The 56312-nt window shown below is 59.7% G+C and carries 53 protein-coding genes and 1 riboswitch (1 of these 54 running past the window's edge); of the genes, 26 read left to right on the top strand and 27 right to left on the bottom strand.

The window, feature by feature from the left end; translation table 11 throughout:
- From I4W09_RS04920 to I4W09_RS04910, 3 genes are all read right to left on the bottom strand, one after another.
- Positions 1 to 798, bottom strand: partial view of an amidohydrolase family protein gene (locus I4W09_RS04920; protein ID WP_161145033.1) — the 5' portion only. The gene continues 237 nt to the left of window position 1, outside the view; 798 of the gene's 1035 nt are visible here — the first part of the coding sequence; its start codon is at positions 796 to 798; the stop codon falls past the left edge of the window.
- Between the two features lie 226 nt (positions 799 to 1024).
- On the bottom strand, positions 1025 to 2506 hold the full coding sequence (locus I4W09_RS04915) for an aminotransferase class I/II-fold pyridoxal phosphate-dependent enzyme (protein ID WP_271756765.1): 1482 nt from the start codon (positions 2504 to 2506) through the stop codon (positions 1025 to 1027).
- Between the two features lie 201 nt (positions 2507 to 2707).
- Complete coding sequence (locus I4W09_RS04910; protein WP_271756764.1) at positions 2708 to 3565, bottom strand: LysR family transcriptional regulator; 858 nt, start codon at positions 3563 to 3565, stop codon at positions 2708 to 2710.
- 118 nt (positions 3566 to 3683) lie between these two features.
- Between I4W09_RS04910 and I4W09_RS04905 the strand changes: the two genes are divergently transcribed.
- Together I4W09_RS04905 and I4W09_RS04900 are read left to right on the top strand one after the other, a co-directional pair.
- A complete protein-coding gene (locus tag I4W09_RS04905; RefSeq protein WP_196032460.1) occupies positions 3684 to 4595 on the top strand; it encodes a DMT family transporter in 912 nt (303 codons plus the stop codon).
- A gap of 139 nt (positions 4596 to 4734) precedes the next feature.
- Complete coding sequence (locus I4W09_RS04900; RefSeq protein ID WP_196032457.1) at positions 4735 to 6984, top strand: KUP/HAK/KT family potassium transporter; 2250 nt, start codon at positions 4735 to 4737, stop codon at positions 6982 to 6984.
- Positions 6985 to 7065: 81 nt separating this feature from the next.
- Here the strand turns inward: I4W09_RS04900 and bsh are convergent, their stop codons facing one another.
- Both bsh and I4W09_RS04890 read right to left on the bottom strand, forming a co-directional pair.
- Positions 7066 to 8031: a choloylglycine hydrolase gene (gene bsh, locus I4W09_RS04895; protein WP_138341130.1), complete on the bottom strand. Its 966-nt coding sequence runs from the start codon at positions 8029 to 8031 to the stop codon at positions 7066 to 7068.
- Positions 8032 to 8275: 244 nt separating this feature from the next.
- A complete protein-coding gene (locus I4W09_RS04890) occupies positions 8276 to 8695 on the bottom strand; it encodes a peptide deformylase (protein WP_161115313.1) in 420 nt (139 codons plus the stop codon).
- Positions 8696 to 8888: 193 nt separating this feature from the next.
- Here I4W09_RS04890 and I4W09_RS04885 point away from each other — a divergent pair, with 193 nt between their 5' ends.
- Both I4W09_RS04885 and I4W09_RS04880 read left to right on the top strand, forming a co-directional pair.
- Positions 8889 to 10199: an NCS2 family permease gene (locus tag I4W09_RS04885; RefSeq protein ID WP_022094378.1), complete on the top strand. Its 1311-nt coding sequence runs from the start codon at positions 8889 to 8891 to the stop codon at positions 10197 to 10199.
- 137 nt (positions 10200 to 10336) lie between these two features.
- On the top strand, positions 10337 to 11002 hold the full coding sequence (locus I4W09_RS04880) for an alpha/beta hydrolase (protein WP_161155187.1): 666 nt from the start codon (positions 10337 to 10339) through the stop codon (positions 11000 to 11002).
- A 60-nt stretch (positions 11003 to 11062) separates the two neighbouring features.
- Here the strand turns inward: I4W09_RS04880 and I4W09_RS04875 are convergent, their stop codons facing one another.
- From I4W09_RS04875 to I4W09_RS04860, 4 genes are all read right to left on the bottom strand, one after another.
- The gene (locus I4W09_RS04875; protein WP_196032454.1) at positions 11063 to 12397 is read right to left on the bottom strand and encodes a uracil-xanthine permease family protein; all 1335 of its coding nucleotides are present in this window, start codon (positions 12395 to 12397) and stop codon (positions 11063 to 11065) included.
- Positions 12398 to 12522: 125 nt separating this feature from the next.
- Positions 12523 to 13656, bottom strand: a complete 1134-nt coding sequence (locus tag I4W09_RS04870; protein WP_229077261.1) for a 5-methyltetrahydropteroyltriglutamate--homocysteine S-methyltransferase — start codon at positions 13654 to 13656, stop codon at positions 12523 to 12525.
- 155 nt (positions 13657 to 13811) lie between these two features.
- Positions 13812 to 14708, bottom strand: a complete 897-nt coding sequence (locus I4W09_RS04865) for a LysR family transcriptional regulator (RefSeq protein WP_055286633.1) — start codon at positions 14706 to 14708, stop codon at positions 13812 to 13814.
- A gap of 10 nt (positions 14709 to 14718) precedes the next feature.
- Positions 14719 to 15627: an HAD-IIB family hydrolase gene (locus tag I4W09_RS04860; protein ID WP_196032451.1), complete on the bottom strand. Its 909-nt coding sequence runs from the start codon at positions 15625 to 15627 to the stop codon at positions 14719 to 14721.
- A 93-nt stretch (positions 15628 to 15720) separates the two neighbouring features.
- A riboswitch (TPP riboswitch) is annotated at positions 15721 to 15831 on the top strand.
- Positions 15832 to 15882: 51 nt separating this feature from the next.
- Between I4W09_RS04860 and thiM the strand changes: the two genes are divergently transcribed.
- The 3 genes from thiM to I4W09_RS04845 are packed head-to-tail and all read left to right on the top strand — an operon-like array spanning position 15883 to position 17759.
- Positions 15883 to 16722: a hydroxyethylthiazole kinase gene (gene thiM / locus I4W09_RS04855; RefSeq protein ID WP_271741844.1), complete on the top strand. Its 840-nt coding sequence runs from the start codon at positions 15883 to 15885 to the stop codon at positions 16720 to 16722.
- A 3-nt stretch (positions 16723 to 16725) separates the two neighbouring features.
- A complete protein-coding gene (locus tag I4W09_RS04850; protein WP_006234516.1) occupies positions 16726 to 17067 on the top strand; it encodes a thiamine-binding protein in 342 nt (113 codons plus the stop codon).
- Positions 17064 to 17759 (top strand): thiamine phosphate synthase, encoded by a 696-nt coding sequence (locus tag I4W09_RS04845; protein WP_196032448.1) that lies wholly within the window; start codon positions 17064 to 17066, stop codon positions 17757 to 17759. The genes I4W09_RS04850 and I4W09_RS04845 overlap by 4 nt, the downstream gene beginning before the upstream one ends.
- Positions 17760 to 17871: 112 nt before the next feature.
- On the opposite strand, the gene I4W09_RS04840 is transcribed toward I4W09_RS04845, so the two are convergent.
- A complete protein-coding gene (locus tag I4W09_RS04840) occupies positions 17872 to 18741 on the bottom strand; it encodes a patatin-like phospholipase family protein (protein ID WP_196032445.1) in 870 nt (289 codons plus the stop codon).
- Between the two features lie 128 nt (positions 18742 to 18869).
- Here I4W09_RS04840 and I4W09_RS04835 point away from each other — a divergent pair, with 128 nt between their 5' ends.
- The 6 genes from I4W09_RS04835 (at position 18870) to I4W09_RS04810 (ending at position 23830) form a co-directional block, all read left to right on the top strand.
- Positions 18870 to 19166 carry an EAL domain-containing protein gene (locus tag I4W09_RS04835; RefSeq protein WP_196032443.1) on the top strand — a complete coding sequence of 99 codons (297 nt, stop codon included), beginning with the start codon at positions 18870 to 18872 and terminating at the stop codon, positions 19164 to 19166.
- A gap of 128 nt (positions 19167 to 19294) precedes the next feature.
- Positions 19295 to 20824, top strand: a complete 1530-nt coding sequence (locus I4W09_RS04830; RefSeq protein WP_196032441.1) for a diguanylate cyclase domain-containing protein — start codon at positions 19295 to 19297, stop codon at positions 20822 to 20824.
- 111 nt (positions 20825 to 20935) lie between these two features.
- Positions 20936 to 21559 carry a flavodoxin family protein gene (locus I4W09_RS04825; RefSeq protein WP_196032439.1) on the top strand — a complete coding sequence of 208 codons (624 nt, stop codon included), beginning with the start codon at positions 20936 to 20938 and terminating at the stop codon, positions 21557 to 21559.
- A 17-nt stretch (positions 21560 to 21576) separates the two neighbouring features.
- Complete coding sequence (locus tag I4W09_RS04820; RefSeq protein ID WP_055252194.1) at positions 21577 to 21918, top strand: arsenate reductase family protein; 342 nt, start codon at positions 21577 to 21579, stop codon at positions 21916 to 21918.
- An 86-nt stretch (positions 21919 to 22004) separates the two neighbouring features.
- Complete coding sequence (locus I4W09_RS04815; protein WP_117797701.1) at positions 22005 to 23135, top strand: GTP-binding protein; 1131 nt, start codon at positions 22005 to 22007, stop codon at positions 23133 to 23135.
- A 95-nt stretch (positions 23136 to 23230) separates the two neighbouring features.
- Positions 23231 to 23830, top strand: a complete 600-nt coding sequence (locus tag I4W09_RS04810) for a tRNA (cytidine(34)-2'-O)-methyltransferase (protein ID WP_196032437.1) — start codon at positions 23231 to 23233, stop codon at positions 23828 to 23830.
- A gap of 29 nt (positions 23831 to 23859) precedes the next feature.
- Here the strand turns inward: I4W09_RS04810 and I4W09_RS04805 are convergent, their stop codons facing one another.
- The 3 genes from I4W09_RS04805 to I4W09_RS04795 form a co-directional block, all read right to left on the bottom strand.
- Complete coding sequence (locus I4W09_RS04805; RefSeq protein ID WP_196032435.1) at positions 23860 to 26373, bottom strand: excinuclease ABC subunit UvrA; 2514 nt, start codon at positions 26371 to 26373, stop codon at positions 23860 to 23862.
- Positions 26366 to 27484, bottom strand: a complete 1119-nt coding sequence (locus tag I4W09_RS04800; RefSeq protein WP_195521356.1) for a DUF8462 domain-containing protein — start codon at positions 27482 to 27484, stop codon at positions 26366 to 26368. Before I4W09_RS04800 ends, I4W09_RS04805 begins: the two co-directional genes overlap by 8 nt.
- Before the next feature lie 93 nt (positions 27485 to 27577).
- On the bottom strand, positions 27578 to 29581 hold the full coding sequence (locus tag I4W09_RS04795) for an elongation factor G (RefSeq protein WP_196032433.1): 2004 nt from the start codon (positions 29579 to 29581) through the stop codon (positions 27578 to 27580).
- Positions 29582 to 29826: 245 nt separating this feature from the next.
- On the opposite strand from I4W09_RS04795, the gene mscL reads away from it, so the two are divergent.
- Positions 29827 to 30252, top strand: a complete 426-nt coding sequence (mscL, locus tag I4W09_RS04790; protein ID WP_196032431.1) for a large conductance mechanosensitive channel protein MscL — start codon at positions 29827 to 29829, stop codon at positions 30250 to 30252.
- A gap of 119 nt (positions 30253 to 30371) precedes the next feature.
- Here the strand turns inward: mscL and I4W09_RS04785 are convergent, their stop codons facing one another.
- Positions 30372 to 30860 carry a GNAT family N-acetyltransferase gene (locus tag I4W09_RS04785; protein WP_196032429.1) on the bottom strand — a complete coding sequence of 163 codons (489 nt, stop codon included), beginning with the start codon at positions 30858 to 30860 and terminating at the stop codon, positions 30372 to 30374.
- A gap of 77 nt (positions 30861 to 30937) precedes the next feature.
- On the opposite strand from I4W09_RS04785, the gene I4W09_RS04780 reads away from it, so the two are divergent.
- The gene (locus I4W09_RS04780) at positions 30938 to 31234 is read left to right on the top strand and encodes a hypothetical protein (protein ID WP_196032426.1); all 297 of its coding nucleotides are present in this window, start codon (positions 30938 to 30940) and stop codon (positions 31232 to 31234) included.
- A 48-nt stretch (positions 31235 to 31282) separates the two neighbouring features.
- Here I4W09_RS04780 and I4W09_RS04775 read toward each other — a convergent pair whose 3' ends face one another.
- The gene (locus I4W09_RS04775; RefSeq protein ID WP_196032421.1) at positions 31283 to 31987 is read right to left on the bottom strand and encodes a class I SAM-dependent methyltransferase; all 705 of its coding nucleotides are present in this window, start codon (positions 31985 to 31987) and stop codon (positions 31283 to 31285) included.
- 439 nt (positions 31988 to 32426) lie between these two features.
- Between I4W09_RS04775 and I4W09_RS04770 the strand changes: the two genes are divergently transcribed.
- Entirely contained in the window at positions 32427 to 32828 is a 402-nt protein-coding gene (locus I4W09_RS04770) for a hypothetical protein (RefSeq protein ID WP_196032417.1), read from the top strand.
- Between the two features lie 128 nt (positions 32829 to 32956).
- Here I4W09_RS04770 and I4W09_RS04765 read toward each other — a convergent pair whose 3' ends face one another.
- Positions 32957 to 33772 (bottom strand): putative RNA methyltransferase, encoded by an 816-nt coding sequence (locus I4W09_RS04765; RefSeq protein WP_196032414.1) that lies wholly within the window; start codon positions 33770 to 33772, stop codon positions 32957 to 32959.
- Positions 33773 to 33949: 177 nt separating this feature from the next.
- On the opposite strand from I4W09_RS04765, the gene I4W09_RS04760 reads away from it, so the two are divergent.
- A complete protein-coding gene (locus tag I4W09_RS04760; protein WP_196032411.1) occupies positions 33950 to 35332 on the top strand; it encodes an MATE family efflux transporter in 1383 nt (460 codons plus the stop codon).
- A gap of 27 nt (positions 35333 to 35359) precedes the next feature.
- Here the strand turns inward: I4W09_RS04760 and I4W09_RS04755 are convergent, their stop codons facing one another.
- Entirely contained in the window at positions 35360 to 36226 is an 867-nt protein-coding gene (locus I4W09_RS04755; protein WP_230318685.1) for a LysR family transcriptional regulator, read from the bottom strand.
- Positions 36227 to 36384: 158 nt separating this feature from the next.
- On the opposite strand from I4W09_RS04755, the gene I4W09_RS04750 reads away from it, so the two are divergent.
- Both I4W09_RS04750 and I4W09_RS04745 read left to right on the top strand, forming a co-directional pair.
- Positions 36385 to 37293 (top strand): DMT family transporter, encoded by a 909-nt coding sequence (locus tag I4W09_RS04750; protein ID WP_196032405.1) that lies wholly within the window; start codon positions 36385 to 36387, stop codon positions 37291 to 37293.
- An 87-nt stretch (positions 37294 to 37380) separates the two neighbouring features.
- The gene (locus I4W09_RS04745; RefSeq protein WP_196032402.1) at positions 37381 to 38106 is read left to right on the top strand and encodes a uracil-DNA glycosylase; all 726 of its coding nucleotides are present in this window, start codon (positions 37381 to 37383) and stop codon (positions 38104 to 38106) included.
- Between the two features lie 50 nt (positions 38107 to 38156).
- On the opposite strand, the gene I4W09_RS04740 is transcribed toward I4W09_RS04745, so the two are convergent.
- From I4W09_RS04740 to I4W09_RS04730, 3 genes are all read right to left on the bottom strand, one after another.
- Positions 38157 to 38837, bottom strand: coding sequence for an SDR family NAD(P)-dependent oxidoreductase (locus tag I4W09_RS04740; RefSeq protein ID WP_196032399.1), 681 nt, complete (start codon positions 38835 to 38837; stop codon positions 38157 to 38159).
- Positions 38838 to 38846: 9 nt separating this feature from the next.
- Positions 38847 to 39569, bottom strand: coding sequence for a VUT family protein (locus tag I4W09_RS04735; RefSeq protein WP_022093974.1), 723 nt, complete (start codon positions 39567 to 39569; stop codon positions 38847 to 38849).
- A gap of 156 nt (positions 39570 to 39725) precedes the next feature.
- Positions 39726 to 41339: a peptide chain release factor 3 gene (locus I4W09_RS04730; RefSeq protein WP_196032396.1), complete on the bottom strand. Its 1614-nt coding sequence runs from the start codon at positions 41337 to 41339 to the stop codon at positions 39726 to 39728.
- A gap of 215 nt (positions 41340 to 41554) precedes the next feature.
- On the opposite strand from I4W09_RS04730, the gene I4W09_RS04725 reads away from it, so the two are divergent.
- From I4W09_RS04725 to I4W09_RS04715, 3 genes are read left to right on the top strand one after another with little or no spacing between them, the layout of a single operon-like run.
- Positions 41555 to 41935 carry a GntR family transcriptional regulator gene (locus I4W09_RS04725; RefSeq protein WP_152068430.1) on the top strand — a complete coding sequence of 127 codons (381 nt, stop codon included), beginning with the start codon at positions 41555 to 41557 and terminating at the stop codon, positions 41933 to 41935.
- Positions 41936 to 41958: 23 nt separating this feature from the next.
- On the top strand, positions 41959 to 42840 hold the full coding sequence (locus tag I4W09_RS04720; RefSeq protein WP_196032393.1) for an ABC transporter ATP-binding protein: 882 nt from the start codon (positions 41959 to 41961) through the stop codon (positions 42838 to 42840).
- On the top strand, positions 42837 to 43535 hold the full coding sequence (locus I4W09_RS04715; RefSeq protein WP_230318684.1) for an ABC-2 transporter permease: 699 nt from the start codon (positions 42837 to 42839) through the stop codon (positions 43533 to 43535). The genes I4W09_RS04720 and I4W09_RS04715 overlap by 4 nt, the downstream gene beginning before the upstream one ends.
- Positions 43536 to 43625: 90 nt before the next feature.
- Here the strand turns inward: I4W09_RS04715 and I4W09_RS04710 are convergent, their stop codons facing one another.
- The 3 genes from I4W09_RS04710 to I4W09_RS04700 form a co-directional block, all read right to left on the bottom strand.
- On the bottom strand, positions 43626 to 44930 hold the full coding sequence (locus I4W09_RS04710; RefSeq protein WP_196032388.1) for a chloride channel protein: 1305 nt from the start codon (positions 44928 to 44930) through the stop codon (positions 43626 to 43628).
- Positions 44931 to 45055: 125 nt separating this feature from the next.
- The gene (locus I4W09_RS04705) at positions 45056 to 45589 is read right to left on the bottom strand and encodes an LOG family protein (RefSeq protein ID WP_055286687.1); all 534 of its coding nucleotides are present in this window, start codon (positions 45587 to 45589) and stop codon (positions 45056 to 45058) included.
- A 36-nt stretch (positions 45590 to 45625) separates the two neighbouring features.
- Positions 45626 to 46051, bottom strand: a complete 426-nt coding sequence (locus tag I4W09_RS04700) for a potassium channel family protein (RefSeq protein ID WP_138341497.1) — start codon at positions 46049 to 46051, stop codon at positions 45626 to 45628.
- 244 nt (positions 46052 to 46295) lie between these two features.
- On the opposite strand from I4W09_RS04700, the gene I4W09_RS04695 reads away from it, so the two are divergent.
- Both I4W09_RS04695 and I4W09_RS04690 read left to right on the top strand, forming a co-directional pair.
- Positions 46296 to 49100 carry an ATP-binding protein gene (locus I4W09_RS04695; protein ID WP_196032385.1) on the top strand — a complete coding sequence of 935 codons (2805 nt, stop codon included), beginning with the start codon at positions 46296 to 46298 and terminating at the stop codon, positions 49098 to 49100.
- A 42-nt stretch (positions 49101 to 49142) separates the two neighbouring features.
- On the top strand, positions 49143 to 49622 hold the full coding sequence (locus I4W09_RS04690) for a pyridoxamine 5'-phosphate oxidase family protein (RefSeq protein ID WP_196032382.1): 480 nt from the start codon (positions 49143 to 49145) through the stop codon (positions 49620 to 49622).
- Between the two features lie 69 nt (positions 49623 to 49691).
- On the opposite strand, the gene I4W09_RS04685 is transcribed toward I4W09_RS04690, so the two are convergent.
- From I4W09_RS04685 to I4W09_RS04670, 4 genes are all read right to left on the bottom strand, one after another.
- Positions 49692 to 51884 carry a hybrid sensor histidine kinase/response regulator gene (locus tag I4W09_RS04685; protein ID WP_196032379.1) on the bottom strand — a complete coding sequence of 731 codons (2193 nt, stop codon included), beginning with the start codon at positions 51882 to 51884 and terminating at the stop codon, positions 49692 to 49694.
- Positions 51881 to 52750: a substrate-binding periplasmic protein gene (locus tag I4W09_RS04680; RefSeq protein WP_196032376.1), complete on the bottom strand. Its 870-nt coding sequence runs from the start codon at positions 52748 to 52750 to the stop codon at positions 51881 to 51883. The genes I4W09_RS04685 and I4W09_RS04680 overlap by 4 nt, the downstream gene beginning before the upstream one ends.
- A 144-nt stretch (positions 52751 to 52894) precedes the next feature.
- Positions 52895 to 54109: a MalY/PatB family protein gene (locus I4W09_RS04675; protein WP_196032373.1), complete on the bottom strand. Its 1215-nt coding sequence runs from the start codon at positions 54107 to 54109 to the stop codon at positions 52895 to 52897.
- 111 nt (positions 54110 to 54220) lie between these two features.
- Positions 54221 to 54958 carry a tRNA (N6-threonylcarbamoyladenosine(37)-N6)-methyltransferase TrmO gene (locus tag I4W09_RS04670; RefSeq protein WP_230318682.1) on the bottom strand — a complete coding sequence of 246 codons (738 nt, stop codon included), beginning with the start codon at positions 54956 to 54958 and terminating at the stop codon, positions 54221 to 54223.
- Positions 54959 to 55099: 141 nt separating this feature from the next.
- On the opposite strand from I4W09_RS04670, the gene I4W09_RS04665 reads away from it, so the two are divergent.
- Both I4W09_RS04665 and I4W09_RS04660 read left to right on the top strand, forming a co-directional pair.
- The gene (locus I4W09_RS04665; protein WP_196032366.1) at positions 55100 to 55927 is read left to right on the top strand and encodes a TipAS antibiotic-recognition domain-containing protein; all 828 of its coding nucleotides are present in this window, start codon (positions 55100 to 55102) and stop codon (positions 55925 to 55927) included.
- A 51-nt stretch (positions 55928 to 55978) separates the two neighbouring features.
- The gene (locus tag I4W09_RS04660; protein ID WP_196032363.1) at positions 55979 to 56224 is read left to right on the top strand and encodes a glutaredoxin family protein; all 246 of its coding nucleotides are present in this window, start codon (positions 55979 to 55981) and stop codon (positions 56222 to 56224) included.
- Positions 56225 to 56312: the final 88 nt, after the last annotated feature.

Raw genomic sequence — 56312 nt, 5'->3', positions numbered from 1 at the left:
CCTGGAAACGGTCTCGGTATCGACCTGAAAACGGCCAGAAGCATCAGGGCGCTTGGGACCATGAGGCAGCAGCATCTCCTTGAACGCAAAGTATGCGCCGCCGAGCATGGAGTGGACCATCTTGATATTGGGATAGCGCTCAAAGAAATCACCAAAGATCTCTCGGCCGATCGCCGTAGTTTGGTCGACGCAGCGGCCATAAGAGCGGCGAAGGTTGTCGTACGCGAGAAGCGACTCGTTCTCGACCGGCACGGGAACATGGTGCACGTAAACGGTGACATGGCGTTCGTTCAGGTGCTCGAAAAAGCTCGAGAAGACCTGGTCGTCGAGATAGCGCTTGCCGTAGTGAGCGCAGAGCTGCACGCCCGCAAAACCATCGTCGAGCCTGCGGTCGAGCTCCTCCAAATTCGCTTTGGTGCCAAAGGGCGGCACGGCGACAAGCGGAATCAGACGGCCATTTGACGCCTTCGCGTCAGCAGCCATACCGTCGTTGAAACGCCGGCACATCTCGAGCGACATCCACTCGTGGCAGCCGGGGAGCTTGAGGATCGCCTTGTCGACCCCCGCCTCATCCATATCGGCCAAGCGCTTCTCGAGGGTGTAGTCGCCCTCAATGTAGTTAAGACCCGGAGAACCGGCGGGCATCTCGATCACGATCTGTCGTTTGCCGGCGGAATTCATGGTCAGATAGCCTTCGGTGTCATAGGCGCGGGGTACCTCGGCCAAAAACTGTTCGCAGAGCGTCTCGTCATGAAAGATGTGCTCGTCGAACCAGTAGGAATTTGCATCGATAATCATTGGTTGGAACCGCCTTTCATCTTGTTGAAAACATTCTAGAAAAGCAGGTACCCGGACATCAATTCCAGCTTAAGCCCACTGTATTCCATTTTGGAATATAACTTACCGCTCACACGCGAACCTCGCCCGCTCAACGAGACAAGTGCTAACAGCACGGGCTTAGACAGAAAACGGTCGGCCCGCATCCGTTGCGGGCCGACCGTTTCATTACAGGCTACCTTTGCCGTTACGCCTGGCGGTAATGATCGAAGAAGTCGGCGAGGTCTTCGAGCGACTCTTTGAGCACTTCCATGCGCGGCAGGTACACGATGCGGAAGTGGTCGGGCTCGGCCCAGTTAAAGCCGCCGCCGCGCGTGATCAGGATTTTCTTCTCGTGCAGCAGGTCGAGGGCGAACTGCTCGTCATCGGTGATGTTGAACTTCTTCACATCCATCTTGGGGAAGATGTAGAACGCCGCGCGCGGCTTAACCACCGAGATGCCGTCAATCTTGTTGAGCGCCTCATACACAAAGTTGCGCTGCTCGTAGACACGGCCGCCGGGACGGATGTAGTCGTTAACGGACTGATGACCACCGAGTGCCGTCTGAACGATCGACTGAGCCGGCACGTTGGAGCACAGGCGCATGTTGGAGAGCATGTTGATACCCATGATGAAGTCGCTCATGCAGCGCTGGTTGCCCGAAAGCACCATCCAGCCAATACGATAGCCCGCAATCATGTGCGACTTGGAAAGGCCACTAAAGGTGACGCAGGGCAGGTCGGGGGCGAGCGAGGCAATCGAGACGTGCTCGTAGCCGTCCATGCACAGGCGGTCGTAGATCTCATCGGCAAAGATCATCAGCTGATGCCTGCGTGCAACCTCGACGATGCCCTCGAGCACCTCGCGCGGATAGACGGAACCCGTGGGGTTGTTGGGGTTGATGATGACGAGGGCCTTGGTCGCGCTCGTGATCTTGGACTCCATATCCTCCAGGTCGGGATACCAATCCGCTTGCTCATCGCACAGATAGTGTACGGGATGACCGCCGGCAAGGGTTGCGCACGCCGTCCAGAGCGGATAGTCGGGGCTGGGGATCAGAATCTCGTCGCCATTGTCGAGCAGCGCGTTCATCGAAAGCTGAATGAGCTCGGACACGCCGTTGCCCGTGTAGATATGCTCCATCTGAACGTTGGGCAGGCCCTTGATCTGCGAATACTGCATAATCGCCTTGCGCGCGGAGAACAGGCCACGCGAGTTGGAATAGCCTTCGCAGTCGGGCAGCTGCTGGCGCATGTCCTTGATGACCTCATCGGGCGTGCGGAAACCGAAGGGCGCCGGGTTACCGATATTGAGCTTGAGGATGCGCTCGCCCTCGTCCTCCATACGGGCGGCCTCGTCGACGACGGGACCGCGCACGTCATACAGGACGTTATCGAGCTTGGTGGACTTAGAAAAAGTACGCATGGTGGTGCTCCTTGCAATTTGAGCTGAGGGATGGGGTTCGGGCTTGGAATCGTTGCGGGGTGATGATGCCTCGCCTTGATCGGCGTCGCCGGCAAGCAGCCAGGTAACATCGACCTCCAAAATACGGGCGAGCAGCTCAGCCACATCGCGCCGCGGGGTCGTCTTGCCGCTCACATATTGGCTCATCTGACTCTTGCCGAGTTTTTTGCCGAGCATCTCCGATGCGCGGATCACGTCCGACTGGCGAACGTCGCGATCGGACATAGTCTGTCGCAGGCGATCGCTAAACGTCTCTTGGGCCACTAGAACCTCCTTGCTGGCAAAGTTCAATTTATAGAATACGAATTGAACCAAGGTTCAATTTAGGCAGCAGTATAACGCGGCACCTCATTCGAAAGTTCAATTTCATAAGAAAATGCACCGGACTCTGAGATTTGCCCAAAGTGGGCAATGACGCGCACACGTTTAGAGGTATTCGAGGAAACGGGCGGCGGCAAGCGAAACATCGGCCGTTCGATATATCGCATTGATCTTCCGATGAGGATGTCCCTCGAGCGGACGCACGGCAACATCGAACTGACAGCGACGCAAGATGAGCGCGGGAAGAATGCTAACGCCCAGGCCGTCCTCGACCATAGCCATAATCGCATAGTCATCCCAAGTCGACAGCTTAGAGCGCACCGCCAGGCCCGCGCGGCGAAACAGCGGCGTAATCTCGTCGTCGCTACCGCGTTCCAGCAGGATAAACTGCTCGTTGGCCAAATCGGCAAGGGAAACGACCTCCGCGGTGGCAAGCGAGGAGTCCGCTGGCACCACGGCCATCAGCTCGTCTTGCACCAACGGTCGCGACGCCATGCCGGCGCCGCGTGGCTCGCGCGGAATAAAGCCCAGGTCGCAGCGACCTTCCGCCACCCATTGTTCAATCTCTGAGTAATCGCCCATCAGCAACTCATAATCGACGTCCGGATGATCGGCGCGAAAGCGCGCGATCACCGGCGGCAGCACGTGGGTCGCCACGCTCGAAAACGTACCGATGCAGATTTTGCCGCGCATGAGCCCGCGCATCTCATCCACCCGTCGCTGCAAGCGAGTGAATTCCTCGCATAACGCCTCGACTGCCGGCATGACCTGCCGCCCGTCGGCAGAAAGCACCACGCCCTCGCGACTTCTATCGAGCACTTTAAAGCCCCAGTCGGCCTCGAGATCGGCCACCATACGGCTCACGCCCGACTGCGAATAGCTCAGGCGCTCGGCAGCACGCGTAAAGCTTCCGGCGCGCACCGTCTCCAGCAGCACCTGCATCTTTTGAATATTCGTTTCCACGGCACCCCTCCACCTTTGCATGAGTTTTTGTCATGTTATCTATGCATTATATTCGCTTTTCTTCTAAAGCCAGTTCGCCCATAGTGAACATGCTCGGATATAGAGGGGATGGAAGCGCATGAACAACGGGCTGTTTACGTACTTAGCAGCATTGCTATTGTTTGGCTCCAACGGCATCATCGCCTCTGCCATCGCGTTGCCGAGCTCCGATATCGTGCTACTGCGCACGTTTTTGGGCACCCTCTCGCTTGTCACCATTCTCGCCATCACCCAACGCCATAAGTTGCAGGCGCCATCTCGCCTCCGCGAAGCCGCAGCACTCCTTCTCTCGGGAGCCGCGCTGGGCGCCAGCTGGATTTTTCTGTTCCGCGCCTACCAGACGATCGGCGTCGGCGTATCCTCGCTGCTGTACTACTGTGGCCCCATCATCGTTATGGCGCTCTCCCCACTCATCTTTGGTGAAAAACTGACCGGCGGCAAAATCGCCGGGTTTATCGCCGTCGCCTGCGGTGCTTTTCTCATTGCAGCACAAGGTCTAGGCGGCAATATGCCCATTGCGGGTATTGTCTGCGGTATCGCCTCGGCATTTTGCTATGCGCTGATGGTCATCGCTAGCAAGGGTGCGCCACACATCGAAGGCCTCGAGAACTCCACGCTCCAGGTGAGCGCCGCCTTTGTGACCGCGCTGGTCCTCACGCTCATCACGCAGGGCGCCCCCTCATTCCTGTCCGCCGGCGTCGCCGCCAGTATTGATTGGCGCGCCGTCGTCATGCTCAGCGTCATCAACACCGGCATCGGTTGCCTGCTCTACTTTAGCGCCGTCGCCAAGCTGCCCGTCCAGACCGTCGCGGTCGTCGGCTACCTCGAGCCGCTTTCGGCCGTCGTGTTCTCGGCCGTCCTTTTGGGCGAAGCCATAACACCGGTCCGCCTGATGGGTGCCGCGCTTATCATCGGCGGCGCGATTTTTTGCGAACTCGCCGGCAAACGCGCAAACGCCAAGGCTGGCATCGCCCAGACAGTACGTGCTTAAAAGCCCCTGCTTTGAAATGCTACCTGCGTAGATAAATAATCCCCAGCTGAGGATTATTGTCTAAAATAACCCGATGTGCCAAACTGCTCTTGTATGTATAAAGACGGCATAAAGTTTTTTGTCCTAGACAGATAACCGGATGTCTAAGGGAGTCCTCGTGGCACACAATAAACTGGAGGCAAACCTCCAAGACCAGCGCGGGCAAGGCGGGCACGGAGCCATCCCCCTCTCCGCTGGCATGCTGCTCGTAACGCTCGGCGTCGTCTATGGCGACATCGGCACGAGCCCCATGTACACCATGAAATCAATCGTCGCCAACAACGGCGGCATCGGTACCGTCAGCGAGGACATGATCCTGGGCGCGCTTTCGCTCGTCATCTGGACCATGACGCTCGTGACCACGGTCAAGTACGTAGTAATCGCCATGAAGGCCGACAACCACAACGAAGGCGGCATCTTCGCCCTGTTCAGCCTCGTACGCAAGGTGGCACCATGGCTGATTCTGCCCGCCATGATCGGCGGTGCGGCACTGCTTGCCGACGGCATCCTCACCCCCGCCGTCACGGTCACCACAGCCATCGAGGGTCTGCGCACCATCGAATGGGGCCATGCGCTGCTGGGCGACGGCCAGACCAACGTCATCATCATCACAATCATCATTATCTGCGGCCTATTTGCCATGCAGCGCGCCGGCACCTCGTCAATCGGCAAGCTCTTCGGCCCGCTCATGACGCTGTGGTTCCTGTTCCTGGCAGGCGCCGGTCTGTTCAACATGCTCGGCAACCTGTCCATCTTGCGCGCGCTCAACCCCATCCGCGGCATTATGTTCCTGTTCTCGCCCATCAACCATTCGGGCATTATGGTGCTCGGCTTTGTCTTCCTGTCGACAACCGGTGCCGAGGCACTCTACTCGGACATGGGCCACGTGGGCAAGGCAAACATCTATGCATCCTGGCCATTTGTTAAGGCGGCCCTTATCCTCAACTATCTGGGTCAGGGAGCTTGGCTACTCGCCAATAACTCCAACCCCCAGATGCTCGCGATGGATATCGTTAACCCGTTCTATATGATGCTTCCCGAGCCCCTGCGCCCCTTTGCCATTGTGCTTTCGGCCGTGGCGGCCATCATCGCCTCGCAGGCGCTCATCACCGGCTCGTTCTCGCTGGTATCCGAGGCAACGCGCCTCAACCTTATGCCGCACCTGCGCATCCACTACCCCAGCGACACCAAGGGTCAGCTCTATATTCCGCTCGTCAACAACATCATGTGGGTCGGCTGCATCTTCATCGTGCTGCTGTTCCAGAACTCCGAGCGCATGGAAAGCGCCTATGGCCTCGCCATCACCGTGACCATGCTCATGACCACCACGCTGCTGACGAGCTATATCGCCGGCATCCTCAAGCACAAGCTGGGCGCCTGCATCTTTGCCCTGCTCTTTGGTGCCATTGAGTTGTGCTTCTTCGCTTCGTGCCTCACCATGTTCTTTGACGGCGGCTACGTCATGATCTTCCTGGCCGCACTGCTGTTCGGCCTTATGTATGTGTGGCGTCGCGGCACTGCCATCGAGCGCACGCAGACGATTCTGCTGCCCGTCTCCAAGTACATCGACCAGCTCAACCGCCTGCGCAATGACGAGACCTACCCCGTGCTCGCCGACAATCTGGTGTTCCTCACCAACAGCCCCGACCCGCTCACGCTCGACCGCGACGTGCTCTATTCCATCTTGGACAAGCATCCCAAGCGCGCCAAGGCATATTGGTTCATCAACGTACACGTTACCGACGAGCCCTATACGCACGAGTATTCCGTTGAGACCTTTGGCACAGACTTCCTGTTCCGCGTGCGCTTGGACCTGGGCTTTAAGGTCAATCAGCGCATCAACGCCTACCTGCGCCAGATCGTTGGCGACCTGATGGCCTCGGGTGAGTTGCCGCCGCAGCACCACACCTACTCCATCTACGAGACGCGCGGCAACGTGGGCGACTTCCGTTTTTGCATGCTGCGCAAGATGCTTGCCCCCGAAACGGACATCAACCGCAATGACCACCGCGTGATGGCCATCAAGTACGCCGTCCGCCGCGCTTGCGGAAGCCCGGCGCGCTGGTACGGTCTCGAGAACTCTGCCATCATCATCGAGTACGTGCCGCTGTTTGCCCGCATGCGCCCGGCCGTTAAGCTCGTGCGCACCCAGGTGCCGCTCGAGGTTCAGATTGAAGAGGCCGAGGAAATGGAAGTCGACATCTTCTCGGACGACTTGGTCAACGGCAACGAGGCCGGTAGGGACATGAACGTCGATCCCACCGAGCTGCTCGAGAGCGTCGCCGATACGCCCGAGCAACAGCAACTCGACGGACTCGAGAGCACCCAGCTCAACGACGCCAACTTCTAACACGCCACCAGCCATTGACGACAACGGCTCCGCATCTCATAAAAGGTGCGGAGCCGTTTTATGTCGCAACGGACCGGTGAGCTACGAACGACGCGGCTCGGGAACCACGAGCCTATCGGGGCTCGCGCCCTCGGCATCCATCAGGCTCACGTAGCGAATCGACGGATCCCCATACATCGCGTAGTAATAATTGCCCGTGCGCGCGCTAAAGCATCCGGTGTAGATAGTCTTCTCGAACTTGCCATCGCCCATCCTGGACGCTCCCTCGATCATCACCACGCCCTCGAGCGAGCGGAACATGCGAACGACGTTTTCGGTCTCGCTCTCCTTTTGCGGGTAATTGGCATTGAGGTACGCCGCCTTTACAAAACGGCTCGGCGAATAGCAATCGCCCGGAATGCCGCGCATGCCGGCACCGGCTCCATAGGGCTTAAGCTCGGCGCCACGCCATGTCGCTGTCTGCGGAAAATCGCTTGTGGCGGTGATATAGGTGCGCAGGTTTTCCATGTGCCACGGGAAGGTCGGCTGGTTGGCAAGGGTGTCGACCGGATCGTCGTATACATGCAGGCCGTCAGCCATCATCTCGACCACGATGCTGCGCTGGCTGTCGCCGATAATCCAATGGAGCAGCGACACGCCCAGCCCCTCTCCGGCAGATTTGGCGACAATCACCGTGTCGCGCAGCGCGGCCTCGACCTCATCAACCGTCGAGAACGTCGCTGCCACCCACAGGGGAAACTCATAGGCCGCGATATTGGTCTTGCCGTCGACAGGGTCCTCGGCATACTCGGCATAACCCGGGAAATTGAGACCCGCCACGGCGAGGCCCGCATCGTTGCCGCAATCGAAGAACATAGGGTAGTTCTTGTAATCGATGCACATACCGATCACCGCGTGCGCCGCTGTCGCGTCGTCGATAAACGAATACGGAATGTGAAACCCGCGCGGCATCACGCGAACCTGTTGGCCGTAGTCAAAGCTCCAGTCGAGATTGCGGCCCAGATACATGTGGCCAGAATTATCGGTAAATCGAATACTCGTACACATAGCGCCTCCTAGCTTTACGTTCTTGCTAATTTCATTGTCTCCAAACAAAAAGGCGCTAAACACAAAAGCCCGGACATGACAACAATGTCATGCCCGGGCTATTCAAGCAGGATAAACTCAACCAAGTTAACCCCGCAGGTCGTCTAAGGGGTCAAAGTGCCGCAGATTGCCACGAAAGAGGAGCGAAGCGTGCTTAAGGTACGCGAGCGACGATTGAGCGGCAAGGTGCGGTGCTTTGGTCCCCTTAGACCAACTTTCCAAGACAGTGATCGATCATATGCTGGATCATCTGCGCCTCAAAGCCCGCGTAGTCGCGGCGGCACTCCTTCATCTTGCCGTCGACAATCTGATCAAAGGCAACCTTGCACTTGATATAGCGCGTGGACTTGGTGACCCCCTCGTGCGTCAGGCAGCTCTCCTCCATCTTGCTGGCGCCCAGGCCAAACACCAGACGGGGGTTGTAGAGCACGTGGGGCTCGCCGGCATCGTCCAGGTAGACGCAAACCTTCTTGGTAACGCCAATCTGGTTAGCGGCAAGGCAGCCGGCATCGTCGAGCGACTTGATGGTATCGATCAGATCCTGAGCAACCGACTCGTCCTCGACGGTCGCAACCTCGCAACGCTGGGACAGGATAGCCTCGTCGTGGCAAAGCTCTTTAATCATACGTTCCTCCATAGGGGTCGTTGTAACCGCTTAAGTATACGGTACCCACACATTTTCATGCGAAAAATACCGTCCGTCTGCTACAAAGCGCCGAACATCAACATGCGAGGAACAACAGCGTCGTAAAGGGGCTATAGTGGGAGCGTTCGTGTCAATCGGCCTAAACTCGGGGCCGAACAAGGAAAGGGTATGCATGGACGAACTTTTTCACGTCAGTGAGCGCAAGTCCACAATCGGGACCGAACTTCGCGCTGGACTGACAACATTCCTGGCGATGGCCTACATCATCGCCGTCAACCCCGCGGTGCTCTCGGGCGCTGGCATCGATGCGGGAGCGCTCGCCTGCGCCACCTGCCTGGGCGCCGGCATCATGACCATCTGCATGGGCATCTTCGCCAACCGCCCGCTCGCCTGCGCGTCGGGCTTAGGCGTCAACGCGATGATCGCTGGAATCACCACCACCGTCTGCGGCGGTGACTGGCACGTGGCCATGAGCGTCATCTTCCTTGAGGGCGTCGTCATCTTGCTGCTCGTGCTTTGTGGCCTGCGCGAGGCCATCATGGACGCCATCCCGGTTGTCCTGCGTCACGCCATCTCGGTGGGTCTGGGCCTGTTCATCGCCATGATTGGCCTGTGCGATGCCGGCATTATCACCGCTGGCGCCGGTACACTCGTCGGTCTGGGCGACATCACCTCCCCCACCTTCATCGTCGGCATCATCTCCATCCTGGTGACGGTCGCCCTCGCCTGCCGCAACGTCCCCGGCTCGCTGCTCATCGGCATCGTCGTCGCCGTCATCGCCGGTATCCCCCTAGGTGTGACCCAGGCTCCGACCGGCATCATCGCCCCGCTCGACTTCTCGAGCATCGGTGGCCCTATCGCCGACGCCGGCGGCGTGCCCGCCATCGTCAAGGTCCTTACCGACCCCGCGCTCCTCGTCATCTCGTTCTCGCTGCTCATGAGTGACTTCTTCGACACCATGGGCACCGCGATGGCCGTGGCCAAGCAGGGCGAGTTCCTCACCGACGACGGCAACGTCGAGAATATCAAGGAGATCTTGATCGTCGACTCCGCCGCCGCTGCTGTGGGCGGTTTCATGGGCGTCTCCTCCATCACCACCTTCGTCGAGTCCACCTCTGGCGCTGCCGACGGTGGCCGCACGGGTCTCACCTCCGTCACCACCGGCGTGCTGTTCATTCTCGCCGCGTTCTTCTCCCCCATCGTCACCATCGTTTCCAGCGCCGCCACCTGCGGTGCTCTGGTCTACGTCGGCTACCTCATGATGAGCGAGGCCTCCGAGATCGACTGGTCCGACGTGTCGCAGGGTTTCCCGGCGTTCATGATTGTCGCCGGCGTGCCCTTCACCTACTCCATCTCTGCCGGCATTGGCCTGGGCTTTATCGCCTACGTGGTCGTCGCGCTCTTTAAGGGCGAGGCCTCCAAGATCAAGCCGCTCATGTGGATCGCAGCCCTCGCCTTCCTCGTCTACTTCTTCGTGGCGTAACGGCATAGTCTGCTAAAGCAAAACAACAAGGCGCGGAATCGCATCGAGCGGCTCCGCGCCTTTCTTTTAGCGTCTGCCCCCGTGTCAGCGTGCGACAATTGAGGCTGTCAATATCACAACACCGAGAGAAGCCTGCCTTGGAAGCGCATCATAAGCAGATAACCGTTTATTCAGAGTGTGCGGAAGGCGCGCCCGTCATCTATCTCCCCGTGATTATGGGCAACGGTAGTGAAGTCTACGAGCGCTGCCGAGAGCTCGACTGCCCGCTGTTCACCCTTGTCGCCATTGGAGGACTCGATTGGAATCGCGAGCTGAGCCCCTGGGAATGCGACGGAACTATACGAGATGCCGAGCCCTTTGGCGGACAGGCTGCTGGTTTTCTTGACGAGTTGTTGAAGCAGATAATCCCCCAGGCCGAATCATCGCTCCCGCAACCGCCCGCCTGGCGCGGCGTTGCCGGCTACTCGTTGGCGGGTCTTTTTGCACTGTGGGCACTTTGGCAAACAGATGTCTTTGAGCGCGTGGCGAGTGCATCGGGGTCGCTGTGGTTCCCCGGCTTTATCGACTACGCGCGCGAGCGCACGATGACGGCTACGCCCGACGCCGCCTATCTGTCGCTCGGTAAAAAGGAAACCAAGACGCCCAACCGCATGATGCGGCACGTACTCGACGATACGCGCGCGATGGAAAAGCTGTTTATCGAGCGCGACATCCCAACAACGCTGGAGCTCAACCCCGGCAATCATTTTGCCCAAACTGACCTGCGCATGGCGCGCGGCATCCACTGGATACTGACGCATTAAAAATGGCGTCCACGCGCACATACGCATGGACGCCATTTTTAATTTGGCTGAACGCAGCTACTATTCAGTAGTCTCCTCAAGCTCGGAAGTATCGAACTCAAAGTCATTACCGGGCAGGATGGCGTTGAGCACAATGCCCACCAGCGAGCCCACGGCAAGGCCCGAAAGCGAAATCGTCACGCCGCCCAGCTCCAGCACGATGGCACCGGCGGTACTGTAGGCAATGCCGAGCGAAAGCACGAGCACCAAAGCCGCAACCAGCACATTGCGGTTGTTCTGGAAATCAACCTGGTTTTCGATAAGGTTGCGAACGCCCACGGCACTGATCATGCCGTAGAGCACGAGCGACACGCCGCCGATTACACACGCCGGCATGGCGGCGATCACGGCAGCAAACTTGGGGCAGAACGAAAGCACGATGGCGCAGCAGGCGGCAATGCGAATCACGCGCGGGTCGAACACGCGCGTCAGGGCAAGCACGCCAGTGTTCTCGCCATACGTCGTATTGGCGGGGGCGCCAAAGAGCGATGCCAAGATGGTCGCCAGGCCATCGCCGAGCAGGGTACGGTGCAGACCGGGATCGGCAATGTAATTGCGTTCGCAGGTAGAGCCAATGGCGGAGATATCGCCAATGTGCTCAATCATGGTCGCAAAGGCCAGCGGCATGATGGTGATGATGGCCGTCGTGGCAAGACCGCTATCGAGCCGCGGTCCAAAGAGCGCAAACACGGTGTTGTCCCACACGACGGGCAAGCCAACCCAGGGGGCGGCTGCGACGCCAGAGAAGTCGACCTCACCCAACGCGGCCGCAACGGCATAGCTCACCACGACGCCCAGCAGAATCGGCACGATCTTAACCATGCCGCGGCCCCAAATATTGCAGATGACGATCACGGCCACAGCGACAACGGCAACAAGCCAGTTGGTCTGGCAGTTGGCGATAGCAGAGCTTGCCAAGATCAGGCCGATGGAAATGACGATGGGGCCGGTCACCACCGGCGGGAAGAAGTGCATGACACGCTTGGCGCCAAATGCGCGGAACAGCGCTGCCAGCACCGGATAGAGCAGGCCGGCGCAGACAACGCCCAGGCAAGCGTAGGGCAAAAGCTCGGCCTCGCCGTTGGGCGCAACGGCGGCATAACCCGCGATAAAGGCAAACGACGAGCCCAGGAACGCGGGCACCTTACCGCGCGATAGAAAATGAAACAGCAGCGTGCCGATGCCGGCGAACAGAAGCGTCGTCGAAACGGAAAGGCCGGTGAGCACGGGCACGAGCACCGTGGCTCCGAACATCGCAAACATGTGTTGCAAACCCAACACAAACATGCGCGGGCGGCCGAGCGACGATGCATCGTAGATGGCATCGGTGACGGCGGGCGTCGAAGACCGGGACATGAGAGTCCTTTCAAAAAATGGAAGGGCGATCAGGCATATCGGATAACCTGCCCGAACGATACGATCCGAACCATTGTACGCGATACGCAATGCCTCGCACGCGCCGCCACCTGCAAACGCTAGCGTTACTTCCAAACGCGCTCGGCAATGCGCTTGACCAGCGCGATCTTCGCCCATTGCTCGTCCTCGGTCAGCTTGTTGCCAATCTCGCAGCTGGCAAAGCCGCACTGGGGCGACAGGTACAGATTCTCGAGCGGCACGTACTTAGCGGCTTCGCGGATGCGCTCGACGATAACATCCTCGTTCTCGAGCTCTGCCGCCTTGGTGGTTACCAAGCCCAGCACGACCTTCTTGCCGGGAGCGACGTACTTGAGTGGCTCAAAGCCGCCGGCGCGCGGCGTGTCGAACTCCAGATAGAACGCATCGACATTCTCATGTGCGAACAGATACGGAGCGATAGGGTCGTAGCCGCCTTCAAAAGCGTAGGTGGAGTGGTAGTTGCCGCGGCACACGTGCGTGTTGATGACCAAATCGTCGGGCTTGCCCTCGATGGCGGCGTTGTTGAGCGCCACGCCCAGCTCGCTTACCTTTTGCAGGTCGACCGGGCTCATGCCGGTTTTGGCGACAAAATCGGTATCGCAGTAGATGCCCCAGGTGCAGTCATCAAACTGGATGTTGCGGCAGCCTGCTGCGTACAGGTCGGCGATCACCGTGCGATAAGCGGCTGCAATGGCGTCGGCAAGTTCCTCATCGGTCTTATAGACAGCGCGCAGGCTCTCCTGCTGGCCATCGCAGCGATCGAGCGTGACCTCAGAGAACGTCTGGATCGGCGCCGGAATGGTCTGGCGTGCGACCTGGCCCTCCTCCTCAAGCGCCTTGACGAACTTAAAATGCTCGACGAACGGGTGGTTCTCGCCGCTAATGGGACCGGTAACCACGGCGGTGTCGGCCGTCGTCTCCTCGTCATGGAACATATAACCCGTGCGTGAGGTGCGGCGCTCAATGCCGTTAAGGCCCCACATAAAATCGAGGTGCCAGTAGCTGCGGCGGAACTCGCCATCGGTGATCACCTGCAGGCCGGCGGCCTTCTGCTTGGCCACCAAATCGCGAATGGCATCGTCCTCGACGGCCTTAAGGCCGGAAGCGTCGAGTTTACCCGCGACATAGGCGGCACGGGCGTCCTTTACAGCCTGCGGACGAAGAAAGCTGCCGACGATATCGGCGCGAAACGGCGCGTTCGGTTGAATCGAAGTGCTCATAGATATCTCCCTTTGCATTGGTTGCTTTACTGGGACAGAGTATGAGCGCTCATATGACCATCGTAAAATATACGTTTATAACAGTTTGATATAGATGTTTCCTATATCAGTCTGGACTGTCATAAAGAGACTTGAACCGTGCGGAGCACAGCAGCCTAGATATGCTGACGAATCGCGTCGATATAGGCCCGACCGTAGCGCGTAAGCGTCGTGTTCTTGCGCGTGATGATGCCAATCTCCATGTACTCGTCCACGTCGAGCGGAATCGAGATAATGCCGGGGCCGTTGAGCTCGTGGCTGATCACGCCCGAGCATACCGTGTAGCCGTTGAGGCCCATGGCCAAATTGAACAACGTCGCACGGTCGCGCACGCGGATATTTTTGCGACGCTCGAACGTCGAGGTCAGCTCCTCGGAATAGTAAAACGAGTTGTAGCTGCCCTGCTCGTAGGACAGGAACGGGTAGTCTTCCAGATCCTCGAGCGTCACGCTGGAGCGGTCCGCCAGCGGATGGTCGGCGCAGACGAAGACATGCGGCGTGGCGCAGAAGAGTCCTTCGAACACGAGCTCGTTGGCCACCAGCATGCGCTCGATGACCTCGCGGTTGTGCTCGGACAGATATAGGATGCCCAGCTCGCTTTTCATGTGCGCGACATCCTCGATAATCTCGTGGGTCTGTTCCTCGCGCAGGGTAAAGTCGTAGCGCGCGGCATCGAACTCGCGGATCACGTCGACAAACGCGTTGACGGCAAAGGAATAATGCTGGCAGCTCACACTAAAGTGCGGCACCTGCTCGGATGCGCCCTTGTACTTGCCCTCGAGCAGGTCGGCCTGGTCGAGTACCTGGCGCGCATAGCCCAAGAAGGTCTCGCCTTCCTCGGACACAATGACGCCCTTGTTGGTGCGCTCAAAGATGTGCACACCCATCTCGTTTTCGAGATCGCGAATCGACGCGGTAATCGAAGGCTGCGACACAAAGAGCCGGCGCGAGGCCTCGGTGATGCTGCCGCATTCGGCAACTTTGACGACATATCTGAGCTGCTGAAGCTTCATAGCGCCCTCCCTAGACGTTCGTGACGTCGAAACCCGTCGTGCTCACTTGACGCATAAACGGCGGCATCTCCCCTGTTGCCGCACAGGCAGCAATCTGATGCAGAGCCCCGGCAACTGCATCGTCTGCTGCAGCGCCGATATGCCAGCGTGCGGCAGCCGTGACGGCCTCGTTGGCATTGGCGACTGCAACGGAGTTGGGAACGGCATCGATCATGGGCAGATCGTTATCGGAATCACCGAATACGGCCACCTCGTCGAGCGTCAGGTCCAAAGCGCGCGCCAGCTCCAGCGCGGCGCAACCCTTGTCCCAACCTGCTGGAAGGATGTCGAACAGGCGCACACGATTGTTGGGAAACACGAGTGAGAGCTCCGGTACCTCAGCGGCAACGCGCTCACGTAGCTCCGCGAGCTCCTCACGCGAGCGGGCGCTCCAGATATTCGCCTTGAACACCGGCGCGTCGTCGACAACGGGATGGCACGGAGCCTCTTCGCCTTTGAGCCATGCGTTGCCGCCCGACTCCATGGCGCGACGCACGCGCTCGGGGTCGCTCGTCACGCAATAGGCATCGTTATCCCAAAAGTCGTCACCCAGGCTGTAGACCTTTAGATAGGTATCGTCGGTCTCTTGCTCCAGATAGTCGGCCAAACGCATCAGAGCATCGTTGTCGATTGCGCGCGAGGCGACTACTTCGCCGCCGACAAAAATCACCTGGCCGTTACAGAACGCGCCAGTCGAAAAACACTCGGAACGATTTTTGAACATCCAGCCCATCGCGGACGGCTGGCGACCCGAAACCGGGCCAAAGTGCAGACCCGCCGCCTGCATGGCATGAATGCCCTCAATGGCGTAGTCGCTGGCGCCGTCATGCCCGGCCGGAATCAGCGTATCGTCCATATCGGTCAGCACAAGTTTGATCATGAGGTCCCCATTCGTATCGGTCCTACCTATTGTAACGACCTGCCAAAATAAACCTGTCCCATTTTGGCAGGTGCGTTAGTATAGGGAACAACAGATTCGATGCGGGAGTGCCGGCGGTGCAAACCACAAGGCTGAGAGGGCATGGGGCCCAATCCTTTGAACCTGTCAGTTAATGCTGGCGTAGGGAGCATGCCGCCTTTACAGGGGCGCTGTCTATGCACAGCGCCCCTTTTCTATGCCAAGGAGGCATGTGCAGTGATTGATTCGGAACAGCTTAAGCAACATATGGTCAAGGCCGTGGAGGAGATTCGCGCCACCAATCCAATGGCCGGCTCCATCACCAACACGGTGACGATTGACTTTGTCGCCAACGCGCAGCTCGCCGTGGGCGGTTCGGCCGCCATGGTCTATCTGCCCGACGAGGGCGAGGCGCTCGTTGCCGGCGGCGGCGCCATCTATCTCAACATGGGCACGCTCTTCCCCATCTACGAGCAGACAATTCCCCGCGCGGCCAAGGCGGCACACGACGCCGGCAAGCCCTGGGTGCTCGATCCGGTGGGCCTGGGCATCGGTAGCCTGCGCACCCAGTTGGTAAACGAACTCAAGCAGTACAAGCCCGCCATCGTGCGCGGCAACGCCTCCGAGATCATCGCGCTCGCCGGCCTGTGGGGTCTTGAGGGCGAGGCGGCCGATCTGAGCCGCGTGCGCGGTGTCGATACCACCGACACGGTAGACGCTGCCCGCGATGCCGCCGTGGCGCTCGCCCGCTACACCGGCGGCGCCGTTGTGGTCTCGGGCGAAGTCGACCTGATTACCGATGGCACAACCGTGGCCAAGTCCCACGGCGGCAGCCCGCTCATGTCCAAGATCACCGGTTGCGGCTGCTCGCAGGGCGGCGTGCTGGCCGTGTATGCCTGCGCCGCCGACCCGTTTACGGCAGCCATCTGCGGCACCGCGGTCTACAACGTTGCCGGCACGCGTGCCGCCGCTGTCGCCGACGCCCCGGCAAGCTTTAAGGTCGCCTTTATCGACGAGCTCTACCGCGCGAGCGCCCAGGACATCGCCAACAACCAGCTCGAGCTCGAGGAGGCGTAAGCCATGTCCGAGCCCGCAACCAATGCCGGAATGAACACGCTCATCGCCGTGGCCATCGCCCCGTGCGGCACCGGCGACGAGCTGTCCGCCGAGGTCGCCGAGGTCGTGCGCGTCATACGCGAGAGCGGCCTTCCCAACCGCACCACCTCGATGTTCACCGAGATCGAGGGCGACTGGGACGAGGTCATGCAGGTCGTGCGCGACGCAACCTTTGTGTTGGCGAGCAAGGGAATCCGCACCGAAGTCGTGCTCAAAGCCGATATTCGGCCCGGATTTACCGACACCATGACCGGCAAGCTCGAGCGCATGGAAGCACAGATCAAGAAGCAGGAGGAAGCACGATGAGCATCCGCGACAACCTTGATATCTCGGCCTATCTGGTACTCGGCCCCGAAAACACCCTCGGGCGCCCCGTGGGCGATGTGGTGGCCCAGGCGCTCGACGCAGGCTTTACCTGTATCCAGGTGCGCTCCAAGGTGGCAAGCGCCCGCGAGATCATTGCACTGACCGGCGACGCCGCGCAGGCAATCGCACAGGCTGGCAAGACCGGTCAGGTCGCCCTGTTAATCGACGACCGTCTGGACTGTGTACTCGCCGCGCGCGAGCAGGGCATTGCCGTCGACGGCGTGCACGTAGGCCAGAGCGACATTCCCGTCGAGGTCTGCCGCAAGCTGCTGGGCCCCGATGCCATTGTGGGCCTTTCGGCCCGTTGCGAGGAGATGCTCGAGTACGTCAAGACCGCCGACATGAGCCTGGTCGACTACCTGGGCATCGGCCCGCTCCACGAGACCGAGACCAAGCGCGACTGCGGACGCGCGGCCGACGGCTCTATCATCACCAAGAGCTTTGAGGACCTGGCCGCACTCCACGCGGCAAGCCCCGTGCCCATCGTGGTGGGCGGCGGCGTCAAGACGGCCGACCTGCCGCAGCTCAAGGCCACCGGCGTCGACGGCTTCTTTGTGGTGAGTGCCGTCTGCAGCACCGATGACCCCTACGCCGCGGCCAAGGAGCTCGTCGACACTTGGCAGCAGGCATAGGCATAAGCCGAGCAGCTGATCCGCAGCCTCACATCTTCAGCAATGGAAAGCGCATCCCAGTTTGGACCTCCATTCCGGGATGCGCTTTCCGCCGAGATGGCGGCAGCGGCCTCTACCCTGCCAGATATGTCTCCAGTGCCGGCAAGGTCGCCTCAGCATCGCGACGACCAATCTGATAGATGCGCTCGAGCTCATCGGGCTCGCGGCACAGCGACGGCACTTTCACCGATTCGCTCGGCCGCACCACAAAGATCTCGCCGGCGGCCTCACGACGTGCCAAATCATCGAGCGTGGCATTGTAGACCTCATGCCGATGCTCAAGCGCTGCGACAAACTCCGGATAGTGACGGAACACGCGACGCAGCATAGGCATCACGCTGTTGGGCCGCTTCACAAAGCCCGCCGGCTGCGTGAGCACCACGATATTGCGGTCATACCCCTGAGCAAACAGCCATGCACTGGGAATAGAATCAGCCACGCCGCCATCCAGGTACTTGCGGCCCTCAATGGCGACAGGACGCGTCGCCACGGGAATTGCCGACGACGCCCGGATCCACTCGATATCGCGCTCGTCGCCATACGGCAGGTCGTGGTAGACGGCCTTGCCCGTCTCGATATCGGTACACACGCACGTAAATCGCATGGGGCAGGCGCGATACGCCTCCAAGTCGATGGGATCGCGCTCGATAGGCACCTCGTGATAAGCAAAGTCGGCATTGAACATATCGCCGGTTCGCAGCCAGCTGGTCACGCTCGCATAGCGCTTGTCGGCGCAATAGGCCTTGTTATAGCGAATGGCGCGGCCGATCTGGCGCGATTTAAAGTTGTAGCCAAATGCCGCGCCCGCCGAGACGCCCACCATATGGTCGCAGGTCAAACCGTGCTCCATCCAAACGTCGAGCACGCCCGCCGTATACATACCGCGGTAGCCGCCTCCCTCGAGCGCCAGCCCCACCGTGCGCGTCATATTTGACTGTGCCATGCGACCATCTCCGTTCCTGCGTTTTAAACCGGGACAAGTATACCCGTCAACATATATCGTCCCAGTCGCATTTTTATCGAACATCGCATCGTCGCGCTACCGCCTGTCGAATAATAGCCGCCCACAGCATGTGCACCCATATCCCCGCACTCGAGGAAAGCGGCTTTATGGTGACGCTCGACAAGCACATTTGGCAGATTGTGCCCACCGACCGCGATCAAGGCCGCAGCACGCAAATCATTTCATCGATGCTCGAAATGGCGCAGTCGCTCCATCTGCCCGTCGTGGTTGAAGGCGTCGAGACAAATGAGCAGGCAAACATGCTACGACAAATGGGCGCCCGCTACGCTCAGGGCTTCCTCTACTACCGTCCCATGCCGGCGAAGGATTTTGAGGCATTGCTCGATGGTGGCAATAACAACTGATACGCTCGCGCGCAAAACGCCACCGCCGAGCGGGGGGATTTGCCTCCATTAGCCAACTTATATCCCCAATTCAAACCGAATTGGGGATATGCTACAAACCGCTGTTCCGTCCAAGGAGGGTATCCATCATGAACGAGTCATATCGCCTGGGCGAGCAATCGATTATTGCCTATCTTCAGCGACTTGCGAATGGCGTCTCGACCGCCGAACTCGATGTTGCCGCGCTGCCCGCTGGGCTACGCGCCGTTGGTGAGCAGCTGCAAAAGACGCATGCCATCCTGCAACAAGAGCGCCGGCTGCTTGAGAGCAACGCCCATATCGACCCGCTCACCAACTTGGGCAACCGCAACGGATTCGACCGTCACGTCGAGCAGCTCTGGCGCAAAGGCGACCCCTTTACCTGCGCCTATATTGACATCGACCATCTCAAACATTGCAATGATAGGTTTGGCCACGCCGAAGGCAATCGCTATATTCTGAGCATCTGCCGCACGCTCTCCGAAACCATGGAGCACGATGAGATGCTGTTCCGTATCGGTGGAGACGAGTTTGTGCTCATCTCGCCCTCCGCAAACGAGGCTGAACTCGAGCAGCGCTTGGAGCAGGTACGTGCCGGGCTGATCGAGGCGAGCTCAGGCGGCAAGGCGCCCATGATCGGCAGTTTTAGCTTTGGCTGCTCGCGCGTCGATCCACTTGCCGGCGACACGCGTCGCCAGATGACGATGGATGCCGATCGCAAGATGTATCGCTATAAGCTTATGCATCGTGTGCAGCAACCGAAAGACAATGATGCGCCGCAACGCCCAATCGTCGATCAGCTTCCCTGCAACGACCGAGTGTTTCAAGCGATCTCCATGAGCTCCGAGACGCGCTATCCGTTCATCCTTAACCTCGATACGGGAGAATCGCAATGGTCGGTCAACGCCGTGCGCGATTTTGACCTGCCTTCCCAGCACCCTTTTAACTCGGTCGATATGTGGCTTGCCCGCGTTCATCCCGAGGACCGCGACAACGTACGCGCCGAGCTCGATATGGTGATAAACGGCACATGGCACTTCCACTACATGCAGTACCGCGTGATGGATGCCCCCGGAAAATACGTGCTTTGCGACTGCACGGGCTACCGCTTGGACGGCACCGATACCGAGCCCAGCATGTATGTGGGCATTATCGTCAACCGAAGCCTAGCTGATACGACCGACTCGGTAACGGGCCTGGGCGATGTCCATGCCCTGGTCAACGCCATTGGCGAAATGCGTCGCGTGGCGCGCGAGGCAGGCTTTATTGCCATTAAGGTCGACGATATCGCCGAAGTCAATGCCCGCTTTGGATTCGATGCAGGCGACCGCGTGCTCGCCGAAAGCGCCGCCTGCCTCACGGATTGCTCGCGCGGCAAGGGTCGCCTGTTCCGCTCGACGGGGCCGACATTCGTGGCGATTTTCGACGACTTTGATCCCGAAGAGACCGACTCGATCGCAGACGAAATCGAGCGGTTCCTGGGTTCCCCCGTGCTCATCGGCTCGCTTGAATATCAGCCACCCATTCGTGTGGCGACGCTTCATCTGGACGCTGTCGATCGACAGCCCGTTTCCATTTTGAACGAGCTCAAAGCGTTGCTTAAAGAGGCACCGCAAGTACCGGGCACCAAGTTGGACTAGCGTCGTGGGGCGCGATGTGAAACACAAGCCGTTTCACATCGCGCCCCACGCCATCTACCCTCTCGTGCGATAATCCTCCGCAGAAGTCACCGACAGCAGAGGGAGTTTGTGATGAAGGTTCTTTTGGTCAATGGCAGCCCCAAGGCAAACGGCAACACCGCCCGCGCACTCGCCGAGGTCGCTGAGCAACTCAATGCCGAAGGCATTGATACCGAGGTGTTTCAGCTGGGCGCCAAGCCCATTCGCGATTGCATCGGTTGCGGCCAGTGTGGCAAACTTGGCGGTCGCTGCACCTTTGACGATGACGTGGTGAACGAGCTCATCGCTGCCGCCGAGCAGGCAGACGGCTTTGTCTTCGGCTCGCCCGTCTACTATGCGCACCCCAGCGGGCGCATCCTCTCGGCCCTCGATCGCGCCTTCTATGCCGGAGGCAAAGCCTTTGCACACAAGCCGGGCGCTGCCGTCGCCGTCGCCCGTCGCGGCGGTACATCGACCACCTTCGATGTGCTCAACAAGTACTTCACCATCAACCAGATGCCCGTGGTCGCCTCCACGTACTGGAACAACGTGTTTGGCCGCGTGCCCGGCGACGCCGATGGGGATGCCGAGGGCCTTGCCACCATGCGAAACATCGGCAAAAACATGGCCTGGCTCCTGCGCTGTATCGAGGCAGGACAGGCCGCCGGCATCAACGCACCCGAGGCAGATCGCGCAACGACCAACTTCATCAGGTAGAACGGCGGAACAAATACATGAACGTGCAGATTTTTGGCACCAAGAAGTCCTTCGACACCAAGAAGGCGCAGCGTTATTTTAAGGAGCGCCGCATTAAGGTGCAGTTTATCGACCTTAAGGAAAAGGAGATGAGCAAGGGCGAGCTCACGAGCGTGATGCAAGCGGTCGGCGGCATCGACAAGCTGCTCAACCCCAAAGCCAAGGACGAGGAAACGCTCGCGCTCATCCAGCACCTTACCCCCAGTCAGCGCTTCGACAAGCTGCTCGAGAACCAGCAGGTCTTGGCCGAACCCATCGTGCGCAACGGCAAAAAGGCCACCGTCGGTTATTGCCCCGATGTATGGGGAGCCTGGGAGTAGCTTGTGTTATTTGCCGGCGCGTGGGTATAAGAGCAGGCGTTTGGCATAAGATTCAACTGTAAGCCATGTCTAACAAAGGAGGGCACATGCCCAACAAACCCGTGAAGATCATCATGCTTACCGGATACCTCGGTGCCGGCAAGACCACGCTGCTCAACCACATCCTCGCTAACGACGGCGGTATCCGCGCCGCCGTGATCGTCAACGATATCGGCGAGATCAATGTGGACGCCAGCCTTATCGCCGACGGCGGCCTTTCCGAGACCGACGACCTCATCCCGCTCACCAACGGCTGCATCTGCTGCACGCTTTCGGATGACCTGGCCAACCAGCTGCAGGGCATCGCCGATTCGGGCAACTTCGATTACATCATCATCGAGGCCTCGGGCATTTGCGAGCCCATCCCCATCGCCTACACCATCTCGAGCTTCTGCGACGAGGCCAAGGTGGGCGGCGAGCCTAAGCTCGCGCTCGACAACATCGTGGCCGTGGTCGACTGCGCCCGCATGTACGACGAGTTCAACGGCGGTCGCGACCTACTGGCCGAGGATATCGACGAGGACGACATCGAGAGCCTGCTCATCCAGCAGATCGAGTTCTGCTCCACGCTCATCCTCAACAAGACCGATACCGTGACGCCCGAGCAGATCGCCGAGCTCAAGGCCATCGTGCGCAGCCTGCAGAAGGACGCCGTAATTGTCGAGGCTCAAAACGGCGAGGTCCCCATGGAGGAGCTGCTCGACACCGACCGCTTCGACTTTATGCGCGCCTACAACTCCGCCGCCTGGATCGAGGCCATGGAGCATCCCGAGGAGCACGACGACCCCGAGGTGCTCGAGTACGACATCGAGACCTTTGTGTACTCGCGCCGCAAGCCGTTTGACCTGCAGAAGTTCACCGATTTTGTTGAGCAGGAGTGGCCCGACGAGGTCATTCGCGTCAAGGGTCCGCTGTGGCAGACCGGCGATCCGGACATGTGCTACATGTTTGAGCAGGCCGGCCACCAGATGCGCCTGATGGAGAACGGCCTGTTTGTCGACTCGGCGCCCGAAGGCGAGAAGCAGAAGATCATCGACGAGAACCCCGAGATCATGCAGATTTGGGACGACGAGACGGGCGACCGCATGACGAGTCTGTGCATCATCGGCCGTCACATGGACAAGGATGCGCTCATCGCTTCCCTCGATGCCTGCCTGACCGACTGGCACCGCGCCTAGGTTTATCCAAGCGGGCATTTTTCTGTCTACGTAACCGCCAAACCACCACGAAGGTTAACTTCGTGGTGGTTTTTCGTTCTGAGCCAAGGAGATTCATGTTCAACATTGTGCTGTATGCGCCCGAGATTCCGGCCAATACGGGCAATATCGGCCGCACCTGCGTGGTCACCGGCGCCCGCCTGCATCTGGTGGAGCCGCTGGGGTTTTCGCTCGACGACAAGACGGTACGTCGCGCCGGTCTGGGCTACTGGCAAAACTTGGACGTGACGACCTATGCCGGCTGGGAGGATTTCCTTGCGCGCAACGATCTCTCCCCCGCCGATGGTCGCCTGCATCTGCTGACCAAAAAGGCACGCCGCACCTATGCGCAAAGCACCTACCGCGATGGTGACTACTTGGTCTTTGGCAGCGAGAGCTCGGGCATTCCCGAGCCACTGCTTGCCGCGGCGCCCGAGCGTTGCGAGCGTATCCCCATGCTGCGCGATTGTGACTCACTCGATAACGCCGAGGCTTGGGAAGCCCACGAGGAATCGCTCGGACATACCGAGGACAGCCACGAGGCCATCCTTCAACAGGACATCTGCGGCAACTTCGTCAACCCGGACGACTACCGCATCAGCGCACTCAACCTCTCCAACAGCGCCGCCATCGTCCTCTACGAGGCCCTGCGCCAAACAGGCTTTCCGGGAATGTGACAAAGAGGCTGTCCCTTTGTCACATTCGGTTATAGGTAGCGACCGGTAATGCTCTTGGAGCAGGCTGCGATGTCGCCCGGCGTGCCGGCGCAGACGATTTGCCCGCCGGCATCGCCACCGCCCGGGCCCATGTCGATCACATAATCGGCGTTACGGATAAGGTCGAGGTCGTGCTCGATCACGACAACTGTGGCGCCCTTGGCAACGAGGCCGTCGAACACACTCAGCAACACCTGAACATCGAGCGGATGCAGGCCGATCGTGGGCTCGTCAAACACAAACGCGGCATCATCCTGCACGCGGCCCATCTCGCTCGCAAGCTTAAGACGCTGTGCCTCGCCGCCCGAGAGCGCCGGCGTGGGCTCACCGAGCGTGAGATAGCCCAAGCCCAGGTCGTGCAAGGTCTGCAAGCGCGCCTGAACCTTCTTGAGTCCCACCGTGGCGTCGAGGGCCTCGTCCACACTCATGTCCATGAGCTGCGGCAACGTAAGCAAGCTCCCGTCCTTGCCCTCGCGATGGATATGCGAAGCCGCATCCGCATAACGCGAGCCGCGACATGCCGGGCAGACGATCTCGACATCGGGCAAAAACTGCACGTCGAGCGATATCGAACCCGTGCCATCGCACGTAGGGCAACGCAAGGCGCCAGTGTTGTAGCTAAAGGCGCCCGCCTTGTAGCCGGCCGCCTTGGCCTCGGGCGTACGGGCGAAGGCGCGGCGCAGCTCATCATGGATGTCGGCATAAGTCGCCACCGTCGAGCGCACGTTGGCGCCGATGGGCGTAGCGTCAATCAGATTTGCGCGGGCAATGCCCTCGGCATCGACCCAACGCACGTGCCCCGGCAGGCGCTCGCCGGCTGCCTGCGCCTTGAGTGCCGGAATGAGCGTCTCGAGCACCAACGTCGTCTTACCCGAGCCCGAAACGCCCGTCACCGCAACCAAGCGACCGCGCGGGATATCGACTTCGAGTGGCTTGACGGTATGGATGGCATCGGTTGCCATGCGGATATGGCCCTGGTCGAACATCTCGTCGTCAGTCACCTGCGGACGCAAGCGCTTGGACTCTGCGCGCAAAAACGGGGCGATGCGGCTGCCCTGCGATTGTTCGACCTCGTCCACCGTACCAGCGGCGATCACATTACCGCCGCCCGCTCCGGCAACGGGGCCCATCTCGACCAGATAGTCGGCTTCCGCCAGTACGCGCGTGTCGTGGTCGACAACAACCACGGTGTTGCCGTCATCCACCAGATCGCGCATCACGCCCACCAAGCCGTCGACATTGGCAGGATGCAAGCCGATCGAAGGCTCGTCCAGCACATAAAGCACACCCGTCGATCGGTTGCGCACCACGCGGGCGAGCTGCACACGCTGGCGCTCACCCGTGGAGAGCGTGGCGCCGGCGCGATCGAGCGAAAGGTAATCGAGACCCAGGTCGACCAGACGACGGGCCGCACTCAAAAACGAATCGCAGATATCCGTCGCCATGGGCCGCATCTCGGCCGGCAAGGACGTAGGCACCCCGCGCACCCACTCAATCGCCTCACCCAGCGTCATGGCCGCTGCTTGCGCCAGATTGATACCGCGCACCTGGGGCTGGCGCGCAGCCTCGGAGAGACGCGTGCCGCCGCAATCGCGGCATGCTCCCTCGCGCAAAAAGCGCGCAACGCGTTTTAAGCCCTTATCGTCCTTGACCTTGGCGAGCGCATTCTCGACGGTATAGACGGCGTTGTAATAGGTGAAGTCGAGCGGCGTGGCGCCCTCGCCGTTTTTGGGAACGTAGAGAATGTGCTTCTTAACCGCCGGACCATGAAACACGATGTCGCGCTCTTGAGGCGTGAGTTGGCTAAACGGCACGTCGGTGCGTACGCCCATCTCGCCTGCCACCTGCTTCATCAGATCCCACATGAGCGTGCCCCAGGGAAGGACTGCGCCCTCGTTGATGGTCTTTGACTCATCTGGCACCAGGCTCGCCTCGTCCACCTCGCGCATGACACCGGTGCCGCCACAGGTAGGGCACGCACCACCGCTGTTAAACGCAAGGTCCTCGGCGCTCGGCGCGTAGAACTCACGACCGCATGCAGGGCACGTGAGCGACAGGCCCGCAGCTACGTTAAGGCTCGGCTCCACACGCGCCCCGCAATGCGGGCACACGTGATGGGCGCAACGGCTAAAGAGCAGACGCAGGCTGTTGTTGAGCTCGGTCATGGTACCAAAGGTCGAGCGCACGCCCGGCACGCTGGGGCGTTGATGCAATGCGAGCGCCGCCGGCACGTGCAGAACCTCGTCCACCTGGGCGTGTTCGGCCTGCGTCAGACGACGGCGGGTATAGGTGCTGAGTGCCTCAAGATAGCGACGCGAGCCCTCGGCATAAAGAACCCCCAGCGCCAGCGAACTCTTGCCCGAGCCCGACACGCCGGCAATGCCCACAAGCCTTCCCAGTGGAATATCGATATCGATGTCTTTGAGGTTGTGCACGCGCGCGCCACGCACCTCGATAGCCTGCGGGCTCATCTTCTGTTCCGTCACCTTTATCACCCTACTCATGCCATAAAACTCGATCGCGGATGTACTCGCCCAGCATGGGCACGGTAAACCGGACGAGACCGTATCCGGCAGCCCCGATGACGCGCTCGCGAATCAGGCTTGCGCGATATTTACTCGCCCAGCTCTGGGTGCGATCGCAGCGCTCAATGACATCCGCCATGCGCGTCGGTTTGCCCTCGTCAACCGCCATGGCCTCGATAAAGAGGCGCTGTGGACTGCGCAGCCCGTAATACAGGGGCGCGTCGACCGCTTCGTAGAACTCGGAGACGGCATCCGTATGGCCAGCCTCGACATCGCACCTTTCGATGACCTGCGAGCCACGCCGGACGGCAGAGCGCCACATGTAATATCCCACCAGCTGAACCATATAGGGATGCCCCATGCTCTTGCGCGCCGCAAGGTCCGCCGTCCCCGCGTCCACGTAAAGACCAGCGTCCTTGACCGTCTGGATATACGAATCGCGCACCTTGGGCAAGGATATCGCCCCCAACGTACGCTGCTGGGCACGCCGTAAAAACGTTACGCTCGGCTCTTCGAGCAGATCGTCAACCATACTGGGTAAGCCGGCGAACACCAGCGCAAGGCCGCGCTGCTCGCTATCGGGCAAGCCCGTAGCATCCTGGTCTCCGAGCACCTGCTGATAGAGAACGGCAAGAGCCGCCAGTTCCTCGATAGACGCCGATTGCGCCTCGTCAATCGCAAACAGTATGCCCTTGCCTGGACCGAGCTTCTTGAGGCGCTCGTTGACCAGCCCTCGCAACGTTTCGCCCTTTGCCCGCGCCGCCTCGACCGACATCCGGCCAAACGACGGACCGAACTCCATTGACGTCACAACGGGCTTATTCGAGCGAAGCGCGTCGGCCAATCGGTCGCATAAGCCAAGCGAAGCGGAATCGGAGACAACCGCCCATCCGCGCTCATTGGCTAGACGTTGCAGCTCCCGCAGGAGAACCGTCTTGCCGCAGCCGCGATTTCCCGTAATGAGCATGAGCCTACCCGGCGCTCCGGCGCCGTTATCGAGCCCTTCCTCAAAATCCTCGATGACCGACTCGCGACCGATGAGTATCGGAGGCCGCTTGCCAGCCGTGGGCTTAAAGGGATTTGGATTCATGTCGGCCTCCTCAGATTGGCAAACCCTGGTAACAGTTATACCAACTTATACCGAGTTATACCAACAGGATGCGGCAAAGAGACTGACCCTCTATCACCTATGGCCGAAAAACTCGGCGTCCGCCGCTCGCCAGGGGCGGAAGGTGGCGGGATCGACCTTTACATGAGCTGCGGCGGGTACGTCGTACCATTTGACCGTGTAGCCGGTGCCGTGAGAGCAAAAGACCGAGTCGGGCGTGTTGGGCAGATCGGCCTCGGGCTCATAGGCGGCCGTCTCGATTACGCACTCGGCATCATGGCAAGGCGCATAGCCGGCGAACTCCAGGTACAGATGCCCACGACCACTCGTGTAGGCAGCCACCTCCAGCGCGTAATCCTGCACCTCAGATGCCGGCACGCGACCCACAAGCTTCGCCCGGTCTCCCGCCATCGTCGGCGGCTCGTACTCGGCACCCATGCGCGTGGCATCCGAGAGCGCCCGGCCCACGCACTCCCCCGGCACCTCGAGCTCAAAGCGATACCACGGCTCCAACAGCACCGCCGCGCCGGCCTCACGCGCCTGTATGAGCCCCTGGCGAATCGCGCGGTACGTGGCCTGGCGAAAATCGCCGCCCTCGGTGTGTTTGGCATGCGCGCGGCCACCCGTGAGCGTAATGCGCACATCGGTGATGGGCGAGCCGGTCAGCGCACCCAGATGATCGCGCTCCATGGCGTTGGTGAGCGCCAGACGCTGCCAGTTAAGATCGAGCTCGTCGGTCGAGGTCACGGTGCCAAACTGCACGCCCGAGCCCGCCGGCAACGGCTCCAGGCGCAGATGCACCTCGGCATAGTGGCGCAGTGGCTCAAAGTGGCCCACGCCCTCGACCGGCTGCGAAATAGTCTCCTTATAGAGAATGCCGCCAGACTCAAACGCAACCGAAAGGCCAAAACGATCGGCCAACACCCGCTGCACGATCTCGAGTTGCACGGCGCCCATCAACTGCAGGTGAATCTGCTCCAGATGCGTATTCCAGCTTACGCCGAGCATGGGATCTTCGTCCGCCAGCTCAGTCAATGCTTTGAACACCGTATGGACATCATGTTCGCCCGGAAGCACCGTATAGGTAAGGACTGGCGCAATGACGGGCGCATCGCCCGCAGGCTCCGCGCCCAGGGCGTCCCCTGGGCGAACGTGCGCAAGACCCGTCACGGCACAAATACCGCCAGCAGCAACTTCTTGGGCAAGCTCATACTTTTCGCCGTTATAGATGCGTACCTGATCGACCTTCTGTTCCCACGCCTCGGCACCGGAACGTCCGTCAATCATCTGCTTGGCATGCAGCGTGCCGCCGGTCACTTTAACCCACGCCAAGCGCTCGCCGCGATCTCCGCGGCTCACGCGGTAGACGCGCGCGGCAAACTCCGGGCGCCATGCCTGTTCGCGCATCAGCGCACATATGCCATCCAGCAGCTCGTCCACGCCTTGGTCCTTGAGCGCCGAGCCGGCAAAGCAGGGGAAAAGCTTGCGCTCGGCAACCATGCGCGACAGCGTTGCGACAGAAAGCTCGCCCGCTTCAAGAAACTCCTCGAGCGCCGCCTCGTCCAACGCAGCAGCGTCCTCCTGAACGGCGCCGCCCGCCAGCAGTTCGTTGGCATCCAGGCAGCCTTCGGAAAGGCGCTGCCCGAGCTGTGCCAGCAAAACATCGCGGCCGGGATTCTCCAAATCGATTTTGTTGATATAGATGAACGTCGGGATGTCATAGCGCGCAAGCAGGCGCCACAGGGTTTCGGTGTGCCCTTGCACGCCGTCGTTGGCGCCCACAACCACAATCGCGTAGTCCAGCGCGCGCAGCGTGCGCTCCGCCTCGGCAGAAAAATCGACATGCCCCGGCGCATCCACGAGCATGACGTGGGTATCGCCATGATCGAGTACGGCCTGCGACGAGAAGATCGTAATGCCGCGCTCGCGCTCGATCGCGTTAGTGTCCAGATGCGAATCGCCATCGTCCACGCGGCCGCGCTTGCGGATGCGACCCGCGTTGAACAGCATGGCTTCGGCCAACGTGGTCTTGCCGGCATCGACATGCGCCAAGATTCCAACGACCGCTTGCTTCGACATGGCTCTCCTCTTATTACGAGCCCATCGCATGCGGCAACGGGCGTTCACGCTCCACACTGGATGATACAATTTACGAGCCGGCGGGCGAAGCGGGCCCTATCCCCCGACCGAGCTCATCGCCCCGCGTTGCCGCGCGGCGATTTTCGTAGGTTCGCGCCTTGCGAAAGCCGGCACCTCCCCTTTTTGTCTGCCCTGGTTCATCTGGGACAGTAACAACGCGAGCCTCACAACAGCGAGGAACCACCATGAAAGCATTGCTCAACGAGTTCAAGGAATTCATTAATCGCGGCAACGTGATAGACATGGCCGTCGGCGTGATTATCGGCGGCGCATTCACTGCCATCGTGACCTCGCTTACCGACAACATCATCAACCCGCTTATCTCCGTGATTGCCGGCGGCAGCGCCACCGAGATCTCGGGGCTGGTGGTGCCGGGAACCAATATCGACTTTGGAGCGTTCATTAGCGCGTGCATCAACTTTTTAATTGTCGCTGCCATCGTCTTTGCCATCGTCAAGGCGTTTAACAAGGCGCAGGAGATTGGCGATAAGCTGGCCGGCACCACCGCTGAGGAAGCCGTGCCGGCGCCCGTCTGCCCCTATTGCCTGGAAGAGGTGCACGAGGGCGCGACCAAGTGCTGTCATTGTGGAAGCGAGCTGCCCAAGGAATAGTCGCGTAGGCGCAGCATTATCAACCACACGGCAAGCACCCCAGGCGCCGCAATCAACTAAATTTGCCCCCGTTTGGGCCATTTGTCGTTCGAGTGAATTGTTGCCGTGAGGCCCGGCTTTTACGCCTCACGCAGCCAATCGAACGCGACACGCGCCGTGCCGTCGGACACATAGACGATGCCGGCGCGCTTAAACCCGGCCTTGAGGCTCGCACCCTGCATGGGCAGGTTGTCCTGATGCGTGTCGATACGCAGGTGATCGGCACGCTCTTTGGCAAAGGCAAACATCGCGGCCGCGATACCGTGTACGGCGCCATCGGATGCCACACGGTGCAGCACGGCGTACGGAGTGTCGCTGCGCCATTGACCATCCTCAATTACGTCATAGCACTCGTCCGGGCCCGGTAAAAAGGCAAACGTCGCCACCACGCGGCCGTCGACTTCGCACACATAGCTACCACCGGCGGCGATATCGGCAGCCAGTTGCTCGGCAGAAGGCGTGCCCTCGGGCCATTGCGTGGCGTTGCCATGCGCGCGCATAAAGGCGCGGGCAGCGTCGTAGATAGCCATGACGGCGGGAATGTCGGTATCGAGGGTTTTTCTGATCATCACGCGGCGGCCTCACGTTTATTGGTATCACTTTGATTGAGCAATGATACCAGCGTTTGAAGAGGGGCGCGAAGCAGATGGGAAGCAAAAAGCGAGCCGCCTGGTCAAAGGCCAAAAGCGAGTTTTTGGGCGCTGCCACCGGCGGCGATATGAGCGACCTGTTTGCGCGCGAGGACGAGCGTCGCGACGCCTTGGACGCCGAGCGCGATGAGACTTGGCGCTACAAGTCGTGCGAGCGCAAAAACCGTTACGACACGCGCGCCGAGGCCGAGGCAGTTATGGCCGACTGCGAAAACCACGGGCGGCGTGGTTTGGCCTGCTACAAATGCGAATACTGCGGTGGATGGCACCTGACGTCGCACCCATGGAAATAGACGCCGCATCGGCACGGCGCTAGCGAAGCGCCGGTAATCGCACGCAAGTTACGGGCGCGACGGCACTAAAACATCGTAACGAACGGCCTTGCCCGCAAGTTGATAGCTCGGCTTAACGCCGGCAAGCAGCGGCCCCTTCACCGGTCGCTTGATAACCACCTTGCGCGGATGCACCGCAAGCGCAGCTTCGACCAGCGTCTCCTCATCGGCGCACGGCTGTTCCAGATGATGTAGGAGCTGGAACTTCTTTTTGACCGCCGCACTTTTAGTACGCTCGGGAAACATGGGGTCCAGATACACCACGTCGGGAGCCGCGAGCTCGTCCTGCCCGATCAGCTCAGCTGTATGGCGAAGGCCGGTAATACTGTCCTCGCCCGCATGTAAGCGCATGCGCGCCACGGCTGTCGCAAGCGCCGGATCATCCGCCGCGCGATCCAAAGCATCCTTGAGGAGTGCCGCGATCACGCAATCCTGCTCATACAGATCGACGGTAAAGCCCGCGGCCGCCAGCAGCAGCGAATCCTCGCCAAAGCCTGCCGTAGCGTCAATCGCCCATGGTCGCTCGATGCCCTTTGTGCGCGCAGCCTTCACCAACAGCTCTTGCTGCAGACGGCCCTGCTTGAGTCGCGGCAGCATGCGGCCAAAATCGGCACGCAGCTCCATCGTGCCGTCGGTGAGCGTGAGGCCCTCGGGCTTCCCGGTCAGCTCAAGCCCCGCGGCCCGAGCAACAGAAAAGGGATCGACGACGCCCATGGGTACTCCTTAGCAAGCAAAACGAATACGTGGGCGCCGTTCATGACGACACCCAACCGTCCGCTATTGTCCCACATGTGACATGGCCCACAGCATCCCAATGCAAAGCACCGCCATCAATCCCGTGCACACGGCAGCGATCACAGAATCACCCATGCGCCTTCCCAACGACCGCGGCTCATGCACTTGCCCTGCTCCGTACATCATGGCTCCTCCTTGAGACCAGCTCTTACCATGGACCCATCATCGCAGCGCCGCGCATACGCTGCCATCGATTTGACTTACGCCCAGCTTTCCTTTTTGAAAGGTTGGGTTTGGCTGCGCGGGCTCAATGCGCTTTCAAACGCATGCATCGCCGCGTTGAACTACAATGTGCTTCACCATATGTGCAGCACATTGGGTGCGCCAAGTTGGCGTACTCGTATCGAAAGGACCAGCCATGAGCTTCACTCGCAAGACTCTCAAAATCCTTGCTCTCATCTACTTTGTTTTGGGCATCGCCAGCCTCGTCACCGCCGGCGTCGGTATCGCCACGGGCGGTCTCGATTCCACGTACGGTTCGTACGCCACGCTCGCGGCGGTCGTGCTTATCGCCAAGGGCCTCGTCGACCTTGCCGCAGGCGTCGCCGGTATCAAGGGCGCCAACAAGCCTTCGCAGGTGGACGGCGCGTTTAAGCTCGGTATTGTTGCCGCGATCGCCACGCTTGCCCAAGCGGTGCTCACGCTTCCCGCGTTTGGCGGCGACGCCATCAACTTTGGCGCCTTTGTCATCGTGGTGTACGACCTGTTCTTTGTTCAGCAGGCACACGCCGTTAAGGCCGAGAACAAGGACCGCCTGTAGGCACCTGTCTCCCATAGCCCCTGCTATCAAGCAGCTAAAAAGGGCCGATCGCGCATCTCCGCGGTCGGCCCTTTACGTTTGCCCAGATAAAACCTACCAAAATAAACCTGTCCCTTTTTGGCAGGTTGTTAGCTGTGGCGGTACTCGGCGATGATGAAGTCGATGTCGGTTTGAAGGGTGTCCAAATTTGCCAGGCGCTCTTTGTCGACAGGGCGCGTGCGGTAGTAGTACGGCGTCATCTGGAACACCGCCTCAATGTCGGCCTGCGTCCGGAGCGTAATATTCGCAGACACCCGCTGCGTTCCGACTAACTCGAGCTCGGTGGTCTTCGGCAGCTTCTCATCGTTAAGGTACGGCGTGTCGTAGAGCACCTCCTTGAGCCCAAAGAGATGACGGGCGCCCGGCACCACGGTGTAGAGCGAGCCCTCTGGCGCCAGCACGCGGGCAAATTCGCGCTCGTTAAAGGGAGCAAAGAGTTCGGTCACCATATCGAAGGCGCCATCGGCCACGGGGATATCCTTCATGTTGGCCACGAAATAGGTCGCATCGCCGCGCTTGGCGGCCAGACGTACCATTTCTTTGCCCAGGTCAAAGCCATAAGCGTCCACGCCCGGCACCGCGCCCATGGCGCTGGTGTAGTAACCCTCGCCGCAGCATATATCGAGCAGCGTCATGGGGCCGCTCATAGACGCGGCACGCCCAGACACCTGTTTGCACACCAGCTCGACCATCGCATCGCGCAACGGCGCATAGTAACCGCGGTTCAGAAAGTCACGACGGCTGCGCGCCTGCGACTTAGGATCACCCATGGAGTCACCGCTCTTGGACGAGCGCAGCAGATATAGATAGCCCTCGCGCGCTCGGTCGAACCGGTGTCCGCCCGTGCACGCAGCACCGCGCTCGTCGTCCACCAACGGCTCATGGCAAACGGGACACAACAACATGGCAACTCCTTAGCGCGAACAACACAACGCCCACCATTGTCGCACGCCTTCCCCACCTAGTCATTGGGACGTTCTTGAACGACTAGTCGTTTAAGAACGTCCCCAACGACTAGCCGATTAGGAGTATCATCATCTGCGCAAATAAGCACGGAAAAGCATATTAGAGATTGAGAGCGTATGGCTGATACCGCATCTAAGCACATTGACATGACCACCGGTTCGCTGTGGCGCAATATTCCCCTGTTCGCCTTCCCCGTGGCCGCCACGAGCATCTTGGAGCAGCTGTCGAACCTCATCGCCACGGTCATCATCGGCAACTTCTCGGGCGACCAGGGAACCCTCGCCATGGCGGCGGTCGGCTCCAATGTTCCGCTTACCAGTCTTATGCTCAACCTGTTTATTGGCATGTCGCTTGGCTCCAACGTGGTCATCGCCAACGCTATCGGCCGCAACGATCAAAACATGGTCAAACGCGCCGTCCATACCTCGATTTTAATGGCGCTCGTGGGCTTTGTCGTCATCGCGCTGGGCGAGATCTTTGCCGAGCCCATGCTCACCGCGCTCAACGTTCCTGCCGAAACCATGCCGCTCGCTTCGCTCTACCTGCGCGTCTTTTTGCTCAGCCTGCCCTCGATCTTGCTCTACAACTTTGAGGCCGCGATCTTCCGCTCCGTCGGCATCACCCGCATGCCGCTGCAGGCGCTTGCCGTGTCCACCGTCCTCAACATTGGCTTGGACCTCATCTTTGTCCCCGTACTCCACTGGGGCGTCGCGGGCGTCGCCATCGCCACCGCCATCGCCTACACCGTCAGTGCCGCTACGCTCTTTATCCGCCTGCTCAAGACCGACTCCGTCGTCCGCGTCACCCCACGCGACCTGGCTATCGACCCCGTCGCCCTCAAGCGCATCGTCAAGATCGGTCTGCCCGCCGGCATCCAGAGCGCCGTCTTTGCCGTCGCCAACATCATCATCCAGTCTGCCATCAACAGCCTGGGCACCGAGGTCATGGCGGCATCGAGCGCCGCCATGAGCCTGGAGTACGTGTGCTACAACCTGCTCAACAGCTTTAGCCAGGCTTGTACCACCTTTGTGGGACAAAACCACGGTGCCCGCCAGATCGACCGCTGCACCAAAACACTCAAGGTCTGCCTGGTCGAAGGCGGTATCGTTGCACTCACCACGATTATCGTTATTGTCGGCCTGGGGCGCGAGATCTTGTCGCTGTTCAACAGCGATCCCAACATCGTCTCGATCGGCTATATCCGCGTGTGCTCGATCTTCCCTGCGTACGCCTTTAGCATGTTCTACGAAAACATGTCAGGCTACCTGCGCGGCTTTGGTATCTCGCTCACGCCCGCCCTCATCACCATGATCTGCGTCTGCGGCATCCGCTTCTATTGGGTGTTTTGCGTGTTCCCGCACTTCCGCACCTTTGCGAACATCATGATGGTCTACCCCATCAGCCTGGGCACCACGGCGTTCTTTATGGTCGTGGCGGTATTGCTCTGCCACCCCGCACGCACCTATCGTGCCACCCAAGCCAAAGCGACAGCCCGCTAAACACCGCACTCAACGCCACGCCAGTCATTAATTGACAATATGTGAGCTCATATAGTCGATAAAGCGCCTTGTGGCGATGGGCATGGTGTCCCAGCTGCGCCAAGCCGCCACCACGTCACGCGAGGGGGCGTGCACGATGGGACGTACGCGAATATCGGCCCGCATGCCCTCAACGGTGCGGCGATACAGCATACTCACGCCTAGACCTTCCTCCACCATCGCCATGATGGTATAGTCGTCGGTCACCTCACTCGTCACGTGCGGCGACAGCCCATGCGTTGCGAATGCATCGAGCACCAGACTCTGTTCGCCCTCATCCAGCAACACAAACGGCTCAGACGCCAGGTCGGCGAGTGTCACCTTTTCCTTTACCGTCAGCGGATGCGCGGCCGGCAACAATGCCACCAACTCGTCGTGATAGACGACGCGCTTCTCGAGCCCAGCGGTAAATCCGCGTGCCGTAAAACAAAAATCAACCACGCCATCGTGCACCCATTGAGCGTTGCGCGTGTAATCGCCCTGCTTGAGGGTGAAGCGTACGCCCGGGTGCAGCGCACCAAAGTCGCGGATCACGCGCGGCAACACGGTTCGACTCACGTTGGTAAACGTCGCAATGCGAATATCGGTCGACGAAAGCCCCAGCAGCTCCTGGCGTTTGCCCTCGAGCTCGGCCTCGGCAGTCACAATCTGGCGCAGGTACGGCAGATATTGTTTACCGTCGCGCGTAAGCGAAACGCCCTGCTTACCGCGCTCGATAAGCGTGGTAAGCAGCTCGCGCTCGAGCGCCTTGACGGCCTGGCTCACCGCACTTTGCGTATAGCCCAGCTCGTCCGCCGCACGTTTCAGACTGCCGCAATCGACCACCATACATACAATCTGATACCGCGATGCCATCGTGCCTCCACATCGATGTAGCCGTAAAACGTTTTGCCAGGGCTTTTCGCACCCGCTTTAGCATTTCTTAATCATACTGAAGATACATTCGCTTTACTACATCCAAATCTGGGAGCAGAATCCTTTGTGCGAAACCGTTCTGTAACAAAAGGAGTCCCATGGATCGCAAAAAAGCAATCGCGCTCTCATTTTCCGTTCCCGTCGCATGGGGCTTTTCGTATCCCCTCATGAAGATCGGTATGGACAGCATGAATGCCACGAGTATCGTCGCGCTACGCTGCATCATCGCCTTTGTGGCCTGCCTGCTGCTCTTCCACAAGCGCGCGTTCCGTATCAACCGCGACCTTATGGTCCGCGCCGCCATCATCGGCGCCATTATGGCAACCGAGCTCACCTGCATGTGCCTGGGCTCCAGCCTCACCTCCGCCTCCACTGCCGGCTTTTTGCAGAGCCTGACGGTCGTGATCGTGCCGTTTGCCAACGCCGCCCTGCTGCGCCGCGCCCCCGAACGCAAAGTGCTTGTCGGCACCGCCATCGTCACCTGCGGCATGCCGCTGCTCTCGGGCGCCGACTTTACCAGCCTGAATCCCGGCGCGATCATCATGCTGCTCTCCGCTTTTGTCTATGCCGGCCATATCATTGTGGCAAAGCGCTTTGTCGAAGATGTCAATCCGCTTGCTCTGGGTGTTTGGCAGCTGGGCTTTGGCGGCCTGTTCTCTGGCATCGCCGCATTCACCTTTGGCGGCTTCACGCTTCCCGGCACGCCTAACGAGATCGTCGTTGTCGTCGCGCTCGCACTCATCTGCTCTGCCTACGGCTTTATCACCCAGACGCTCGTGCAGCCCCACGTGCCCGCCGAGACCACCGGCTTCGCTTTCTCACTCGAGCCGGTCTGCTCTGCCGTCTTCTCCTTCTTCCTGGTCGGCGAGGTCCTAAGCCCCATCGCCTTCTTTGGCGCCGCTCTCATCCTCACCGGCGTCATGGTGGCAACCGTGCAGCTCCCGCGACTTCATGCGCATACTCACGACCATACCCGCATGGCAGGAACGCCCGAGCGGGCCTCGTAAGCGCCTCACCTTTTGTAGCCACGACACTAAGGTCTCCGGACGCCTTTACAATAGATGCCAACAGAGCATCTGCCATAAAGGAGCCCCATGGACACCGCAACTCGCGACCGCAACATAGCAACTTGGTTGGACGATGCGCCGCAACCGGTACGTGACGCTACGAACCAGCTGCTCGAGCGCATCGCCCTTTTGCGTGCCGAGCAAACCATCTACCCGGCACAAGACGACATCCTCAATGCCCTCGCCTACACGCCGGCCGACCAGGTCAAGGTTGTCATCTTGGGTCAAGACCCCTATCACGGGCCCAACCAGGCCATGGGGCTGTCGTTTTCGGTCCCCACGACGCAAACCAAGTTGCCGCCAAGCCTGCGCAACATCTACAAGGAACTCAAAGCCGATCTGGGTTGCCCCATTCCCGCCACGGGAGATCTAACACCATGGGCACAACAGGGCGTCCTGCTTCTCAACACCACGCTCACCGTGCGCGAGCATGCCGCCAACTCGCACGCCAAGCTGGGCTGGAGCACGCTCACCGACTACGTTATCGAACGCTGCTGCCAGCTGCCCCAACCGGTAGTCTTTTTGGCATGGGGCCGCTTTGCCCAGCAGATGGTCGAGGGCAAGCTCGTCACAACTGACGCGGGCAAGGCAACCGACAAGTTCTGTCTGGCCTCCACGCACCCCTCGCCGCTTTCGGCCAATCGTGCCACGGCAGAACTCCCCGCCTTTATGGGGTCGCGTCCCTTCTCGGCAGCCAATCGGCTACTCGAACAGCACGGCTCGACCCCCGTCAACTGGACTTGCCTCGGCTAAAAATCGATACATCAAAAACGCGCCCGACGGCTTTCCATCGGGCGCGTTTCCTATTCGGGCCAAATAAATTGCGTGCGGCCGGCCTCGCCGCCATCGATCAACAGACTCTGTCCGGTCATAAACCGGTTGGTCACGCCCACAAAGTAGATCCACTCGGCGATCTCTTGGGCGGTGGCCCAGCGTTTAAGCGGCGTGAGCTCCATAATCTGATTCCACAGGCGCTCGTCTTCCATCACGCAACGGTTGAGCGGCGTGATAACGCCGCCCGGGTCCACACTGTTGGCGATGGCCTGCGGCGCCAGGCGGTTTGCAAGGTTCTTGGTGTACGCGATAACGCCGCCCTTGCTGGCAGCATAGGCAGGAAACTCCGATCCCGTATGCCCGCTCGCCGACCCCACATTGACCACGGATTGGATAGCCGGCACCGGCTTGGCGGCAAGCCCCTCCCCCGCAAAGGCGTAGCGCTCGGTCACGTTGATGGTGCCATACAGGTTGGCGGCGATGTCATCGGCCGAATCCTGCGTACCGGCAACGTTTACGATCACCTGGGGTTCAAGGTCGCCTGGAAACGAGCCCGGCTCGCGGACATCAACGATCAGATGGCGGTAGCGCTCGTGTTCGACCGCCGCCGGCAGCAGATCAAAGCCCACAACCTCGTGGCCCTCGTCCAAAAAGCGCTGCACGCATGCAGCTCCGATACCGCCCGAAGCGCCCGTGATCAAAACCCGCATACTTGCTCCTTAGGCGGTTGCGTGGCGCTCGAGGTACTCGGAGCCCACATTCTCGCGCTCCCAGCCGCGCACAACCTTGTAGCCCACGGGGCTCAGGAAGACCTCGCACAGCAGCTCGGCGACAGCGCCGGTCAGCGAGCACATAAGGACCTGCACCCAGGTCCAACCAAAGAACGTGTGACTCACTACAATGGCAAAGACCAGGTTGTCGATAAACTGGCCAACACCCGTGGACACATAGGAGCGGAAGGCGAAGCTCGCAAAGTTATTCTTTTTGAGCATACGGCCGAGCGACTGGTTGAGCGTGGAGTTAACCACGGCAGAGACGAGCATTGCCAGCGAAGAGCCCAACACCACGTACCAGGTGCCGCCGATGGTGGCGTTAAGGGCAGTGTTAACCTCGATCATGCCCGTGTCGTAGTAGGCGCCCCACATACCGGGCGTGAGCGAGCATGCCCAAAAGCACAGGCTCACGGCCAGGTTGACCAGCAGTGCGAGGATAGAGATTTTGATGGATGCCTTGGCGCCAAAGCGCTTGCAGATCATGTCCTGGCACAAAAACGAAACCCAGCTCACCACAAAGCCGCAATCGAGTGCCAGATACGGCAGGCTGATGAGCTCTTTGTTGGCCAGCAGGTTCATCATGATGACACTCACGAAAAACAGCGAAACCGTTGCCGCGGGAATGCTCCGCAACAGGACCTTATAGTCCTCCATGACCTTCTTGATCATTATGTACTCCTTTGGTTTTAGGTTTAACGAGCAGGATATCGGACCCGAACTGCTCGGACGCCCCGGTCTTGAGACGACGGTGGGTATGATAGCCGCTCACACGGCATCAGGCAAGCAACCGGCGCGGCAGCCCCGCAGGGCCACCGCGCCGATGCGTTAAAACGCTACGTTGCCAAACTCCGACAGGATAAGGTCGGGGTTGTGGTCGGTTGCCCAGTCCACGTTCCACGGGCTCGTGAACAGCAGTAGCTTGCCGCCGCGCATGTCCTCGACGCGCAGCGTGTCGCGCGTGAGCGAAAGGCCCGGGATATCGATAGTGTCGGGGTCGTTCTGGATCCAGCGGATATCCGTATAGGGCAGCGGCTGGCGACGAACCTCAACACGGTACTCGGCCTTGAGGCGGCGCTCGAGCACCTCAAACTGCAGCACGCCGACCACGCCCACGATGACGCTCTCCATGCCGGCACCCAGTTCGCGGAAGATCTGGATGGCGCCCTCCTGGGCAAGCTCCTCCATACCCTTAACGAACTGCTTGCGCTTGAGCGTGTCGACCTGCGTAATGCGGGCAAACATCTCGGGGGCAAACGTCGGGATCTGCGGATACTGCACGTGGCGCTTGCCAGAGCACACGGTGTCACCGATGCTAAAGATACCCGGATCGAACAGGCCCACGATATCGCCCGCGTACGCCTCGTCCACGATGGCGCGGTCATCGGCCATCATCGAGGTACCCGTAGCGAGCTTAAGCTTGCGGTTGCCCTGCATGTGGAAGGCGTCCATGCCGCGCTCGAACTTGCCCGAGCAAATGCGCACAAAGGCGATGCGGTCGCGGTGGTTCTTGTCCATGTTGGCCTGGATCTTAAACACAAAGCCACTAAAGTCGTCGCGGCAGGGATCGACCGGTTCGCTGGTGAGCGTATCGGTATAGGCGCGCGGCGTCGGGGCCAGGCGCAGGAACTCCTTGAGGAAGGGCTCCACGCCAAAGTTGGTGAGCGCCGAGCCAAAGAACGCCGGGCTCAGCTTGCCGCAGGCCACGGCATCCAAGTCGAGCTCGTCGCCGGCGCCATCGAGCAGCTCGATGTCGTCCACCAGGTTCTTATGGTTCTCTTCGCCGATGAGCTCATCCATGGAAGGATCGCCCAACTCGGCCTCAACCTCGGCGACCTTCTTGGTGGCGTTGGCGTGACCGTCGCCCTCAAAGGCAATGACGTGACGGGTCTGACGATCGAACACGCCGCGGAAGTTGCGGCCGCTGCCGATTGGCCAATTCATGGGATACGTATTGATATCCAGGACGTTCTCGATCTCTTCCATGAGCTCAAACGGATCGCGAGCCTCGTGGTCGAGCTTGTTCACAAAGGTGAAGATGGGAATGTGACGCAGCGTACAAACCTTAAAGAGCTTTTTGGTCTGGGCCTCGACGCCCTTAGCGCCGTCGATGACCATGACAGCGGCGTCGGCGGCCATAAGCGTACGGTAGGTATCCTCCGAGAAGTCCTGGTGGCCGGGGGTATCGAGAATATTGACGCAGGCGCCGTTGTAGGTAAACTGCAGCACCGAGGAGGTAACGGAGATACCGCGCTCCTTCTCGATGTCCATCCAGTCCGAGACGGCATGCTTGGCCGAGCTCTTGCCCTTGACCGAGCCGGCGGTCTGGATGCTGCCGGTATAGAGCAGCAGCTTCTCGGTAAGTGTGGTCTTACCGGCGTCCGGGTGGCTGATGATCGCGAATGTGCGGCGCGACGAGATTTCATCCGACAGGCTTGCCATGCGGATCCTTTCTTGCATTGAGTGCATTACGTCGTTGTAACCGCATTATTGTAGCCGCGAAATCCCGCCATAGGGCACCTATCAGGACAAATTCATCAGTTGGGGCCAGGGTAGCCGGCCCAATCAGTATTTGCCTCTTGTATAACTGTATATAGTGTATATATACTGTGCTTACCGGTTATATACACGTGTAGCCCAACAGCTAAGGAGCCGCTGTGGACATCATCCTATCCAATTCGAGCGACAAGCCCATCTACGAGCAGATAACCTCGCAGGTCAAAGCCCAGATCCTTTCGGGTACGCTCGCTGCGGGAGCCAAACTCCCCAGCATCCGTGCACTCGCGAGCGATCTTGGCGTGAGCGTCATCACCACCAAGCGCGCCTACGCCGACCTGGAGCAGCTCGGGTTTATCTGCACCGTGCAGGGCAAGGGCTGTTTTGTCGCCGAGGGCAACCAGGAGCTTTTGCGCGAAAACCAGCTCTGCCATATCGAAGAGCTGCTTGCGAAAGCGGCAAGCCAAGCCGAAGCCTTGGGCGTCACGCGCGACAAACTGCACGAGATGCTCGACCTGGTAGCCCCCGAAACCATGCAGTAGTCATCTGCAAGAAAGGCTATACCATGCAAAACTTGCTTGAACTCAAAGGCATCTCACGCACCGTAAGCGACCGCTTTTCGCTGCGTGATATCACGCTCGCTGTGGAGCCCGGCCAGATCGTTGGCTTTGTGGGCGCAAATGGCGCCGGCAAAACGACGACCATTCGAGCCGCGCTCGGGCTTATCAAACTCGATGCCGGCGAGGTGCACCTGTTTGGGCAGCGCTGTGGCGCCGACGCACCCGATGAAGCGCAGCGCTGCTTGCGCACCCGTGTCGGCCTCGTGCTGGACACGTGTCCTTTCCCTTCCACGCTCAAGGTGACCGAAGTTGAGGCACTCGTAAGCCCGGCATACCCCACCTGGAGCCACGACACCTTCGCTAGCCTCATCGACCGGTTTGGCTTGAATCCCAAGGCAAAGGTCAAGGATCTCTCCCGCGGCATGGGCATGAAACTGCAGCTTGCCTGTGCACTCAGCCACAATGCCAAGCTGCTCGTTTTGGACGAAGCCACCGCGGGCCTCGATCCCATGGCACGCGAGGAACTGCTTGATGAGCTGCTTGCCTTTGTCGCCGACGGCCAGCACAGCGTGCTGCTCTCGAGCCACATTACGTCCGACCTCGATCGCACCGCTGATCGTGTCATTTGCATCGATAATGGCTCGATTATTTTTGACCTGCCGCGTGAGGATATTACCGACCGCGCTGGCATCGCCCACTGTACCCAAGCACAGGCCGCCGAGCTTATGGCTTGCGTCGAAGGCGCCCATGCCGTCCACCACGCCTATAGCGTGGACGTGCTCGTGCCCAACCGTCGCGAAACGCTCGAGGCCTTCCCCGAGATTCCCTGCGATCGGGCAACCATTGACGACTATCTACGCCTCACACTGAAAGGGGCTTCGAAATGAAACGCGCCTTTATGTCCGAGACCGCCATCATGCGCTCGTTTCTCCCGAGCATCGCGGGCGTCGGCCTGTTCATATTCGTCGTATTGACCCTTGCCAACGCGACAGACGGCGATTCCGGCATGAGCGCCGGCGCCTGTGCGGTCAGCGCAATGTCGCCCATCATAATCATGAACTCGCTAGCTGGCTACGATAACCAAAACGGCTGGGAGCGTTATCGAGCAACGTTGCCCTTCTCGCGCAAAGACATTATTTGCGCACGCTACCTGTGCATCGTTGTCTTCTCGGTCGTCATGGCATGCGCGGCTACGCTTCTGAACATCCTCGCCCTTCCGCTCTTCGATCCCATGGGCATCCCTTCGACATGCCAGACGATCTTTGAAATCGCAACCGCCTCGGCAGCATCGATGCTCATCTCCCTCATGATGGTGTTCTTGGCACAGCCGCTGTTCTTCCGATTTGGACACATGGAGGCACTGCGCCTATCCGTTGGCCTGTTTGCCCTACTCGGATGCCTTACCATGGCAGCGCTGAGCTCCTCCAACCCCATCAGCAACTGGCTTATGTCGATTGCCGGGGCGAATCCCGATCCTGCCGTCCTTGGCTGTCTGTGTGCAGGAATTGCCGTACTGGCGCTCGCACTATGCGCAATCAACTGCACCGTCAGCACCAAGGTTTATCGAGTACGCGATCTGTAGCCACGCGAGCCTCAATCCACGAAGGACGCGATCGCCGCCCCTCCCCGTAAATCCGTGACAAATGGCATATCCCCAGCGTGAGCCACCGTACTACTTGCGCAGCGGCTTGGGCAGCGGAATACCGGCAGCGATGACGGCGGCGATGATCATACAGACGATGCCTTTGAGTGGGAAGCACATGAGCAGCAGGCCCACGACCATGACCGGCTGACGCATGACCGCACCCATCGTCGATGCCGTGCAGACGGCGACGCAAAAGACCGGATCGGCGCCGGTGAGGATGGCCAGGCCATAGCCCAGGCTTACGCCCGAGAAGGTCACCGGGAAGAAGTGGCCGCCGCGCCAACCAAGGTTGATGAGGGCGGGGGTCAGCATGGCCTTGACAAGACCGGTCGCGATAAGCACGCCGGCGGGAATGGTCAGATAGGTTTCCATGAGCACGTCGGCCTGGGTCTCGCCGGCAAACATGGTGTAGGGCAGGACCGTGCCACAGATGGCGAGCGCCAGACCGGCCAGCATGGCCTTGACGACAGGACGCTCCCCTATTGCATGGGACAGTGCCTCGCTTGCATGCTCGGAGACAAAGTACAGCCAGCCGCAAACGGTGCCAACCAACGCCAGCGGAATGAGCCAGGTAAGTTCCAGGTTGCCTACCTCGGCGGACTCGAACCTGGGCATGCCCATGCCGCCGCCCACAAGCTGGCCAAGCAGCAGGTAAGTGCCCAGACCGCCGGCAATCGCAATGCCGTAGACCACCGTCTTTTGCGCCTTGGGCAGCTTGATGGTGATCTCGCCGGACACGGACTCATCGTCGGCGTCTTCGCCCTGGCCGTCGGCACTACCGGCAAGCGGCGCCACAAAGCCAAAGACGGGCGCGGTAAAGAGCGCCGTCAGGGCAGCCTGGGTACCCAGCAGCGTGAGCTCCCTAAACTCGGCGCCAAAGCGACGCATGCGGTCGCCGACCCAGCTGCACAGACCAGCGATAACGCCGGTCAGGCCGGCCTCCGGTCCAATGCTGCCGCCAAACAGCAGCGGCAGCAATGCCGCGAGCGAAAGCTTGCCCAGATTGTCGTACGGGTAGCGTCCATCGCGCTTTACCTTGGCCATCACCTGGTTGAGGTCATCGGTCTTGGTGCCCGTCGTCTTTTCGTACAGACCGATCAGCAGGCCGCCCAGCAGGCAGACGAAAAACGGGTATGGCAGAAAGCCAAACGGGCCGCTGGCAAGCTCGGGCGAAGCGACGCCCAGCGCGTGTGGAATCTCGGTCCATAGATAGTCGATGCCGTGCTCCATCGCAAAGAAGAACAGCCAGACTGCGGCACCTGCGAACGCACCGGTCACGGCAACGCTAACTAAAAACAGCGCGCGGTTTGTGGGTTTGGCAAGGTTATCCATCGGGTCCTCCCGCGGTCAAAGTCGACATAGATACGTTTTATTGTAGAGCGAGCGTTACCCGAACGAGCCAACCACCTGCGCCGCAAACGGCACCATTGGGAGCCATAGCGGGGCAGGCTCAAGACTTATCCGTTGATAATCGAGGCAATCTCGCGCAAATCGTCGGCAAAGTAGATGCCGTGCTGGCGCCTCGGGCTCGAAAGCCCCTTATCAATCATGTGCCCGAGCAACGCCTTGAGGTCGTTGTAGTAACCGTCCAGGTTATACAGGATGCACGGAGAGCTCAGGTGCCCCAACGACACCGCGGACATAACCTCGGCAATCTCCTCGAGCGTGCCCGTGCCGCCCGGAAATGCGATGAACGCATCGCCGAGCTCGATCATCTTGGCTTTGCGCTCGGCCATGTCGCTCGTCACGATAAGGTCGTCGATTCCGTCGTGTTGAAACTCTGCCTCGATAAAAAAGCTCGGCTCCACACCCGTCACATGTCCGCCTGCCTCGAGTACGCTATCGGCGAGCGCGCCCATCAGTCCCGATTTGGACCCGCCGTATACGAGCGCGTGTCCGTTGGCGCCAATCCAATTGCCCAGCTCCTGCACCGCGGGCAGAAACGCCGGGTCGTTGCCGACGCTCGCACCCAGGTACACCGTGATGTTCATATGCAATCCCCCTCGTCGTGACGCGCGGCACCCGTTCTATCGTTGCCGGCGACGGTATTCGCGCACGCGGCGCGACAAATCGGCGAGCTCATCGCGGTCGAGTTCTTCCAAATGCTCAAGATCGTCCATAAAGCGCGCCATGGTGTCCTTTTGGCGCAGTTTAATGAGCGTATTGCAGTAGTTCACCGCCACGCCCGTAAGCATGGCGATATAGAAGATACTGATGACGCTTAGGATAACGGTAATGCCGCGGGCAACCGGCGTTTCAGCGGGGATATCGCCAAAGCCGATCGTCGAGACCGTCTCAAAGCTAAACCAGAGACCATCGCCAAACGTGAGGGTCGTGGGCTCGGACAGCCAGACAGCCGTCGAGCAAAGCAGATAGAAAATAAGAAACAGGCCCGTGATGCGTGCAAAGCCAGCCTGTCGCAGCACATCGGCAAGCGTCCTGAGCTTTTTCATCGCGACCCCTTCCACGGACAACCAATCACGTTCGCTCGGTATTGTCCCACGCCTCCCCAGCAAACGGAACTAGTCATTGGGGACGTTCTTAAATGACTAGTCAAACAAGAACGTCCCCAATGACTAGTCGTTTAAGAACGTCCCCGATGACTGCCGGGCGGGAGCGTTTAGCGGTACAGCTGCCGACTGGGCAGGCTGAGCTGGTATCCTTATGCGGTATTGTCTCGATTCGTTAGGATTGCATGTGAGAGCTGCCACTGTCCTTCGTTCAGTTATATGTCGCGCCCTGGCCATTGTGCTTGCCGCGCTTGCCGCGCTGAGTCCCATCGCGCCTGTCCAGGCTTTTGCCGATGACTCTAGTCAGCCAGTCAAGACGGTCCGCGTCGGCTGGCTCGTCAACAACGAGGGCTTCCAGAACGGCACCCCCGGCGAGCGTCTCTCGGGATGGGGTTACGAGTACCTCCAGACCCTGTCGTACTACACGCCCGGCTGGCGGTACGAATACGTCTCCGGCACCTTCACCGAGCTTATGGACATGCTCGAGGCAGGCGAGATCGACCTCATGCCCAACATCTCCTACTCCGAGGAACGCGCCCAAAAGCTGCTCTTTTCCTCGAACCCTGAGGGCACCGAGCGCTACTACATCTACGCCAGGCCCGACCGTGACGACCTGGCCAAGGGTGACCCTCAAGCACTCCAGGGTCTCACCATCGGTTACAACTCCGGTGTTATGCAAACCATCGTCGGCCAGCAGTGGCTCGCCAACGAGGGAATCGCCTGCACATACAGGGAGTATGACGGAGGCTCCGTTCTCTTTGACGCGCTCGCAAACGGCGAGGTCGACGCCATCATCATGAACGACACCATTTCGTCGCCCGAGGCGTCGCCCATGTTCTACGTCGGTTCGAGCGACTACTACTTTGCCGTTCCCAAAAGCCGCCCCGACCTGATGGACAACATCAACTCCGCAATGGCGGCAATCAACCGCGTCAACCCCCGCTATAACGACGAGGTCAAATCGAACTATTCAGCGCAAAACAGCGGATCATCCTCGCTCACCGGCGATGAGCGCGCCTGGCTCAAGGCGAACAACAGCACCATCACGCTCGGCTACATTACGGGCAAACTCCCCTACTGCAACGAAGACGAAGACGGCAAAATGGAAGGCTCGCTCGCATCGCTTGCGACGACGTTGCACGATAAATTTGGCATTACGGTCAAAACCGTCGCCTTTGATAGCTACAAGATGATGTCAAAGGCCCTGTCAAAGGGAAGCATAGACGTCGCGCTGCCGGTATACCGAGATTACTGGTTTGCCGAGCAATCAGGCGTTGTGCAGTCGGTATCGTTGGGGACCATATCCCTCACCGCCATCCACACCGGCAGCAACCTGAACAAAGACCTTCAGAACATCGCCTGTACCAAATCATCGTTTGTCAACAAAAATGCACTTGAAAGCCTGTTCCCCACAGCGACCGTGACCGAATACCAATCCGACGATGAAGTGTTCGACGCCCTCAGGAAGGGAACGGCGCGCTGCGTCCTCGCTCCCAGCTCACGTGTAAAAACTATCAGCGACCGTCATGATCTCAAGGACTACGAGACGGTCGAGCTCCCTGATACCTGTGAGCTCTCGTGCTGGATTTCGCGCGGAAAGCCCGAGCTGCTGGGAATCATCAACAAGGGCATCATCAATGCCGGAGAATCGCTCTCCGCAAGCAATTTCTCCTCCACGTCGTACACGGCCCAGGAATCCGACACGCTTCAACTCCTTTATCGCAACCGCGCCGCCATTGCCGCCACCCTCATCGGTATATTGTCGGTCGGCATCGTCCTGCTCATCTGGGCGCTCATGCGCGCTCGAACCGAGCGCAAAAAAGCCGATGCCGCCAACGCCGCTAAGACGGCATTCCTCACGCGCATGAGCCACGACATCCGTACGCCGCTCAACGGCATCCTGGGCCTTATCGATATCGAGGAATTGAAGGAAGGCGATATCCAGGTCGCCCGCGAAAGCCGCGCCAAGGCTCGTGTTGCCGCCAATCACCTGCTCTCGCTGATTAACGACATCCTCGAGATGGGCAAAATCGAAGACCGCAAGATAACACTGGAACATGCGCCTTTTAACCTCAAAGAGCTCTGTGACAATACGCTGGTTCTGTGCAAGCTCCGCGCATCCGATAACGGCATCACCATGCAGGACAATAGTCTGCCATACGCCACGGGGCCATACATGGTCGGCAGTCCCACCCATATCCGACAGATCATGATCAACCTGTTAGACAACAGCATTAAGTACAACAAGCACGGCGGCTCCGTTACCTTTAGCTCAAAGACCAAGCCACTCGATAACGGGCGCGCGCTCTTTTGCTTTAGCGTTTCGGATACCGGCATTGGCATGACTCCCAAGTTTTTGAAGCATATCTATGAGCCGTTTGCCCAAGAAGGCGACGATGCGCGCAGCAAGTTCCAAGGAACCGGCATGGGCATGCCAATCGTCAAGTCGCTTATTGAACTGATGGGCGGCACCATCGAAGTCACCAGTGAGCTCCATGTGGGCACTTCGTTCTACGTGGAGATTCCGCTCGATATCGACAAGAACCCCCAGACGCGGGCGAATACGGTCGAGAGGGCGCTCGACTGCTCGCTCGCCGACATGAACGTGCTGCTCGCCGAAGACAACGAATTGAATGCCGAGATTGCCCAGGCGCTGCTAGAATCCGAGGGCGTCGTGGTCACCCGCGCCGCCAACGGCAACGAAGTCGTCGATCTGTACCTATCGCATCCCGCCGGCAGCTTCGACGCGATCCTGATGGACATTATGATGCCGGACATGGACGGCTACGAGGCAACCCGCGCGATTCGTCTGAGCGAGAAGGTCGATGCAGCCGATATCCCCATCATCGCGCTCACCGCCAACGCCTTTGCCGAAGACGCCCAGGCGGCACACGATGCCGGCATGAACGCCCATCTGTCCAAACCGCTCGACTTTAACAAGCTCAAAAACATACTCGCCCGCATCAAGAAAAACGGATCCATTTCGCTATAGTTTGTGCTCAACCACCACGCACGACCAGAAAGGAAGCCAACGATGTTTAGGCCCTTACGTCGAAAGAAACGCGCCGTCACCGACGAGGAAGCGCGCGAACTGCTCGCCACCTGCAAGCGCGGCGTCTTTGCCGTCAACGGCGACGATGGCTACCCGTACGCCATTCCCGTCAACTACTTCTTTGACACCGAGCACGACAAGATTTATTTCCATGGCGCCAAAGCCGGCCACAAGGTCGACGCACTCAAGCGCGATGACAAGGTCTGCTTTACCGTTTACGGCAACGAGTGGTACAAGGACGGTGACTGGGCTCCCTACGTTATGAGTACCGTGGTCTTTGGCCGCTGTCGCCTGGCGAATGACACCCCCGCGTTTATCGAGGATAAAGTCCGCCAGCTCGCGCTTAAGTACTACCCTTCTGCCGAGGAAGTCGAAGAGGAAATCGCCAAAGACATTAAGGGCGTCCAGCTCTACGAGATTTCGATTGAGCATCTTTGCGGCAAGCAGATTCAGGAAAAGTAAGTCCCTCAGCAGGTCTCGCAAATAGCAGTATGGCCCGGTTCCAACCAACCTTGGAACCGGGCCATATGCTTATGAAGCGTCGGCGGCTATGTGCGCCAGCGCCTCGACGAGCTCTTGCGAGCTCACAGGCTTGCTCAGGTGCGCGTTCATGCCCGCCTCGCGCGAAAGCCTGCGGTCGTCGGCAAAGGCGTTGGCACTCACGGCGATAATCGGCGTGGTCGCGGCATCCTCGCGATCGAGTGCTCGAATCTGGCGCGTGGCCTCAAGGCCGTCGATGCCAGGCATCATGATGTCCATCAACACCACGTCGTACTCGTGCGGTGCGCTCGCGGCAAACGCCTCAACGGCAGACTCGCCATCCTTAGCATGCGTCACGACGGCACCGGCACGGCTGAGCGTAAACTGCGCGATCTCGGCATTCAGATCGTTATCCTCTACGAGCAAAACGCGCAAGCCCTGGAGCGCATCGCCATCTCCCGCGTCCACGCGCACATCCTGAGGAATCTCGGAACGCTTGCATTTCTCGAACGGCAGGCGGATGGTAAACGTCGTCCCCTGCCCCAAGACACTCGTAAAGCTCATGGTTCCGCCCATAAGCTCGACCAGCTGTTTTGCGATAGGCGCGCCCAGGCCAGTTCCCGATGAGGCGCCTTCCACCTGCTGCTCCTCGCGGCAAAACGGCTCGTAGAGGTGCTGCTGGAACTCCTCGCTCATGCCAATACCGTTGTCGGCGATCGTGTATTCATAGACAGGGACGCCATCTACAGGCTCCATCTCGCGGCACACCAGGCGAACATAGCCGCCCTGGCGGTTGTACTTGACGGCATTGCCGGCAATATTGAGCAACAAGCGCTTGAGGTGTGTCACGCTCACCCGTGCATAGGGATGATCGAGCGCCTGCTGGTCGCAGATAATTGTCACCAGACGCTCCTCGGCCTGGCGCTCCAGAATATCGCGCACTTCACAGTTGAGTGCCACCAAATTTGTGGGTACGAGGTTCAGGTCGACCTGCCCGCTCTCCAGGCGACTCATATCGAGTGCCTCGTTGGCAAGGTCGAGCAGCAGTCCCGATGCCGTCCAGATTTTTGAGCGGCACTCAGTCTGCTTTTGCAGATCGTCCGCATTGGCATCGCCGACCTCGACCATGCCGCGAATGCCGTTGATAGGCGTGCGCAGATCGTGGCTCATGCGACGCAAAAACTCCGTCTTTGCCGAGTTGGCGGACGAGGCCTCACGCGCCGCCTTTGCCAGCTTGTCGCCATAGTCGCGCTCCTGCAGCAACAGGTCGGTCATGCGCTGGCGCTCGGCACGGCGACGCATCATCACAACAGCGGCTATTGCACCGCTGTAGAGCACCAGCACGCAGGCGACAACGGCGGCGACGATCTCGAAGTAATGCCGCGCCGAGGCATAGGTGTACACATAGAATTTGTGCGCTTTTCCAAATGTACCCAAATACCACTCGCCGTCGGCGTTAATCAATTTGACCTTACCGGCCAGGCATCGATCCTTAATACCGTCGACAATGAAGACATCCGTCGCGGGCAGATCGAATACGCCCAATACAGTGGGTTCAACGGCATTGGTCGCAACGACCTTGCCGTCGCTTTCGATCACGATATTGCCGCTATCGATGGTTTCATAGCCTTCGAGCAAGCTCTGCAGTTTGAGCGTATTGCTTGCAACCGCCTTCGCGCTCTGATGCCTTACCGCGACAACGATGCCCTCGCCATCCTGCCGAGCCACGCAACCAATGTCTGCAACCGAATCATCCGAAAGCGCAATGCGGGCGGTATAGGACTTAAGCGGATGGGTTGCCACCTCCAGCACGGGCGCCTCCTTGAGATACGTAGCGAGCGACTCGTAGCCCACATCGCCCGTCGAGGACTCGGACAACAAATTGCCCGATGCGTCCGTCACGATCAGCGCGCTCACGTTGAACTGGTCGGCGTATTGCTCCAGCATGGCGCTATCCACCGAACCGTCGCGCTCCATATCGCGGGCAGCCTCTCCGGCAATCTCCGTAACGCGAATCAGGTTTTTGGTCGTATAGGCGCTGTTGAATGCATCGTAGGAAAGGCTCTGCGTCGCCACGTAATCGACAACGTCGGCAAAGCGCTGCTCGGCTTGGGCCGTCGTGTAACCGTAGCTCATCATGCCGGCAGCAACCGAGAGCGCTATCCCCAGCAGAGCGACAAGGAGCCATGCCCCTGCCGAACGATTGGCCCGCTCCTGAGCGGCGTGGTCGGGCGCATCGATCATGACAGGCCCTCCATATTCAAAAATGGCGAAGGGTCATCAAAGTACTTTGACACCAGGCGTTCCATGGTGCCGTCGGCTAGCATTTCCTGGTAGGCATGGGTGAGCTTGACGTCGATGTCGCGCGTATCGTTGATATCGAAAGCGGTACCCAAACCAACCTCTAGCAGCGGTTCATCCAAAATGCGATACGTTACGCCGTAGTCTTTTTCGTAGGTGAGCAGCGAGGACTCATGTGCGGCGATAGCGTCGACCAGACCCTCGACGAGCGCCGGGTTCAGGTATGAACGGTCCGAGAAGCTGTAGAGCTCCTTGATCTGCGGAACGTTTTCATTTGTGCGATTGAGCAAAATGCCCTCGGGCTTGGTGGTGGACTGAACCGCCACGATCTTATCCTCAAGATCGGCAAGCGTGTAGATATCGCTCTGGGGATCGACCGCGACCACCTGGCGGCTCGCAAGGTACGGGCCGGCCCAACGATACTCGTTTTCGCGACCCGTCATACTAAAGCTGCCCATGACACAATCGAGCTCGCCGCTCGCCAGCAGCTCTCTCTTCTTTTCCCAGTCGATCAGCTGGTATTTTGGCTTATAACCAATGCGGGCCAAAGCCTCGGTCAATATCTCGACATCCAGGCCAACGATATCGCCGTACTCGTCGGTATACACAAACGGTGGATAGAGGTCGCTGCCGACGTTGAGCGTCTTGAGGTCGTCGTCCTTGACCCGCGAGGCGTCCGGACCTTTTGATGCAGACGTCGATGCTTCGTCATTCGACCCAGAACAGCCAGCTATCGCTACGACAAAAGCACTCGCCACTGCAAGCGCAACGAACAACGATATGGCAACCGAGCGACGGGGTCTTTTCATCGAGCTCCAGACGATCCTGTTTACAGACTGAAATGGTAAAAGATAATAGCAAACAAAACCACACGAGTGCCCAATGGTTACAGACGTTTTATCATGCGGGGCCTTCCAGCCGACTTGGCAGAAGGCCCCGCATGCAGTGCTCACTTACCGTGCATTAAAAACGTAGCGGTCCAGGCGGTCGCACGCTTCCCTTACGCGCGAAAGCGGCAGCGCCAGATTCACGCGAATGTGGCAGGATCCGTGGAACGGGCGGCCGTCCTGATAGCCAACGCCCACGCGCGCCCCCTCGTCGAGCAGCCACTGAATATCGCGGCCATGCTCGCGGCACCACTCGGTGCAGTCCAGAAACACCATGTACGTGCCCTGCGGACGCGAATAGGACACGCCCTCAAAATGCTCGTCCACGTAATCGCAGAAATACTCGATATTGCCGGCAAGCACCTGGTTGAGCTCGTCCACCCACTCGTAGCCCTGCGGCTGGTAGGCACCGATAAGCGCATGCATGGAGAGGACGTTCATCTCGTTGTAGTGGGTCTTGTTGGACACAGCGCACACGCGGTCGCGCAGCGTCTCGTTGTAGACAATGTGGTAGCTGCCGACCAGGCCCGCCAGGTTAAACGTCTTGCTCGGCGCATAGAGGGCAACCGTGCGCATGCGGGCATCCTCGCTCACCGACTGCGTCGGGATGTGCTTGTGCCCCGGCAGGATGATATCGGACCAAATCTCGTCCGAGATCACCACGCAATCGTGCTGGCGATAGATGTCCATGGCGCGCTCGATCTCGTCGCGCTCCCATACACGGCCGCAGGGATTGTGCGGCGAGCAGAACACCGCAGCATAAATGTTGTTTTGGGCGAGTTTGCACTCCATGTCCTCAAAGTCCATGCGCCACACGCCCTGGTCGTCAAGCTTAAGCGGACTGTGGACAATGCGATAGCCCGCGGCTTCGATGGACTTGGTAAAGCCAATGTAGGTGGGGCTATGGACCAGCACCGCATCGCCCGGCTGGACATACGCGCGCAACGTCGACACGACACCGCCCAGCACGCCGTTTTCGTAGCCGATATGTTCAGGGCGCAGGCCCTCGACGCCATTGCGGCGGCTCTGCCATTCGATGATGCGGTCGAAGTACTCGGCGCGCGGGTTAAAGTAGCCAAACATGGGATGCTGAGCGCGCTGAATGATGTGCTCCTGGACCGTGGGCACCGTGGCAAAATTCATGTCGGCCACCCACATGGGGATGCGGTCGAAGCCCTCGTCGGGTGCGTTCGGGGCCATACCGGGGATCTCACCCCAAGAGTCAACGGCGATGGAGTCCATGCCGTGGCGGTCGATAAGCGAGCTAAAGTCGTATTTCATGCTGAACTCCCGTGCAAAGTGATTGTTTTGGTAGGCGTTATTGTCCACCAGCACGGGCGATTTTGGCATGGGGTTTGGCGCTTAATTTGACGGGTGCGGACGAATGGCTCGTTAGTCTCGCGCGTCGTTGACGGCGACCACGGTTAGCTGGGTTTCGTCGACCGTAAACGATATGTCGAGTCCGGCGTAGGCCAGATGATAGACGCGGTTTGGATCGTGCTTGCTGCCCGCGCGGCGCGGATCTTGGCGTAGAACCTCGACCAAGCCAGAAATCTTTGCGGGCGGGACCGTATCCTGCAGAGCTTGCGGAAACTCAACATCGAGCTCTTGCCACGGAGCATCCTCAATCCAGCCGCCGGTCGCATCCGAGTGGCAATCCGCAAACGGGATGTAGGGCTTAATGTCGTAGATGGGCGTGCCGTCACGCAGGTCGGCCCCCAGCACATGGATGATGGGGCCATCGTCGGTGAACTCAACACGATCGAGCTTGACGCAGGTGAGACCGATGGGATTAGGGCGAAACGGGCTGCGCGTGGCAAAGACGCCCACACGCTCGGCTCCACCCAGGCGCGGCGGACGCACGGTCTTCGACCATTTTGCGTTGGTACCGGACCTGTCCTGCGTTTTGGCATCGGCGGCTATGTCCTTAGCCGTGCCGCCGGGCGTTCCGTTTTCGAAGCGCCACAGCAGCCACAGGTGAGAGAAGGAGTCCAGACCCTCAACCGCTGCATTGGAGGCAAATTCCGGCTCAAAAATGATGCGTCCCTGCAGATGAGGCGCCAAAAAGCTGTTGCGCGGAATGCCGAACTTCTGCGGCAGGTCGGTATGTATGTGTGCAATAGGTTCCATGCCGGTCATTGTACGGCATGGAGGCGTGGGGCGTTGCGCGCAATTCTTCGCCGCGGACTCCTGTCGTGCAACCAACGGTTGCTTGGAAGGGCGCCTGCCGCCGCGTATGCTTAAGCCATCAACCAGCAGAAAGGAGCCGCTATGGCCTTTGCAGAAAAGCTCATTGCCATCCGTCGCGCCCATCACCTTACCCAAGAGCAGCTCGCCGCCAAACTCTTTGTCACGCGCCAAGCCGTCAGCCGTTGGGAGCGCGACGAGGTCACCCCGGGCATCGACATGATGAAGCTCATCGCCGCCGTAACCGGCGAGCCCCTGTCTCACCTGCTCGAAATGCCCGAGCATTATTGCCAGAGCTGCGGCATGATACTCACGCCCGACGACTGCGGCACCGATGCCACGGGCGCCACGACCGACCATTACTGCAAGTGGTGCTACGACCACGGCAAGTACACCTACGACACCACCATGGAGGCGATGATCGAGGATTGCGCCCCGCGGCTGGCGCAAAACACCGGCATGTCGCTCGACGAAGCCGTCTCGCTCATGGGCGCCGTCCTGCCGCAACTGGAGCGCTGGCGCACCGTGCAGGAAAACGAGGAGCGCTACGGCGCCGAAGCGCGGGCACGCTATGGCGATGAGGCTATCGATGCAGCAAACGAAACGTTACTGGACATGGATCCACAGACATGGAACGACATGAAGGAACTTGAACGCGCTATTCTGGGCCAGCTCTCGATTGCCATGGGCGACGGCGAACCGGATGGAAGCGAGGCTCGCAAGCTTGTCGCGATGCACCGTCGATGGATTGGCCTTAACTGGGGACACGAGCCCCAAGACGAAGCATACCTGGGCCTCGCCCACGGCTATCTTGCCGATCAGCGCTTTATCGACTACTACGACAAGCCCTGCGGCACCGGAGCCACGACGTTTCTGGTTCAGGCAATCGAGTCGTCGCTGGCTCGCGCATAGACCGCGGCGGCTTTGGGTATTTCAATCGAAACCTCAACCGATTGGAGACCTATGGCTACTAATCACGAGCTCGTGCTCTACGTTATGACCGGCTGCCCGTATTGCTTAAAGGTCAAGCACTTTTTGGCCGATAACGGCGTGACCATTCCCGAGCGTAATATCTCGACCGATTCCGATGCCGAGCAGACACTCATCGCCGTCGGCGGAAAACGCCAGGTTCCCTGCCTATTCATCGACGGCAAGCCACTCTACGAATCGAGCGACATCATCGCGTGGGTGCAGGAGAACCTACTCTAGTGCAACACAGCCATTGGGTGTTCCTATAGTTTTGTCAACCGTCGGGGCTACTCCCGGTAGGGCACCCGGTCGCGCATCACGGCGTATA

The sequence above is a fragment of the Collinsella aerofaciens genome, assembly GCF_015670795.1.
Taxonomy (GTDB): Bacteria; Actinomycetota; Coriobacteriia; order Coriobacteriales; family Coriobacteriaceae; genus Collinsella; species Collinsella aerofaciens_Q.
Note: the sequence above shows the minus strand (reverse complement) of the source record. Positions and strands in the feature narration are given on the sequence as shown.

Excerpts from the sequence above, each read along its gene's own strand:
- I4W09_RS04865 (WP_055286633.1), bottom strand. The coding sequence starts at position 14,708 with ATGAAGCTTCAGCAGCTCAGATATGTCGTCAAAGTTGCCGAATGCGGC.
- I4W09_RS04660 (WP_196032363.1), top strand. The coding sequence starts at position 55,979 with ATGGCTACTAATCACGAGCTCGTGCTCTACGTTATGACCGGCTGCCCG.
- I4W09_RS04735 (WP_022093974.1), bottom strand. The coding sequence starts at position 39,569 with ATGATCAAGAAGGTCATGGAGGACTATAAGGTCCTGTTGCGGAGCATT.
- I4W09_RS04875 (WP_196032454.1), bottom strand. The coding sequence starts at position 12,397 with ATGTCCCGGTCTTCGACGCCCGCCGTCACCGATGCCATCTACGATGCA.
- mscL (WP_196032431.1), top strand. The coding sequence starts at position 29,827 with ATGAAAGCATTGCTCAACGAGTTCAAGGAATTCATTAATCGCGGCAAC.
- I4W09_RS04705 (WP_055286687.1), bottom strand. The coding sequence starts at position 45,589 with ATGAACATCACGGTGTACCTGGGTGCGAGCGTCGGCAACGACCCGGCG.
- I4W09_RS04665 (WP_196032366.1), top strand. The coding sequence starts at position 55,100 with ATGGCCTTTGCAGAAAAGCTCATTGCCATCCGTCGCGCCCATCACCTT.
- I4W09_RS04860 (WP_196032451.1), bottom strand. The coding sequence starts at position 15,627 with ATGATCAAACTTGTGCTGACCGATATGGACGATACGCTGATTCCGGCC.
- I4W09_RS04805 (WP_196032435.1), bottom strand. The coding sequence starts at position 26,373 with ATGAGTAGGGTGATAAAGGTGACGGAACAGAAGATGAGCCCGCAGGCT.
- bsh (WP_138341130.1), bottom strand. The coding sequence starts at position 8,031 with ATGTGTACGAGTATTCGATTTACCGATAATTCTGGCCACATGTATCTG.
- I4W09_RS04915 (WP_271756765.1), bottom strand. The coding sequence starts at position 2,506 with ATGTCCGATCGCGACGTTCGCCAGTCGGACGTGATCCGCGCATCGGAG.
- I4W09_RS04815 (WP_117797701.1), top strand. The coding sequence starts at position 22,005 with ATGCCCAACAAACCCGTGAAGATCATCATGCTTACCGGATACCTCGGT.
- I4W09_RS04740 (WP_196032399.1), bottom strand. The coding sequence starts at position 38,837 with ATGCGGGTTTTGATCACGGGCGCTTCGGGCGGTATCGGAGCTGCATGC.
- I4W09_RS04685 (WP_196032379.1), bottom strand. The coding sequence starts at position 51,884 with ATGATCGATGCGCCCGACCACGCCGCTCAGGAGCGGGCCAATCGTTCG.
- I4W09_RS04850 (WP_006234516.1), top strand. The coding sequence starts at position 16,726 with ATGTCCGAGCCCGCAACCAATGCCGGAATGAACACGCTCATCGCCGTG.
- I4W09_RS04675 (WP_196032373.1), bottom strand. The coding sequence starts at position 54,109 with ATGAAATACGACTTTAGCTCGCTTATCGACCGCCACGGCATGGACTCC.
- I4W09_RS04835 (WP_196032443.1), top strand. The coding sequence starts at position 18,870 with ATGTGCACCCATATCCCCGCACTCGAGGAAAGCGGCTTTATGGTGACG.
- I4W09_RS04830 (WP_196032441.1), top strand. The coding sequence starts at position 19,295 with ATGAACGAGTCATATCGCCTGGGCGAGCAATCGATTATTGCCTATCTT.
- I4W09_RS04730 (WP_196032396.1), bottom strand. The coding sequence starts at position 41,339 with ATGGCAAGCCTGTCGGATGAAATCTCGTCGCGCCGCACATTCGCGATC.
- I4W09_RS04690 (WP_196032382.1), top strand. The coding sequence starts at position 49,143 with ATGTTTAGGCCCTTACGTCGAAAGAAACGCGCCGTCACCGACGAGGAA.
- I4W09_RS04905 (WP_196032460.1), top strand. The coding sequence starts at position 3,684 with ATGAACAACGGGCTGTTTACGTACTTAGCAGCATTGCTATTGTTTGGC.
- I4W09_RS04780 (WP_196032426.1), top strand. The coding sequence starts at position 30,938 with ATGGGAAGCAAAAAGCGAGCCGCCTGGTCAAAGGCCAAAAGCGAGTTT.
- I4W09_RS04885 (WP_022094378.1), top strand. The coding sequence starts at position 8,889 with ATGGACGAACTTTTTCACGTCAGTGAGCGCAAGTCCACAATCGGGACC.
- I4W09_RS04680 (WP_196032376.1), bottom strand. The coding sequence starts at position 52,750 with ATGAAAAGACCCCGTCGCTCGGTTGCCATATCGTTGTTCGTTGCGCTT.
- I4W09_RS04765 (WP_196032414.1), bottom strand. The coding sequence starts at position 33,772 with ATGTTGTTGTGTCCCGTTTGCCATGAGCCGTTGGTGGACGACGAGCGC.
- I4W09_RS04710 (WP_196032388.1), bottom strand. The coding sequence starts at position 44,930 with ATGGATAACCTTGCCAAACCCACAAACCGCGCGCTGTTTTTAGTTAGC.
- I4W09_RS04820 (WP_055252194.1), top strand. The coding sequence starts at position 21,577 with ATGAACGTGCAGATTTTTGGCACCAAGAAGTCCTTCGACACCAAGAAG.
- I4W09_RS04785 (WP_196032429.1), bottom strand. The coding sequence starts at position 30,860 with ATGATCAGAAAAACCCTCGATACCGACATTCCCGCCGTCATGGCTATC.
- I4W09_RS04800 (WP_195521356.1), bottom strand. The coding sequence starts at position 27,484 with ATGAATCCAAATCCCTTTAAGCCCACGGCTGGCAAGCGGCCTCCGATA.
- I4W09_RS04755 (WP_230318685.1), bottom strand. The coding sequence starts at position 36,226 with ATGGCATCGCGGTATCAGATTGTATGTATGGTGGTCGATTGCGGCAGT.
- I4W09_RS04750 (WP_196032405.1), top strand. The coding sequence starts at position 36,385 with ATGGATCGCAAAAAAGCAATCGCGCTCTCATTTTCCGTTCCCGTCGCA.
- I4W09_RS04810 (WP_196032437.1), top strand. The coding sequence starts at position 23,231 with ATGTTCAACATTGTGCTGTATGCGCCCGAGATTCCGGCCAATACGGGC.
- I4W09_RS04745 (WP_196032402.1), top strand. The coding sequence starts at position 37,381 with ATGGACACCGCAACTCGCGACCGCAACATAGCAACTTGGTTGGACGAT.
- I4W09_RS04670 (WP_230318682.1), bottom strand. The coding sequence starts at position 54,958 with ATGGAACCTATTGCACACATACATACCGACCTGCCGCAGAAGTTCGGC.
- I4W09_RS04825 (WP_196032439.1), top strand. The coding sequence starts at position 20,936 with ATGAAGGTTCTTTTGGTCAATGGCAGCCCCAAGGCAAACGGCAACACC.
- I4W09_RS04770 (WP_196032417.1), top strand. The coding sequence starts at position 32,427 with ATGAGCTTCACTCGCAAGACTCTCAAAATCCTTGCTCTCATCTACTTT.
- I4W09_RS04715 (WP_230318684.1), top strand. The coding sequence starts at position 42,837 with ATGAAACGCGCCTTTATGTCCGAGACCGCCATCATGCGCTCGTTTCTC.
- I4W09_RS04700 (WP_138341497.1), bottom strand. The coding sequence starts at position 46,051 with ATGAAAAAGCTCAGGACGCTTGCCGATGTGCTGCGACAGGCTGGCTTT.
- I4W09_RS04845 (WP_196032448.1), top strand. The coding sequence starts at position 17,064 with ATGAGCATCCGCGACAACCTTGATATCTCGGCCTATCTGGTACTCGGC.
- I4W09_RS04760 (WP_196032411.1), top strand. The coding sequence starts at position 33,950 with ATGGCTGATACCGCATCTAAGCACATTGACATGACCACCGGTTCGCTG.
- I4W09_RS04840 (WP_196032445.1), bottom strand. The coding sequence starts at position 18,741 with ATGGCACAGTCAAATATGACGCGCACGGTGGGGCTGGCGCTCGAGGGA.
- I4W09_RS04870 (WP_229077261.1), bottom strand. The coding sequence starts at position 13,656 with ATGAGCACTTCGATTCAACCGAACGCGCCGTTTCGCGCCGATATCGTC.
- I4W09_RS04775 (WP_196032421.1), bottom strand. The coding sequence starts at position 31,987 with ATGGGCGTCGTCGATCCCTTTTCTGTTGCTCGGGCCGCGGGGCTTGAG.
- I4W09_RS04890 (WP_161115313.1), bottom strand. The coding sequence starts at position 8,695 with ATGATTAAAGAGCTTTGCCACGACGAGGCTATCCTGTCCCAGCGTTGC.
- I4W09_RS04900 (WP_196032457.1), top strand. The coding sequence starts at position 4,735 with ATGTCTAAGGGAGTCCTCGTGGCACACAATAAACTGGAGGCAAACCTC.
- I4W09_RS04795 (WP_196032433.1), bottom strand. The coding sequence starts at position 29,581 with ATGTCGAAGCAAGCGGTCGTTGGAATCTTGGCGCATGTCGATGCCGGC.
- I4W09_RS04720 (WP_196032393.1), top strand. The coding sequence starts at position 41,959 with ATGCAAAACTTGCTTGAACTCAAAGGCATCTCACGCACCGTAAGCGAC.